We start from the raw sequence: 57,671 nt of genomic DNA, 5'->3' as shown, positions 1-57,671 counted from the left end.
CATCACCGCGCAGATACACATCGTACTCTTCGCCGCGATCCACATAGGTGGTTTCTTTGCGCCCGCCGAGCATGACTTCTAAGGTTTGGGAGACGTCATCGACGCTGATCCCTAGTTCTGCGGCACGCTCTTTATCAACGGTGACAATCAGTTCCGGTGTGGTTTCGGCGTAATCCAGATCGGCGCCTTCCATCATCGGGCTGGCATTGGCTTGCTCTTTTAACACCTGTGCCCATTTAAAGAGTTCGGCATAATCAGAGCCACCCAGTACAAATTGTACTGGCTCACTCGATTGGCCCCTAAAGCCTGGCATCATAGGACGAACCATTACATCGGGAATATCTTTCAATGCCTTGCTAATAATACCTAACGCCTGTTGCGCCGTGACATTGCGATGTTCCCAATCCTCTAGCTGCATAATTACATAGCCGGTTTGATCGCCAGCACGACCACCAAAGGCAGGGGCTTGCACACTGAAAGACCGCAATACACCTTGGCCAAGGAGTGGCATTAATCTGTCTTCGACGATATCCATGTTCGCCGTCATACGGTTATAGCTAGTGCCCTCGGCGCCTTTCACAAAGGCATAGAGTACACCGCGGTCTTCCTGCGGCGCTAATTGCGCGGGGACTTGCTGCATTAACCATACGCTACCGCCAATACAGGCAAGAATAACCAGTGGCGCCAGTAATCTAAAGCGGATCGCATGGGTCACACCGACATGGTAAAGCTTTTCCATTCGAGCAAAACCACGATCGACAAAGCGATTGAAACGGTTTGGTTTAACATTGGCTTTTAGCAGTTTGCTGCTCAGTACAGGTGTTAGTGTGAGGGCAATGAGGGAAGAGAACAGTACCGATACAGCTAGCATCACGGAAAACTCGGTAAAGAGTAAACCGACCATACCCTCCATAAAGGAAATAGGCAGGAACACCATGACTAACACTGCGGTGGTTGCCACGACCGCAAAACCGACTTCCCGTGTGCCTTTGTAAGCCGCAAGCAGCGGCTCTTCACCTTTTTCGATATGGTGGAAAATGTTTTCGACCACCACAATGGCATCATCGACCACTAGACCAATGGCAAGGATTAATGCCATTAAGGTTAATAGGTTAATCGAGTAGCCAAACATATTGGCGGCGATAAAGGCCGAGATCAGAGACACCGGGACTGTCACCGCAGGGATAAGCGTTGCCCTTACTTGACCGATAAAAATATACAGCACTAACACCACGAGCGCGCCAGTGACATAGAGGGTGTTGTAAACCTCATTGATCGAGCGGTCAATAAAGACGGTGGAGTCAAAGTCGACCACAAGGCTGGTGCCTTCGGGTAAAAAGTCTTGAATTTTATCGACTTCTTTATGTACTTCCTGTGCAACGACTAAGGGGTTAGCATCGGATTGAGTGATCACCCCTAGACTTAGGTTAACAATACCATCGCTCTTAAAGGTGGAGTTTTCGTTCTGTGCGCCTACGGCCACATCGGCCACATCTTTCAAATAGATAGGCGTACCGTCGCTGGCAGTACGAACGACTAAATAATCAAAATCCTTTGGGGTGTAATAGAGCCTTTTGGTGCGCACCGACATCACTGTGGTATCGTTACGTACCTGGCCGCCTGGGGTTTCGATATTCTCTTTGCGCAGGGCGCTGGTAATATCGGTGACGGTGACGTTGCGCCCCGCCATTTGCTCGGGCCTGAGTTTGACATACATGACTTTGTATAGACCGCCAGAGATGCTAATCGAGCTCACACCACTGATCAGACTGAATCTATCTTCTAATACCCGCTGGGCATAATCGGTCAGTTGGGTTCTGTCCATCACGCTTGAACTTAGGTTCACATACACTGACGGCTCGCCGGAACCATTGTCCTTGGAGACCACTGGATCGTTAGCGTCTTCAGGTAGGCGGCGCTGGGCACGAGCTACTGCGTCACGCACATCACTCACCCCTTCGGTTAAGTTCCAACCGAGGAGGAATTTGACCGTGATCCGTGAGCTACCATTGCGGGTAGTGGAGGTGATTTCATCGATACCGCTGATCCCCGTAAGTTCATCTTCGAGGGTCTTAGTGATTTGGCTTTCCATAATGGCAGCCGACGCACCGGAATAACTGGTGCTGACAGTCACCACAGGGCTTTCAACATCAGGCATTTCCCGTACTGAAAGTTTAGTGAAGGACACTAAGCCAAAGACGCACAGCAATAAGCTTAAAACGATCGCAACGACGGGGCGTTTAACTGAGACATCGGACAGCCACATTATTTCGTCTCCGCAGTGTTGACGTCTGACTTGGCTGGGCGGTTATTACTATTTTTAGCTTCAAGAGCGACTTCATTTATTTTTAAGCCATCGCGCATATTTACAAGCCCTTGAACCACCACTTTATCGCCAATCTTAAGACCGCTATCGATGAGCACTTGATCGCCCACCCGCGCCCCTAAAATCACTTCTGTGCGATGGGCAATATGATCCTCTCCAACCACATAGACATAGCGTTTAGTGCCTGAATATTCTAAGGCTTGCACTGGCACAATCGGGGCTGAAATTGGCGGGAAGGTGATGGTGGATGACATCATCATACCGGGTTTTAAGCGATTATCGGTGTTTTCAAATTGCACGCGGATCTTCAGGTTTAAGGTTTCTTCATTCACGCGGGGATCGATGGCAACCACTTTGCCGATAAAGGTTTCCCCCGGCCATGCACGGCTGGTGGACGATACGGGCATACCTATGCTGATTTGAGACAGAAAATGCTCTGGCACTTGTAAGTCGAGTCGCATGCTAGACAAGTCATCCAATGTCATCAACTCATTACCCGTGCTGACCATTTTACCTTCGCTGAAGTTGATCAGGCCGGTTTGTCCGGCAAAAGGTGCGATAAGGGAATGGTAATGTAAATCCGCTTGTGCAGAGGCTAGACGAGCCCTAGCAATATCGACACTGGCTTTTTGAGCATCGATTTCCGTCTGAGTAATTGCATTACGGCTGATGAGTTTTTCAAACTCTTTGAGTTTACGGGTTTCATCATTTAAAAAAGCATTGGCTTCGGCAACGGCGGCTTGCGCTTTCATATCATCGAGCTCGATAAGGAGCTGACCTTTTTTCACCGCTTGATTTGACACTACAGCAATTTGCTTAATTTTGCCTGTGACTTGCGGCGCAATGACGACCGCGCGATCGGCGGCCAATTTACCAATCAACGAAACAGATTGTGCCAGTGGGTGCTCAACGACTTCCCCTGTTACCACGGGTACGGTGCGCATAGGTTGGGGAGCGCTTTCAGGTTTGGCCGCTTGCAGTACATCACTAAAGCTCACAGCAGTAGCAACCGTAGCAATTAAGGCAATGGCTATTATGGTTTTTTTCATTGGAATAATTATCTCGCACAAAAACAGTTAAGAGGCGTTCGCACTAATGGCGCTATTCTAGTGAATAACCGTCATCAGTTGGGTAAAAGTTTGTAAAGTTAACCAAACGAAAGTGAAAGAAATTGTGTTTTGCACTCGAGGCACCCATGGCAATTTTTTCTGTTGCTTTTGAATCGGCTAACATAGCCGAGTTAGCGTACTAAGGATGTGCTTGTGTTCGTATTTTTTCTATTGGGTCTGTAGTCGCAGGGATTTGAGCGTATTGGCTTAAAATGTTGGCAAGACGACCATCTTTTCTCATACTTTCTAGCCCTTTATTAAATTCCGCTATTAACGTGGCTTGATCCGTTATCGCCAAAGAGACGCCTAGATGGAATACCTCGGTGGCGATGGGATCACCGACTTGCTCAAAGAGATCGGCATATTCGCTTAAATTTTTCTTGATTAAATACTGAGCAAGATTGTGACCAATCAATACTAAGTCAATGCGTTTTAGAAACAATTTCTTAAGATTGATTTCGTCGGAATTACCTTCCTCAGTGGTGAGCCCGGTGGCGGCAATTTCGGGTGGATTGGCGTAACCGCGCCCGATGCCGATGGTAAAGGGCTTAAGTTCACTTAATTGACTAAAACTTAATGGGTTATCTTTACGTTTGTAGAAGACAATCTGTACGGCTTGTATCGGCGCAGAGTAATGCGCCCATTGCTCCCGTTCTTTGCGATACCAAAGCCCAATAATGCCATCTGCTTGCCCTGTTTTAACCAGTAATGCCGCCCGTGCAAAGGGATAAAAGGTGACACTGGCGTTGTAGCCTTGCAGCTTAAAAGCTTCTTTAACGACTTGGGCGACACCGCCTTGCTCGGGCAACGCATCGGCATAAAATGGAGGGTAATTGGTCGCGACTAAATTCAACTCTCGTCCCGCAAAACTGGGGGAAGATAGTCCTAAGAGTATTAGTGTAAGGCCTATATTTATCAGCGACTTGAAGTCCATATTCGTCCCTTAGCATTCGAGAGTCATTTGCAGAGTATAGGGGCTGTTGAGCGGATGAGTTGAGTTTTTGTATTTGCGGTAAGTTATCAGTTATTCGGTGGGGGAATAGTCTTGTTATCCTTCTGGTGAATAATAAAAAGGGCTTATGGATTAAACTCATAAGCCCTCATATTGATTAGAGTGGCACTTGCTCACCCTTATATAGACCGCGGGTGAGTTTATCGTCGTCTATGAGTAACAATTCTCCAGACTTACCATCCTTAATACTGCTATCTATAGCAATGATTTTATTATGGTAAAGCCCAAGCACTCGATCCTGTGACGTATGGCCGACGATTATGTGATCGACCTTAAAGTAGTTAAGGATCTGGTCAATGTCAGGTTCTGCCAGTGCGTCTTTAAAGTAGCCACGATACCAAGTGGGGCCATTGGTGAAAAAGAGGAAATTCAACAGGTCGTTTTGTTTTAAATCTTCTTTTTTATCGTCTAAATGCTGGCGAAATAATTGATTAGCATCGCTGATATTGAGTTTACGTTCTATCCATTCAGGGCTTATCCCACCATGCATAAACAGTAGGTTGTTTATCTTCACTAAGGTGTTTTTACTGCGCAGCCAACGACCGATCTCGGTATCTTTGTTATAGAGGGCATCGTAGCGACGATTGAGTAGTTCAGCCGAGGTTTTGTAACGCTCATTGATATAACGCAGGTCTCCGCGAAACACCATTTGCTCATGGTTACCCATGAGTAAATGTAAACGGCCGCCGGCGGTCTGGGCTTCTTTATCTAAGGTGTATAAAAACCACAGAACTTCGTTTACTTGATGACCGCGATCGAACATATCACCTGTCATGACCATATGCCCGTCACCAAAGGCCCAGCGATTATTAGCATCGATAATCTTGTGGGCTTTGAGCAGGTTAATCATTACATCGAATTGTCCATGTACATCGCTTAAGGCCACTATTTTACCTGCATGAGTGTAGGTATCTGCTTCTACTTTGGGGGCATCGGTATGGCGTTTGGGCTGCGGTAAGTTGCCGCAATCCGCTGGTCGCGCTAATTGATTAGCAGCAATTTGGGTTTGCTTAAGCTGACTTTGGCAGATCCAATAGGCTGTATTTTCATGCCCTTGGTCGAGGAAAACATAAGGACCATCGGTGACGGATGATGGCGCAGGCTCTGTGCTAAATGCAGCAACGGAAAATAAACTCAGCAAAGAGAAAAGTGCAGCCTGAGTCGTAGCATGTTTTTTGTTCGATGCGAGCGAATACACATCCTGTGGTTGAGGTTTAGTGTGACTGAAACCACGGCGGGAGAGCATGCGCATTCTAAGATCCTTGAGTTGTTATATGTCGCTGACATCGGGTTGGTTAGCATAATGTTAATAATTAGATACAGCAAGGCTCCTACGACAGGATCTTTTCAGTGGGAAAATGGTTCAAACCTCTATTTATAAGTTGTTTTTTGACTAACCCTGGAGGGGATAAATAAAAATGGTGTTTTTTTAGTCACCCACACTTAAAGTAGATAGATTTAAATTTAATAGAATTAAATACGGTTTTTTTAATGGTGTTTAAATTACGTTTTATTACTATCTCGTTTTAATTTAGTAGTGTTGGTTTTAAATTTTAATTAAAAATTTAAATGTTTATTTATTGCCAAATAAGTGTTGTTAATGGTAAAAGTCAACGGCAATCTTCTGGTTTTATAATTTTACTGTTTTTTATTCGGTAATTTTGAATTCTTTAAGTTTATTTACGTTATAAAACAGTTGTTTGCGGGTGCTTTTGTCTTTCCCTTAATAACCGATATGCATACTGTATGATTCAGCTTTTATTTAAATGTCAGCAGAAAACTGTGTTGATATCCGCGTTTGCTTTTGTTTTCTCTAAAATAATACTCAAGATGCAATTATTAAGCGTTTTTCATACGCTAAAGTTGATTGTATCCCTTATTATTTCGTGCTTAGTTGTGGTTGCTGCCGGCTTATTTTCAGCATCAAGCATTGCGGATGATACAGAGCTTTATGTGTTCGAAGCGTCAGCACGAAATGGGTCTCGTCCGCAAGTGCTGATTATTTTTGATAACTCGGGCAGCATGAGTAGTCTTGCCTATGGGGTCGATGCTCCTTACGAGAATAAACGTAATGCTAATTATGCCCAGTCGGGAAAGTTATTTTATAGCCGAGGTTCGGCTGATAATGCGGAGTTACCTAATCCTGCCTCTCAGCGTGAAAAGCGTCAGTTTAATGCCGTGCTCAATGGCTGTGAAAGTTCGTGGGATTACCTCAATCGGTATGGCACCTTTACTGGTTTTTTTCGGGAATATGGTTTTTCGGGGGGAACAGGCTCATGGAAAGAATTTTCTGAGCTAAACGGTAACTCGATAGCCGCTGTCGATTGCTTTGAAGATATCCAAGATGAAAGACTCGGTAATGCGACTGGTGAGGCTAACGGGTTACCCGTGGACAGTTTAGGCTCTGCGGCTAAACCTGTTCGGTACACAGCAGTCAATATTCACTCATCCGAGAGTGCTAAGGCAAGCGCGAAGGCAAAGGCGCAGAAAACAGGTTTTGGCTCTGGCAAAGTGGTCACTGTTTATACCGAAGATTATTTAAACTGGCACCATGGCACTAAAAAGAAGGTCAATAAAACCCGTCTAGAGTTGGCGCAAGATGCGATTGAAAGTGTGATTTTAACCACTCCCGGCGTGGATTTTGGTTTAGCTGTTTTTAATATGAATGGCCCGACTGATTTTGCGCGTGACGGTGGGCGGATTATCTCTGGGATTAAGACCATGTCCGCCCAAGCCAAAATTGATTTATTAAAAAGAGTCAATCTTATTAGTTATGCCCAAAATACGCCGTTATGCGAAACTCTCTATGAAGCCTATCGTTATTTTGGTGGGCAGGAACAGTATTTTGGTGATGACGATAGCGATTACAATTACTACGATCGTTGGGGGTATTATCAGGGCACCTACGAGGCGAGCAAAAACCCTTTTACTGATCCCAAAGCATTAACTCCTGGGACGAATAACTATCAGTCGCCCTTTAAGCCTTGCCAAAATGAAGCGTATATCGTTTATATCACCGACGGTGAGCCGACACTGGATAGTGCGGCCGATGGCATTATTGAGCGTTTAACCAATGGTGTGGGTAAGCATACTTCTAATCCGAAAAGTTATCTCAGTGCGCTTTCTGGCTGGATGCGAACTGAGGACGTGAATCCTAATTTAGCCGGAAAACAAACCGTTAGAACCTTTACCATTGGCTTTAGTGAAGGTGCAGCCAGTGCTGAACACCTATTGAAACAAACCGCTGAAAATGGCGGTGGTAAGTATTTTGATGCGACCGATGCCAGTCAATTGCGTTCTTCACTGCAAACGGCTTTAAATAATATCCTCGAAAAAAATGCCAGCTTTACTTCACCCTCGGTAGCGAGCAATAACTTCAACCGTACGCAAACCTTTGATTCTGCTTATTACTCGATGTTTTTACCTAACAAAGGACCAAGATGGTTAGGGTCTGTTGATCTTTGCTGTACAAATGTTCTTCAGCAATACATCGGCAACCACATTAACATAAACGCCAGTGACACCATACTGGCGTAATTTCTTGCTAGCTTGTCATATCTTGTTGATATTGCTCGATAGTGTTTTATTCTTCCAAAAGCATTCTCCACTAAATGTCGATACCGATATAAGCACCAATCGACTCTTTCTTGAGGTGTATTCTTATAGCGGCGCCTTGGAATAACAGATTTCCCGCCTTTATTGGCGATAAGTTCACGAAAAGCATCGCTGTCATAACCTTTATCTGCAATGACGGTATCAACCTGCTTCAGGTGCTCAATTAAGCTGGGGGCGTGTGTAATATCGTGTTTTTGGCCTTCTGATAATTCGAAATAAATCGGTAATCCTCCGCTGTCGACGGCTAAGTGAATTTTGGTTGAATTACCGCCTCGACTTTTACCAATACTCTCATTACTTAGCGTCGCTGCACCTGCACTGTGCTGGTGAGCTCGCACTATCGAGCCATCAATAAAGACCCATTCTATATCAGCAAGGTTGGCTAAGGCCTTGAATAAATGTGCTAGAACGCCTTTCTTAGACCATAAATGAAACCGTCTAAAGACCGTGCTCCAATGACCGAACTCTTTAGGTAAATCTCGCCAAGGGATACCTGTTCTAAGGCGGTAAAGAATACCTTCGAATGTTTGTCTATGTTCAGGTTTGTCATAAACACGGCCTGTGCTTTTCATTAAATGAAATAGCTTTTCCCAGCGTGCATCGGTTAGCATAAGTCTTGGCATGGCTTGAGGTTATGGTTACTTTTGGCGAAGCAAATTATAACGTCTTGGCATGCTGTCTAAAAATCACTCTCGAAAGATCAACAGACCCTAGGCAATATTAAAAAATTTAAAGTAACTAGCAGCGGTGATGTCGTCGATAGCAAAGGCAAAAACGCGATAGGAGAAGATGGCAATATCAAAGCTGATGCGTGCTCCTATTGGACCTCGGCCGAAGAATGCGGAAGTAGTGGCGATGGTAATGATGTTAAGCGTGGTGGTGTATTAGCCGCGATGCAAGAGGCGAGTAGTCGCACCCTATACAGTAATTTAGGCAGTGGATTGAGCGCTTTTACTCTGTCAAATGCTTCTCGTAAAGCAGGTGGTAATGCGCGTTTAGCGACCTATATGGGCGTTGATGAAACGGAGCTCACTGGGCTGTTTGACTGGGCCAAAGGGATCGACGTTGATAACGATAAGAATCAGGACTTAACTGCCGCTAGTGGCGCAACCCCAAATTGGCGCACCGATATTATGGGAGATGCTTTACATTCCAAGCCCTTAGCACTGAATTTTGGTTCTGAAGCTAAACCCGATATCCGAATTCTTGTCGGGACTAACCATGGTTTCCTGCATATGTTTAAGGATAAAGGCGACAGCGTGTCTGAAGCTTGGGGATTTATGCCCTATGAGCTACTGCCGAATATTCGCGATTTGAAGGCGAATGCACCAACAGGGGTGCACTCCGTTTATGGTATTGATGGCTCGCCCGTTGCTTATACCAAAATGCAGGGAAAACGTATTGAAAAGGCATGGGTATTTGTGGGAATGCGCCGTGGTGGCAATGCGTATTACGCCCTCGATGTGACCAGCCCCGATAACCCCAGTTTTATGTGGAGGATTGATGCAAGCTCACCCGGTATGGGTGAGTTAGGGCAATCCTGGTCGACGCCTGTGGTGACGACAATCCCCAGTGCCACTGGCGATAAGCCAGTATTGATTTTTGGTGGCGGATATTCCCCTTCAACTAAAGATGGCGCTGAGATTGGCACTGATGACAGCCGTGGCCGTGGCGTATTTATTGTCGATGCGCAAACCGGCAGTTTAATCCATCAATTTGGCGGCAGCGGGGCGAACACCCCATTGCCCGGTATTGCTAATAGTATTCCGAGCAGTGTTGCTGTATTGGACGGCAATGGCGATGGCCTTACGGATAGGATTTATGCCACTGATATACAAGGTAATGTGTGGCGGATGGACATGCCTTCTGCGAATACTTCGACTTGGTCAGGATTTAAATTCGCTGCATTAGGGGATAAGAGTTCGGTTGCGGGCGATCGGCGATTTTTTTCTGGGCCAATAGTGGCGCAAACCTTGATTTCCAATACCTTTGAGCTGACTAAAGTCGTTAATGGAAAATCGACCAAAGTGGTCACGTCACAGAATATTCCTTACGACGCAATTGTTATAGGCAGTGGTCATAGGGCCAAACCAAGTGATGTGTCTCGCTCGGATATGTTTTTTACATTGCAAGATAGAAACATTGTGACCCAATCATTCCAAGGTAAGTCGAATCAAAAGCCTGTGCCTAAAACGCTGCAACTAAGTGACTTATATGATGTCACGGCAGCGGCGCCAAGCGATCAAGCCAGCGAGATAGCCTTTGGTCAAAAACGCGGTTGGTACTATAACTTCTCTCGTAAAGGCGAAAAGAGCCTTTCGTCCGCGACCATAGTCGGGGGGGAAGTATATTTCACCAGTTTTGTGCCCGGTAGTGATGGCTCGGTGAATCAATGCTTGAGTTCGGGTAAGGGGTATCTCTATAAAAAGAATTTACACAGGGGCACTCGTGGTTACAAAACGGATTATTTATATGCAGGCGAACTGGTACTGGATACGCCGCAGTTGGTGATCCCGCCCGCCGAGCAGCCTAAGGACCCGAATGCCAAAGTACCAACGCCAGATATGTTTTTGATTGGTATCGGTAATGCGGCGCCAGATGAAGCGACATGTGAAAGTGGTAACCCTAAATGTATAGGTGGCGGGCCAACAACGAACAAAATTTATTATTACATCAGTCAATGATGTAAAGAGTTAACGAGTTGAGATGAGTAATGGCCTTATGATGAAATACGGTACTGTCTGTTTGTTGCTGCTCTGGGTACTCCAATGGTCAGCGATGGCGGCAGAAAATGAGAAGCGACAGGATTACAAATGCTATTTAGAAACTAATCAAGGATTTAAGTTGATGCGTTTCTCGTGGTTTGAATCTAAAGTCAATGAGTATCTGCTTACCTTGCCCGGGACTCAGCTACCGCGTTTACCTCGGGATAAGCCGATTCCACTCTATGCGAAAGCAGTACTTGAGTGTGTAAAAATGAGTGAGTCTTTTACGCTCGAAGAGGCAAAGCAAGCCGAGCTTGCGCCCGAAAATCAAGGTTAACATGGAGAAGTTTTTTCTTTACGGTCTTCAGACGTTCCGATGGGATAAATCATGTATCGACTTATCCCATCGTGTTAAGCGTTAATGCATAAAACTTAAGGGTGCTACGCTCGTTAAAATGTCTGTGTTAAGACACCTGTTCATTCAGATACACAAGCCACTCACTCGGATGACCGTAAAAACGACTGTGATTGAGTAAACGCAGATTTTCTTCACTTGTCGCGAGTGCCACTGAAGGGAAGCCTTGGGCACCCAGCTGATTCATCAGCGCCCGTGATGCCAAAATGTGCTGGTAAAACGCGTCTTCATTTTGGGCAAATTCCTTCGCAAAGGCTGCGCCATCTAATCCCATTTTTTCCGCCAAAACCTGTAGGTTAGGTTCATCACTGGCGCATTTGCCATCGCGATAATGGGCGAGTTGTACTGCATGTAGGTAAGCTAAATCGTTACCCCCTAAGGCATAAACGGCAAGCATAGCTCTAATGGGGGGCGCAGAATCCAGTACAATGCTGGTATCACGTAATAAGCCCTCATAGTAGTTTTCACCAAAGGCTTGCCCTGTTAACGCAGCGATGCGTTGGTCATGGGGCATGACATAATCGCGCCATTGGCTATCAATCTGTTTGCGCCTTGGGCCAGTGAGCATGCCACCGGCGTGGAGTGTTATCTCAAACCCAGCATTAGCTGCGGCGTCCAAGAGTGGCGCGGCCGCATAACACCAACCGCATAATGGGTCGATAATGGCATGTAACACGGCCTTAGCTTTCATGCTGGTATTGATAGTTGGGTTCATTGCAATTATTCCTACAAAAACAGTCTTTTGTTCTGGCTTTTGGCTTAAGGGCTAGCCTAAGCACGAATGTCAGATTGAATGGGACATGGAGATATCCATGTCCCTATTCGCTTACATTGGCCAGCGCATTTCGCCCATGTAAACTTTGGCACTGATCTCAAGCCCTGCATCCGTGGGGATTTGTGGATAAAGTGCGAGCATCTTAGCGATTAAATCTGCAGAATCTTTTGCTGTTTTAGCAGCCTTTTCAAAGGCATTAATATAATCGCGGGTAAAGGCTATCGCACGGCTATCAAATCGAGCTTTGCCGAGGTAATGGCCTGGGATCACCGTTTTGGGGGATAAGGTTTCCATCTTTTCTAAATGGGTTAACCAAGCTTGGCGCGATTCAATACTTTGGGTATCTGCCATCCACACATGGGTGTTATCAAACACTTCAACGCCACCGGTAATGGTTTTAGCCGACGGTATCCACAGGAAGGTATGCTTAGGGTGAGCATCGTTTAGCCCTTCAATCAGCACTTGTTCGCCATCGATACTGAAACTATTGGTGGTCACTACCTTTGGCAGTACTAATTTGCTCGGGGCATTGTCTTTTAGTATCGGTCCCCAATAGGCCAGTTTGCCTGCCATTGAGGCTTTAATGTCATCCACTGTGGTCTGAGTCGCGACCACCTCGACCTCGGGGAAGTTCTGTTTAATCACATCCAGTCCAAAGTAAAAATCCGGATCGCTATGGCTGATATAGACCAAGGTAAGCTTTTTACCGCTGGCTTTAATGGTGTCGACTAAGGTTTGAGCATCATTTTTTTGAAACTGTGCATCGACCAGCATCATTTCATGCTCGCCGCTGATAAAGCTTGAAGACACGGCAAAAATGCTGTTTTCACTCGGATTAAAATGGCTTACTTGCAAAGGTGCAGCCTCTGCTGCGCCAATTCCCGCAACTAACATGACGGCAGCTAATTGGGGTTTAAAAGCAATCTTGCTTTGGCGATTCAGTAATTTCATTTTGTACTCACTTATTTTTCAAATTGGGATTTGTTGATTTGCACTACTGCAAAAGTGAGCTTAGTTTAGGTTGCAAAAAACGTTAGATAAACACGGAAACTTGCACTTGTTTGTTGCATAATTCGGGTTAATTGGCATTTCAACGGGTGTAAAAGCCCAATACTCAGTGCTTGGCGCTGAATGCAATAGGTGGAAACCATGGATAGACTCGAGGCGGCAAAGGTGTTTGTAACTATTGTGGAACGTGGCAGCATGATTGGTGCCGCTGAGGTTTTAGATATGTCTCGCTCTATGGTGACCCGATATTTAAGCGAGATGGAGGAATGGTCAGGCGCACGTTTACTGCACCGCTCCACAAGACGTTTGAGTCTAACCAGTGCGGGCGAACAAGTGCTCGATTATTGCCAGCGTTTACTTGAATTAGCACAGGAAGTCCCCGCCGTTAGTCATGCCCAAAGTGCCCAACCTCGAGGGTTACTGCGGATCAGCTGCTCGCAATTTATGGCGCATCTCATTCTTCCCACGGTTGTGCGCCCCTATTTAGCCCAATACCCGCAGGCGAGTGTGAACTTTCATGTTAGTAGCCAAACCGTTGATCTAGTGGCCGAGCGTATCGATATGGCGATTAGGATCACCAATGAGCTCGATCCGAGTTTAATCGCTAGGCGCTTAGGGGAATGTGAATCCGTGGTCTGCGCTGCGCCTCGATACCTTGCAAGTCATTCACCCATCATTCAGCCCGAGGATTTAACTCGGCATAACTGTTTAACCTATTCTTATTTTGGCGATGTGATGTGGCGTTTTACCCAAATAAATCATTTAGTCACTCATCCTGACGGCAAATCAGCGGGGCAGCAATTTAATATCCCCGTAAAAGGTAACTTAAGTGCCAATGATTCTATGGTGGTACTAAACGCCACCTTGGCGGGCGAGGGGATTGCGATGCAGCCCGTGTGGGCGGTGAAGTCTTACTTAAACTCTGGTGAGTTGGTGCCTTTACTTCGCGATTTTAAGCCCCAGTCGTTAGGTGTGTATGGCGTTTATCAATCCCGTAAACATATGCAGCCTACATTAAGGGTTATGATGGATATGCTGGTGGCCTACTTTGCCAGCAGTAGATAGTGCCAGCATGAAAATAGTGTCAGCCTGAAATAGTAGAAAATCCACGCCCTAAATTCAATGCAATAAAAAGGAGGTTAACCCTTTCGAGTTAACCTCCTTAGATACACGCTTGCCTAGATTCTAGATCTATTTCGTCATGCGTTTGTATTTTAGGCGGTGCGGCTCAACCACATCGGCGCCATAGGTGTTCTTCAACCACGCCGAGTACTCGGTGTAGTTACCTTCGTAGAAGTTCACTTGACCTTCGTCGCGATAGTCTAGAATGTGGGTCGCGATACGGTCTAGGAACCAACGGTCGTGCGAGATCACCATAGCGCAGCCAGGGAATTCGAGAATCGCTTCCTCCAGTGCGCGCAGGGTTTCAACGTCTAAGTCGTTAGTTGGTTCGTCGAGGAGCAGTACGTTACCGCCAGCCTGCAACAGTTTTGCTAAGTGAACACGGTTACGCTCACCGCCTGATAATGTGCCGATAATCTTTTGCTGATCACCACCACGGAAGTTAAAGCGGCCGACATAGGCGCGGCTTGGGATTTCCATGTTGTTGATGCGCATGATGTCTTGACCACCGGAGATTTCTTGCCAAATGGTGTTTTTGTCATTCATCGAATCACGGAACTGTTCAACCGACGCCAATTGCACGGTTTCACCTAGTTCAATGCTGCCGCTATCGGGTTGTTCGCTGCCTGAAAGCATGCGGAATAGGGTTGATTTACCCGCGCCGTTGGCACCGATAATACCGACGATAGCGCCTTTAGGTACAGAGAAGGACAGGTTATCGATCAATACGCGATCACCATAGGACTTAGTTAAGTTGTTAACTTCAATGACCTTGTCACCTAAACGCGGTCCTGGTGGAATAAACAGCTCGTTAGTTTCGTTACGTTTTTGGTAATCGTTAGTGTTCAGTTCTTCAAAGCGCGCCATACGGGCCTTGCCTTTAGACTGACGGCCTTTCGCACCTTGGCGAACCCATTCTAATTCTTTCGCAATGGTCTTTTGACGGGCGCTTTCTGCGGCTGATTCCTGCTTTAAGCGGGCATCTTTTTGCTCAAGCCATGAAGAGTAGTTGCCTTCCCATGGGATACCCTCACCACGGTCAAGTTCTAAAATCCAGCCTGCAGCATTGTCGAGGAAGTAACGGTCGTGGGTAATTGCCACCACTGTGCCGGCATATTCCTGCAGGAAGTGCTCGAGCCACGCCACCGATTCGGCATCCAAGTGGTTGGTGGGTTCATCGAGCAGCAGCATCTCTGGTTTTTCCAGCAGCAGACGACAAATTGCTACACGGCGGCGCTCACCACCTGATAGCACTTCGATTTTTTCATCCCAATCAGGCAGACGCAGTGCGTTAGCTGCACGCTCAAGGATATTATCCAGATTGTGCGCGTCCTGTGCCTGAATAATTGCTTCAAGTTCGCCTTGCTCTTTGGCAAGTGCGTCGAAGTCTGCATCGGGCTCTGCATAGGCGGCATAGACTTCGTCTAAGCGTTTGAGGGCATTTTTGGCTTCAGAAACTGCTTCTTCAATCGCTTCACGCACGGTTTGATTCGGATCGAGCTTAGGTTCCTGTGGCAGGTAACCAATCTTCAACCCTGGCATAGGGCGCGCTTCACCCTCAATCTCAGTATCAATACCGGCCATAATGCGCAGTAGGGTTGATTTACCTGAACCGTTAAGACCTAACACACCGATCTTAGCGCCGGGGAAAAAGCTTAAGGAAATGTCTTTAAGGATCTGCTTCTTAGGCGGAACAACCTTGCCCACCCGCAACATGCTGTAAACAAACTGAGCCATTTTTCTGCATCTATAAGTGACTAATGATGCGGCTAATTCTACTCGATTGCGCGCCGAACTCAACTCGGCATTGAGGTGCATTCAAGTTAAAACTGTAGGATTTTCATGTTTCAGAGACTGGGATTGTCAACTCGTTACGAGTAGAATACCGCGCAACCCTACCTATAAGAATTAGCCGCTGGAGTAAGCAATGCTGAAAAAAGATATGAATATCGCAGATTATGATCCGGAACTGTTCAACGCAATTCAGAACGAAACTCTGCGTCAAGAAGAGCATATTGAGCTGATTGCTTCTGAAAACTACACCAGTCCACGCGTGATGCAAGCACAAGGTTCACAATTAACCAACAAGTACGCCGAAGGTTATCCTGGCAAGCGTTACTACGGTGGTTGTGAGTATGTGGACGTAGTTGAAACCTTAGCGATTGAGCGTGCAAAACAACTGTTTGGTGCGACTTACGCAAACGTACAACCTCACTCAGGTTCTCAAGCAAACAGCGCCGTTTATATGGCATTGTTAAAACCAGGCGATACCGTTTTAGGGATGAATTTAGCCCACGGTGGTCACTTGACCCACGGTTCACCTGTAAACTTCTCAGGTAGACTGTACAACATCATTCCTTACGGTATCGATGAATCAGGCAAAATCGACTATGACGAAATGGAACGTCTGGCCGTAGAACACAAACCTAAGATGATGATCGGTGGTTTCTCTGCTTACTCAGGTATTGTTGACTGGGCAAGAATGCGCGAAATTGCAGACAAAATCGGTGCTTATCTGTTCGTTGATATGGCGCACGTAGCGGGTCTTATTGCTGCTGGCGTGTATCCAAACCCTGTGCCACACGCTCACGTTGTGACTTCAACGACCCACAAGACCTTAGCGGGTCCTCGTGGTGGTATCATCCTGTCTGCTGCCGATGATGAAGAGCTATACAAGAAGCTAAACTCTGCGGTATTCCCTGGCGGTCAAGGTGGTCCTTTGATGCACGTTATCGCGGGTAAAGCGGTTGCCTTCAAAGAAGCTCTAGAGCCAGAATTCAAAACCTACCAACAGCAAGTGGTTAATAATGCTAAAGCTATGGTTGAAGTGTTCCTTGAGCGCGGTTACAAAATCGTCTCTGGCGGAACCAGCAACCACTTAATGCTAGTTGACCTGATTGGTCGTGACTTGACCGGTAAAGAAGCCGATGCCGCCTTAGGCAGCGCTAACATTACCGTGAATAAAAACTCAGTGCCGAATGACCCTCGTTCACCATTCGTGACTTCTGGTGTACGTATCGGTACCCCTGCGATTACGCGCCGTGGCTTTAAAGAAGCCGAAGCGAAACAATTAACTGGTTGGATCTGTGACATCCTCGACGATGCCCATAATCCTGCGGTCATCGAGCGCGTAAAAGGCCAAGTATTGGCACTGTGCGCTCGTTTCCCTGTTTACGGTTAACCTGTTAATTTTATGGGACTGAGTCTAACAACCATCAGGTAGTTAACCTCAGCCCATAAATAGGATAAAATCCCATGGCCGCTTTAAGCGGCCATTTTTATTGCTAAAATCGTAGACTTAAACCAAACGAGTTAATCTTAGATAGCATCGTAAAGCCAAAGGTTATACCCCATTCACGGCAGGAGGCTCAATGCATTGTCCATTTTGCAGCGCGACAGATACCAAAGTGATCGATTCCCGATTAGTGGCGGAAGGCCATCAAGTGCGTCGCCGTCGAGAATGCACCGAATGCCACGAACGATTCACCACCTTCGAAGGTGCCGAATTAGTGATGCCACGGGTGATTAAACGTGATGGCACGCGCCAACCCTTCGATGAAGAAAAATTGCAAGCGGGCATGTTGCGTGCGGTCGAAAAGCGCCCCGTCTCCATGGATGAAATCGAGCAGGCCTTAAGTAAAATTAAATCGACACTACGGGCTACTGGCGAGCGTGAAGTGCCTTCAGAGATGATAGGTAACTTGATGATGGAGCAGTTAATGAGCCTAGATAAAGTCGCCTACATTCGTTTCGCATCGGTTTATCGCGCCTTTGAGGATGTCTCCGAATTCGGTGAGGCGATTGCTAAGCTGCAAAAATAGTTTTTGATAGCATCTGGTTAAAGTGTGTAGCAATGCGCTAAAAGCGGATGACTCAAAATATCATAGGGTTTATATGAATTGGTCAGTACTCGATAACCAAATGATGAGCCGAGCTATTCAATTGGCTCGCAAAGGATTTTATACCACTCGCCCCAATCCCAGTGTGGGCTGCGTTATCGTTAACGATAACCAGATTGTCGGTGAAGGTTATCATCAAAAAGCCGGAGAGCCCCACGCTGAAGTGCATGCGCTGCGCATGGCTGGCGAGCTTGCCCGTGGCGCGACTGCTTATGTCACCTTAGAACCCTGCAGCCATTATGGTCGTACGCCGCCCTGCGCCTTGGCGCTGATCAATATTGGTGTAAAGCGGGTGGTGGTGGCGGTTGAAGATCCTAATCCGCAGGTCGGCGGGCGCGGTATTCAAATGCTGCGCGATGCGGGTATTCAAGTGGATGTGGGCTTGCATCGTGATGAGGCCTATGCCTTAAATCTTGGTTTTATGAAGCGCATGGAGTCGGGTCTACCTTGGGTGACGGTAAAGCTTGCCGCGAGTCTTGATGGTAAAACTGCGTTATCAAACGGGGTGTCTAAATGGATCACTGGCCCTGAAGCTCGCCGCGATGTGCAGCGCTTAAGATTACGATCCTGCGCGCTGATCACGGGGATTGAAACGGTACTGGCCGATGATCCATCGCTCAATGTGCGCTACTCAGAGCTTGGCAGTTTAAGAGCGCAATTGAGTGAGTCGCAGGTTTTACAGCCGCTGCGAGTGGTTTTGGACAGTCGCGCCCGCATGCCTATCACGGCAGCATTGTTTGCGATTGAATCACCCATTTTATTAGTCTCGACAGTGAGCTATTCGTCAGACTTTATGGTGCAATTACCCGCCCATGTGACTTGCCTCCAATTACCAGCCATTGAGGGTCGAATCTCCTTGTCTGCACTATTAAGCTATTTAGGCAAAAGCTGTAATCAGGTGCTTATCGAAGCGGGCGCGACTTTAGCTGGCGCCTTTATCGGCTCAGGATTAGCCGATGAATTAGTGCTTTATCAAGCGATGAAAATCCTTGGCGGCCAAGGACGTAATCTACTTGAATTACCCGATTATCAAATGATGGCCGATATTCCGACCCTCAAATTGGTCGACGAGCGTAAAGTGGGCGCGGATACGCGCTTCACCTTGAGGCTCGAGTCCAATCCATCTTTAGCGAATAAGTGAGTTAACCATGTTTACTGGGATTATTGAGGCCGTTGGTACACTGCGAAAGCTTGAGCGTAAAGGCGATGATATTCGCTTAACGGTCGCCAGTGGCAAACTGGATTTAACCGATGTGCGTTTAGGCGACAGTATCGCCACCAACGGTGTATGTTTGACCGTGGTTCAACAGTTAGCCGATGGCTATGTGGCTGATGTGTCAGCTGAAACCGTCAGCCTTACAGGTTTTGCAAACTATAAAGTGGGTACTAAGGTCAATCTTGAAAAGGCCGTCACCCCAACTACTCGTTTAGGCGGCCATATGGTGAGTGGTCATGTGGATGGGATTGCTACTGTTGAGCAGCGTCTTGCTCGTGGTCAAGCAATCGAATTTTGGTTAGCGGCTCCCACGGAGCTTGCTCGCTATATTGCCCATAAAGGTTCTATCACGATTGATGGCGTGAGCCTGACAGTAAACGAAGTCGATGGACACCGTTTTCGATTAACGATTGTGCCCCATACTGCAGGTGAAACCACGTTGGTGGATTTAAAAGCAGGCGATAAGGTCAATATTGAAGTGGACTTAATTGCCCGTTATTTAGAGCGTTTAATGCGTTTTGACAGCAAAGAAACCCAAGGCGGAGGGGTGACCATGGAAATGTTAGCCCGTGCTGGCTTTGTGCGTTAGTACACTGGCACTCAGTTCACTTAGGTATAGAATTCATAACAACAGTCACATTATAAAGGTCCTACAATGGCGCTGCACAGTATAGAAGAGATCATCGAGGATATTCGTCAAGGCAAAATGGTTATTTTGATGGATGACGAGGACAGAGAAAACGAAGGCGATCTGATTTTGGCGGCCGAAATGGTGACGCCAGAAGCGATTAACTTTATGGCGAAATACGGCCGCGGGTTAATCTGCCAAACGATGACCAAGGCCCGTTGCCAGCAGTTAAATCTGCCCTTGATGGTAACCAATAACAATGCGCAGTTCTCGACCAACTTTACGGTATCGATTGAAGCTGCCGAAGGCGTAACCACAGGGATTTCGGCCCACGATCGCGCTGTAACCGTTAAAGCGGCCGTAGCAAAAGATGCTAAAGCGTCGGACTTAGTTCAGCCTGGGCATATCTTCCCGTTAATGGCGCAGGATGGTGGCGTATTAACCCGCGCAGGTCACACTGAAGCGGGCTGTGATTTAGCCCGTTTAGCAGGGCTTGAACCATCGGGGGTGATTGTTGAAATTTTGAACGAAGACGGCACTATGGCCCGTCGCCCAGATTTAGAGATTTTCTCTGAAAAACATGGCATTAAAATCGGCACTATTGCGGCCCTGATTGAATACCGTAATACCAAAGAAACGACCGTTGTGCGTGAAGCCAAATGCAAACTGCCAACCCGTTTCGGTGAGTTCGATATGGTGACCTTTAGGGATACTATCGACAATCAATTGCACTTTGCCTTAGTGAAAGGCGAGGTGAAGCCTGACTGTTTAGTACGGGTACATTTACAGAATACCTTTAACGATCTACTTCACTCTGAGCGTGATCAGCAACGTAGCTGGCCGCTCGAAAAAGCGATGGCGCGGATTTCTGCCGAAGGTGGTGTATTAGTACTGCTTGGCAATCAGGAACATTCCAGTGAAATCCTCGCCAAAGTCAAAGCCTTTGAAGCGGAAGATCAAGGTCAGACCCCAGTATCGGCTAAATGGCAAGGCACCTCACGCCGTGTAGGTGTGGGTTCGCAAATCCTCGCCAGTTTAGGCGTGACAAAAATGCGACTCTTAAGCTCGCCCAAACGTTATCACTCACTTTCAGGCTTTGGCCTTGAAGTGACCGAATGCGTAGCTGAGTAACAGGTTAAGCTTGTAATAGGTTGCACTAAGGTAAAATTAACCATTTCTATCATTTGCATAAGGCCGCGGGCAATTGACTGTGGTATCATGTCGCCACTTTTCGCCCAGAGCTGGGTGCTTTAGCTAAATTAGGTAAGAAAATGAACGTAGTTCAAGGTAATATCGAAGCGAAGAATGCCAAAGTTGCGATTGTAATTTCGCGTTTTAACAGCTTTTTAGTCGAAAGCCTGCTTGAAGGTGCACTTGACACGCTGAAACGTTTTGGCCAAGTCAGTGATGAAAACATCACTGTTGTCCGTGTACCTGGTGCGGTTGAGTTACCGCTGGCTGCACGTCGTGTTGCCGCAAGTGGTAAGTTTGACGGTATTATTGCACTTGGTGCGGTAATCCGTGGTGGTACCCCTCACTTTGATTTTGTTGCAGGCGAATGTAACAAAGGTCTGGCTCAAATTGCATTAGAGTTCGATCTGCCCGTTGCTTTCGGTGTATTGACTACAGATACCATTGAACAAGCTATTGAGCGTTCAGGTACTAAAGCGGGTAACAAAGGCGGCGAAGCTGCTCTAAGCTTGCTTGAAATGGTCAACGTTCTGCAACAGCTTGAACAACAGTTGTAATAGTAGGAAAAATAATGAAGCCTTCTGAGCGCCGCAAGGCCCGCCGTTTAGCCGTTCAAGCCATCTATTCATGGCAACTAAGCGGGAATAATATTGCCGATGTCGAGCATGAGTTTTTAACTGAACAGAGTCTCGATGGTGTAGACGTAGCTTATTTTCGTGAGCTATTTGCAGGCGTTGCAACTAAGAAAACCCAACTGGATGAGTTGATCATTCCACACTTAGATCGCCCCATTGATGAGGTGTCTCCAGTGGAGAAAGCCATAGTACGCTTAGCGGCCTATGAGCTGACTTTCCGTAAAGATGTGCCATTTAAAGTTGCCATTAACGAGGCGATTGAATTGGCTAAAGCTTTCGGTGCGGATGAAAGCCATAAGTTTGTTAATGGATTACTCGACAAACTGGTTGCACGTAAGTAATAAGGACAAACGGTATCTTAGGATACCGTTTTTCATTGCTAACAAAGGTGGCCGATGTGAGTCGCGCCAAACTGTACAGTGAAAGAATTCCAACTTATTGAATGTTATTTCAATCACCGCGGCCCGACGCGCCGTGATGTCAAATTAAGTATTGGTGACGATTGCGCCCTTGTGCAGCCCGCCGAAAACAAGTCGATCGCCATTTCCTGCGATACCTTAGTCGAAAATGTTCACTTCTTCCCTGATATTCCACCTCAAGCCTTAGGTTACAAAGCCCTAGCGGTAAATCTTTCTGATTTAGCGGCAATGGGGGCTGAGCCTGCATGGATGACGCTTGCACTCACTTTGCCTGAGGTTAACGAGACATGGCTAAGTGGTTTTAGTGAAGGCCTCTTTGAAGCGGCAGATTATTACGGTATTGCCTTAATTGGTGGTGACACGACTCGCGGGCCCAGAGCGATTAATATCACAGTGCATGGGCAAGTGCCGCAAGGTAAAGCATTGACTCGTCATGGTGCTAAAGCTGGCGACTGGATCTATGTGACGGGGACGCTTGGTGATTCAGCCTTAGGGCTGGACTTGATCCGCTGTGTGCAACATGCACGAGCGGAGCACAAAGAGTTCTTAATTAATCGCCATTATCGTCCGACACCGAGAGTATTAGCGGGGCAGTCATTACGCTCTTTGGCATCCAGTGCCATCGATCTATCCGACGGTTTTATCTCGGATATTGGGCATATCCTCAAGGCGTCAAAGGTTGGTGCGGTCGTTGATGTTGGCGCTATTCCTTTATCTCGTGCGATGCAAGACACCGTGAGTGAAGAGCATGCTTTAGGTTATGCACTCACGGGTGGCGAAGATTATGAGCTGTTATTTACTGTGCCAGAGGCGCAAAAAGGTGCGTTAGAAACCGCCCTCAGCCATGCAGGTACTAAGTTTGTCCGTGTTGGGCAAATCTGTGCGGGCAGTAAGCTTAAGTTGCAACTTAATGGTGAGCTATTTACGCCACCGTACCATGGTTTTGAGCATTTTTAATGAAGTTGTTATCCCAAGATCAGGCGCTATCGCGCCTGTCCCTTAAAAATCCCATTCATTTTTTAGCCCTCGGTTTTGGCAGTGGCTTAGCGGCTAAAGCTCCCGGTACTTTTGGCACTTTGGCGGCGATTCCTGTCTATTTACTGTTGGCGCAGTTACCTTTGGCGTGGTATTTAGCCGCAACTTTAGTGTGCGTGATTGCTGGGATTTATATCTGTGATAAGGCCGCTAATGACATGGGGGTACACGACCATGGCGCGATTGTATGGGATGAAGTTGCAGGTTTATTGATCACTATGATTGCCGCCCCCGCCGGTATTCTGTGGCTCGCAGTCGGTTTTGCGCTGTTTCGGCTATTTGACATCCTAAAACCATGGCCGATTCGATGGCTTGATGCCAAAGTGGAAGGTGGTTTTGGCATTATGATAGATGATGTCTTAGCAGGTGTTTTTGCACTTATTTGTCTGCAAGTGATTGTCGTTATTAGCCAATAATATCTTTAGGTTATTTATCTTAGTTAACCCGAGTTGAAGTTAGTTACCCTATAAATGCCAATGCCTTATCTGTTGTAGATAAGGTATTGGCTATCACGCGTTATTCTCTTTGCTGTGACTTACTGTAATAGTGCTCTTACTGTAATAGTTCTCGTGCATTGGCGAGAGTGTTAGAGGTAATCGTGTCGCCACCGAGAAGTCTGGCTAATTCTTGGATACGTTGCTCCTTATCCAAAGGCGTCATTGTGGTTTCTGTACTTCCCGCCTTGTTGAATTTATTCACAAACATATGTTGATGACCATTACCTGCAACTTGAGGTAAATGGGTTACACAAAGTACTTGAGTCGATTCCCCTAAGCTACGCAGCATTCTGCCAACCACAGCAGCGGTCGGGCCTGAAATTCCGACATCCACTTCATCAAAAATAAGGGTAGGAGTGGCTACTTTCTTGGCGGTTATCACTTGGATCCCTAAACCGATACGAGACAATTCACCGCCAGAGGCAACCCGTGAAATCGGTTGTAAAGGCTGTCCTGGGTTGGTTGTGACCATAAACTCTATGTTATCGCTACCATTTACCGACATAATCTCGGGATTAAAATTAACTTCAATAGTGAACTTACCCTTGGGCATATTCAGCTCGTGGATGGATTGAGTCACCAGTTTATCCAGCTCTTTTGCATAGCGCGCGCGGCTCTGACTCAGTTTTTGTGCGTTTGCTAAGTAAGCTGATTTACTCGCTTCAACTTGGAGTTGGATTTCCTCTAACTTAGTTTCATCGTCATCGAGGGTTGTGAGTTCCGCTTTGAGTGCCAAATGATGCTCGGCTAATTTGTCAGGGCTGACATGGTGCTTACGTGCCAGTTGCATGGCCTTTGAGAGTCTTTCCTCTAGATAGGCAAAATACGCTGGATCGAGTTCGAGTTTACTCAGGTAATGCTGTAATTCTCCTGCACTCTCTTGTACTTGAATGAGGGCTTCATTCAACATAGTGCTGACATTGGTCAATGCAGGATCGTAGCTTTGCAGGTTTTCGGCAAGGCTTACTACCTTGTTAAGCAGTGACTCAATATTGCTCTCTTCGCCGTCAGTGAGTAAATATAGGCTGGCTTGGCAGCTATCCACCAGTTCAGTGCCATTGGCGAGGCGTTTATGCTCTTGCTCAATTTCTTCAAATTCACCGACCTTGAGGTCGAATTCATCTAGCTCTTCAACTTGATATTGCACCAGCTGTTTACGGGCAATACGTTCATGCTGCGAGGCTTCTAATTGCTTGAGTTCAGCTTCGATTTGTTTGCAGCGTTGATAACTGGCCGTGACGGTATCAATCAGCAGTCTATGGTTAGCATAGCTGTCGAGCAAGGTTAGTTGATGTTCACTCTTTAGCATGGCGTGGTGGGCGTGCTGACCATGGATCCCCACAAGCAATTGCCCGAGTAATTTGAGTTGAGTTAAAGGTACGGGATTGCCATTAATATAGGCGCGTGAGCGGCCATCGCTACCAATGGTGCGCCGTAGAATACATTCGTCATCAAGTTCGAGATCGTTATCCTCGAGCCAACGTTTAGCAAGGGGAACATCGTGTAGCGAAAATCGGGCACTGACTTCGGTTTTACTCGCGCCAGGACGGACACTGCTGGCATCGGCGCGATTGCCTAGGCACAGGCCTAAGGCGTCGATGGCGATGGATTTACCGGCACCAGTTTCGCCGGTAATGCTGGTCATACCGGGGCTAAAATCCAGTTCGAGAAAACGGACGATAGCGAAATTATTGATGCTGAGTTGGCAAAGCATAGTGAGTTCCTGTCGAAAAACTTACCAAATCACTGTATTGATAAACAGTATATACTGATTTTATATACAGTAAAGTAACTTTGGGTGAATAATCGACATATTGCGACAAGCTAAAGTCTAATAGCTTGTTTATGAATAGGTTTTAACAAGTTGTTCTAAAATGGGCAAGCTGAAAAAAGTCACAATAGTGCCAAATAATATCCCCTGCGCACAGGTTGAGGCTTGGGTGTTATAGCGCTGAGCAAGTAAATAGACACTGGCCGCCGTAGGTAAGGCACTGAGGATAACGCCCATTACTAAGTAATCTCCTGTAACGCCAATGCTTTTAAGCATGAAGAAAACCAATGCGGGTTGTAGGATTAATTTAAAGAGGTTGATAAGGCACAGTTCGACAAAATTTGTCAGGCTGAATAACTTACTATCTTTTTGGTAACGCATGGCTTTAGCTAATACCATGCCGACGGCAAATAGGGCGCAGGGGCTTGAGGTATTACCTATTTGTTGGATCATTAATGCCACGCCAGACGGCAGTGTGATCCCAAGCGCCGAGATACTAATGCCGATAAAGCAGCCGATAACGATGGGGTTTTTAGTGATGGCCAAACACATAATTACCACAGCGTGGTGTTGTCTGTGTTTATTTGTCGTAAGCTCCAGCGAGACCAAGGCCACAGCAAACATAAGCACGGACAATAAACTGGCTATGGCGGCGACCAGGGCGCTTTGTTGTTCAGGAAATATAATCACCAGCAGCGGAATACCAATAAATGCGGTATTGCCAAAGGTGGCGTTGAGGGCGCGCACGGCGGCGATAGCATGCTGTTTTGGGTTAACGAGTAATGATATACCAATACACATTAGGTAAATCACCAGCATGGCGGCACTGTAGCCTGCGATAAACCGCCATTGCAGAATTTCCTCAATCGGTTGCTGCGCCAGTGCAATCAAGAGTACAGCAGGAAACGCAATATAGTAGACATATTGATTGAGCACTTGGTCGGTTTCAACTGGGAGAAAACGCAGTTTTTGCACAAGTGTGCCCAGTAGCATGATCCCGAAGACGGCAAACAGAGGGGTTAAAATGGTCATATCCCTCACTCATCCTTTTGTGTTTCTTATCCTGTAATACAAGCTTACTGACGCTTAATCTGATTCATGCCGAGCAAGAGCGTCCCAGCGACTATCTCAGCGAATTGACAATAATCGGCGCTAGTGCAGTAAATTTATGGGCAAAATAGCATAGGATTAGCCTTCGAGGCTATTGCGCTATGGTCGTAGAAATGAATAATTCTACGTTTAAAACACAATGAGTTAGTGCCTTATACCGATAAGTAGCACTCACGCTAAACGATTGGGATTGAAGATGGCGGATGATGTTGGCGGCGAGCTACAGTTAATTTACCTGTTTGTGCATTTAGTCAATGCGGGGAGTTTTTCCCAAGCTGCTAAAGATCTCGATATGCCTATCGCTACAGTGAGTCGTAAGCTGGCAAAACTTGAAGAAAAACTCGATAAGCAATTGTTTATGCGAAGTACCCGCAAGTTGAGGTTAACCGAGGAAGGTCTAGCGTTATTTCAGCGTTATCAAAGCGTGATTGCGCAGTTCGATGAACTCAGTGGCATAGGCAGCGATAAACCCGAAGGCACATTGCGGATTGCGGCGCCGATTTCGATTATTTCAATTATTTTTATTCACGCTTTAAATGAGTTTGGCCGTTTATATCCCGATATCCGCTTACACATTTCCCAAAGCAATGAGTTAGTGGATTTAATTGATAAAGGCATTGATGTAGCGATTGTGGGCGGTGCCCAACCTGACTCCTCGTGGGTGTCGAGCACTTTAGGTGAGCTTGATTATCGACTCTTTGCGACGCCGGAATATTTAGCCCATGCCCCTGAATTAACCCATCCCGATGATCTTGAAAATCATCAGCTGATCAAAGTTTGGCCGCTGTTTAATTGGCATTTAAAGCACCCTAATGGCGAGTCTTTCTATTTTAATGGCCCAACAAAACTCACGCTCACGGATCTCCATGGTGCGATTCAGGCGACTTTAGATCATGGCGGCATTCTCTATGGGCCAGAATTATTTGTAAAACAACAGATTAAAGAGGGGCGTTTAAAAGTGCTCTTACCGGAATGGATTGGCGAACAACGTAGGATTTCGATTCTTTATCACCAGCGTAGTCAGCAACCGCTGAAGGTGAGGGTGTTTATCGAGTTTATGCAGTCTAAGGCGCCCGAACTTTTTTCAATGGCTTAAGATTCGCGTTTACGGGGTTTAAGGGTATTTTTGCTCATGGAGTTTTGCGTTTGCTTTGCATCTTGCAGGCTAGTACGTGTGGCGGGCACAATGCCGAGTTCAAGGTAATAATTGACTAAACGGCGCAGCTCAAACAAAGAACCAATACGATTTTGCTCGCTTATGGTGAGTTTCCAAGTATCGGTACGGCCTTCGCTGTTTGTTAAGATAAATCCTTGATAAACGAGTTTTTTCATATTGAATGGGGTGTTAATTTACCCCAATCCTCCCGTGATTTAAATCTGCCGTATCATGTTACCTAAACCGTAAATGACTTTAGGTAACATGGGCGAGATACTCAAGGCAACTGAAGAGATGAATCCTAGATCTTCAGCTAGTTTGGGTTTGATATTTACGCGACGCTGATACCGATATTCGATACACCCGCTTCGATAATATCTTTACGCAAACCTTTAACGAATTCGGCGGTAATTTTGGGATTTTCTTCGATGATTTCGAGCAGCGTATTTTGCAGTGCTCTTTCTTCTTCCATCACTTCATGGGCGAAGACATAGTCATCTAAGGCGTCATCGGTTAAATCCACATCGCTAATGGTTTCAATGTAGTTTGCCACAGTGCTTGAGGATAACTTGCTGATATTGGTGATATCTTCCTCAAGATTGGTTTGAATCGCCCCAAGTAAAGTGGAGAGCGCAACCACGGCATCCATCGCAGGATAAACACCGTAGGTGTCAAAATCGGCGGGTTCTGGGGTGTTGTCTTCTAAGCGCTGTAAATGCACATCAATATTGAACTTCAGCTTGTTGTCGTACTGGGATTGCCAAAGAAGCTCGAGCACTGTGCTTAGTACCGCAGGATCTCCAAACTCGCAAACCTCTGAAAACAATTGATAGTTGGGTAACATTCGTTGGCAAAGGGCAATGGCAAAGAGTTTTTTCTGTGGTAGTTCTAGCGCTTTTAAACGCTTAAAGAAGCCCGTTTTTTTGGTCATCTGTTATTTCCGCTGATAGCTGTGATAGCACTTGTTTTGCTGCCGATTCTACCTTAGTTAGCTCATCAAGTAACTCTAGTATTTCCGGTTCGAGATCTTCAACACGGGCCTCACGTTTTAACGCAGATTCAATCTCTTGGCATAAACGCTGGGTAGTAGGTACCCCGCAATAGCAACTTGCGCCATGGAGTTTGTGGATGGTGCTGAGCATCGTTACTTGATCGTTCTGGCTCAATGCCGCTTCTATGGCTGATACAGTTTGAGGCAGAGAATCGAGCAGCATACGTAGCATATCTAACGCTAAGCCCGACTTATGGTTAGCTTGGGTCAGGCATAGATCCCAGTTGAGGGTATGTAAATCAAAGTGAGTGAATTTAGGCCGCGTGATCCAGCGGTTAATCTCCGCTTTAAGTGCGGCTTCATCTATGGGTTTGGGCAAATAACCATCCATGCCGCTACCTAAAATCAGCTCGCGCTCCTCGGCAATCGCATGGGCGGTCACGGCAATAATCGGCGTATTGCGGTTCATCGAACCTTGGCGAATTTGTTTGGTGGCACTGATGCCATCGGTGCCCGGCATTTGAATATCCATAAAGATAAGATCAAAAGTGCGAGTCTTCGCCTGTTTTACCGCTTCCTCACCGCTATTGACGGCGATAACGGTAGTGACTAACTCATTGAGTAAGGTATCTATAAGCTTTAAATTGGCGAAGTTATCATCCACCGCTAATACGGTAAGCGATTGGCGGGCTGCAGGTACAGCAATGCTTACGGGCGGTAATAGGTCATATTCCATCGGTGGGTAGAGCATATTACGCGCCAGTTGGTGTTCGCTTACGGGCAGTGATAACACCACGTCAGCATTGGGGCGAATAAATTGGCTTAACATGTCTTGTTCTTGGCAGTCGAACAGCACAATCAAACAATCCGTTTTAGCTTTGGCTTGAATTAAGGTGCTGACCAAATGGTTTGGATTGTTAAACCCATGGCAACTTAACAACACATAATCAAATTGATGCTCAGTCGTTGATAGGGTTGTCTGTAAACTAGGAATATGCTGATGGTGAGTGACCTTAGTATCCCATTGTTTTAACTGACGACTAATCACTGAATGGGTGAGCACTCTTGGCTCATAAAAGAGCACGGTTTTATTTTGTAGTTTTTCAAGAGGCAACGAATCGCCAATTTGGAACTGACCAAGGCCTAACGGCAGAGTAAACCAGAAGTTAGAGCCCTTATCCACCGACGAGGTAAAGCCTATTTGTCCGCCCATTTGATTGACGAGCCGCTTAGTGATCACCAGCCCAAGCCCTGTTCCGCCAAAACGGCGAGATATCGATGAGTCGGCTTGACCAAAGGCTTGGAAGAGGAAGTCCTGCTGGCTTTCATCGATCCCAATCCCGGTATCGATAACATCACAGCGCAGCACAACCTGCTCATCGGTTTGGGCTTGTAATTCTAATTTAACCAGTACGCTGCCTGAGTCGGTAAACTTGATAGCGTTGCCAACTAAGTTATTGATAATTTGACAAACACGCATCGAATCGCCATTGACATTGTCGGGGACATTCGGCGCGATATCGACAACTAACTCAAGCCCCTTGGCCTGTGCGCTACCGGAGATTAAGGTGATGGTTTCACCCAGGGTTTCCCTTAAACCAAATGGCATGCTTTCTAGCACCATTTTACCGGCTTCGAGTTTAGAGAAGTCGAGAATATCGTTGATAATGGCCAGCAGATTAGTGGCACTACGTTCGATGGTATTAATGTAATCCACTTGGCTAGAGTGCAATGGGGTTTTTACTAACTGGCGCGCAAAACCAATCACACCATTAAGCGGTGTGCGCAGCTCGTGGGACATATTAGCCAAAAACTCAGACTTAATCCGGCTGGCCTCTAACGCGCGTTTTTTGGCTAAATCGAGCTCAACGTTTTGGATTTCGATTTGCTCTAAGGTTTCCCGCAAATCAGAGGTCGCCTGATCGATATTTTGCTGCATTTCATCGTGATATTCCGATAACGAGCCTGCCATGGCGTTAATACCGCGTTTAAGCAGATCCAGCTCACCAATCAGATTTCCTTGAAGCCGAGCATCCAGTTTACCCTCACGAATTTTAGCGACGACTCGCACCATTTCGGTAATGGGTTGGGTGACGTTTTTGACTAATCGAAAGGTAAACAGCAGGTTTAATTGCACCCCAATCAACACGATAATAAAGGCGGCCACGGCGGCTCTGTGTTGTTCGAGCAAGGCGCGTTCTTTATTGATAATTACCGAGATATAGCCGAGTAACTCGCCATTATCGGTTTGGATATCAACATTCGCAGGCTCACTCCCCGTGGGCGTTGCAGTCGCAAAGATGGGCGTGCGTAGAATAAGACTGTCGCCCACATGTTCTATTTCGGTTTTTTGCAGATTGGTTAGCGCTTCTTTGTAGCGCATGATCTCGAAATCTTTGTGGTAATGCGATGTGACAAAGAGTTGATTATGAATGTCAAAAATGGCAATGGATTTTACGAGCGTGGATTTATTGAGTTGGGCGGCGGCAAGGAGTCTCTTAGTCGCTTCCCTATCATTGCCAACCAGTCCCACTTCGCTGGCAATTGCCAAGGGCTCGATAATATTACTGCCCTGTTCAATCAGCGTATCTTCGAGTTCATAGAAGCGATTTATGGTAAAGTAGCTGCCCAGCAGAATACCGACTAAGATCGTCGGCGCAAGCGCTAGCACCAGAACCCAAGAACGTAAGCTGTATTTGGTCATGTTGTTGACAGGGTTCATAGCCGCAGCGCTGTTTCCTAAGTTCTAGGGACGATGAGAATGTTATAAGACTGCCAGAAAAAGGGCGGTCTTTACCAGTTTTTTATTGATTTAGAGGCCGAAATGGCACAATTTTTTAAAGCAAAACCAAATAGTTCCAAACAGTTGTCCGCTAAGCAATCCTTCAGCGTGCAGCAGCTCGATCATCTCGGAGCAGGTATAGCACAACATCAGGGAAAAGTCGTATTTATCCCCGGCGCCTTACCCAATGAAACCGTGCAGGCGCAGTTGACCGAACAAAAGAAAAACTATGCCCGAGCCAAGTTAATTAAGGTCGAGACGCCAAGCACTGAGCGGGTTTCGCCCTTATGTCCCCATTACCACACTTGCGGTGGCTGTGATTTACAGCATATGTCATTAACGGCGCAACGTGAGCATAAGTCGGCGGCTCTGGTGGATATTATGGCAAAATTTGCTGGCGCCGAAGGTTCTTTAGCCCCTGCATTAAGCGGCGAAGGTTGGCATTACCGTCGTCGTGCCCGTCTTGCGACTTTATTTGATAAAAATACCAAGCAGTTAAGCTTAGGTTTTCGTGCATCGAGCAGTAGCCATGTGGTGTCGATTACTGAGTGTTTAGTCTTGGCTAAGCCTTTGTCTGATTTAATCGCCCCATTTGCTAAGTTGCTGAATCAACTCGCGGCGAAATCAAGTCTAGGTCACTTAGAGTTGATTGCAGCCGACAATGGCCATTTTGCGGTGATTCGGATCACTAAAAGCTTAAATGATAAGGATATGGCAAAGCTTGCGCAGTTTGCCGAGCAGCACCAAATCCATATTTGTTTGCAAGATAATGAAGGCGAGTTCCATGGTGTGAATGGCACGCTGTTATTGCCTGTTTACCAATTGCTCGATGATAAAACTGATGTACAGCCGGTGAGCTTAACTTTTACTCCGGGTAACTTTGTGCAAGTCAACGCACAAATTAACAAGGCGATGGTAGCACAGGCGTTAGACTGGTTAGCGCCGCAGCCGGGAGAGCGCATTCTTGACCTCTTCTGTGGTATGGGTAACTTCAGTTTGCCCTTAGCCAGAATGGGCGCCGATGTGATTGGGGTTGAAGGGGTGCCTGAAATGGTCAGCCAAGCCCGTGAAAACGCGGTGGCAAATGGCTTAAGCAATTTAACCTTTTACCATGGTGACTTAAGTGCTGATTTATCCTCTGAGCCTTGGATGGGCAAGATTGATAAGTTGCTACTCGATCCCGCGCGCGCAGGCGCGTATGAGAGTTTGCAGTGGCTTAAGAAGATGAAACCACGCCAAGTGGTGTATGTGTCCTGTAATCCGGCGAGTTTAGCCCGTGACAGTGCGGTATTACTCGAGCGAGGTTACAAGCTACAAAAATTAGGCTTAATCGATATGTTCCCACAGACACACCATATCGAAGCGATGGCATTGTTTGAGCTGGCAAAATAAGTCTTATATGCAGGGCAAGGTTTCCTCACTTGCCCGCTTTATTCGAGTGTAAAGTAAGCAAAGCGTTTGAATAACGTAAAAAATGTGAATATTCGTCTCGTTAGGTTTGACAAGTCCGTGCCAATGCTGAAGATAGGAGTGCCGAGGTGGTGCCTCTTTTCTCTGAGCACGAATAAGGAAATAAATTAAGATGGTCTCTGTTCGCGAAGCGCACTTTAATGATCCCGATTTTCATCTTGAAGAGTGGGTGGCTCGCTATGTCAGTCATGTCGATGAAGCGCAAACCTTACTCGCCCTGATTGCGCAGGTGGACGCCTTACCCGCTAAGAGTCCTGCCGCGAAAAGAGAACTGCTTGAACATGCCCGCGAGATGATTGAAATTCTCGCGCCACTGAATATGGACATAGAAACACTGCAAGCGGCCATTCTGTTTGTGGTGTTTGATGCTGGCTTATTAAACGAAGAAGCGATCAAAGAAAAATTTGGTGAGCCACTCGCGCGTTTAGTCGCGAGTGTGGTGACCATGAATGCCATTGGTGCGTTAAAAATCAATCCCAATAGTCGCTCAACCGAGCCGCAAATCGACAATATCCGCCGCATGTTGCTGGCCATGGTCGAAGATGTGCGCGCGGTGGTGATTAAACTGGCCGAGCGTGTCTGTTTGCTGCGCGCCGTGAAAAATGCCGATGAAGAAACCCGCGTTTTGCTAGCACGCGAAATTGCCGACATCTATGCGCCGCTTGCTAACCGTTTGGGGATTGGTCAGTTAAAGTGGGAATTAGAAGATATTTCCTTCCGTTATCTGCACCCTGATACTTACAAAGAGATTGCAAAACAGCTAGACGGAAAACGTTTGGATCGCGAAGTCTTTATCGAAAATTTTGTCGAGCAATTGCAGCAGCGCCTCGATGAGGACCATATCCGCGCTAAGGTGTATGGTCGTCCAAAACATATCTACAGCATCTGGCGCAAGATGAAGGGCAAACACCTCAAGTTTGATGAGTTGTTTGACGTGCGCGCCGTGCGAATTGTCACCGAGCGTTTGCAGGACTGTTACGGCGCCTTAGGGGTGGTGCACACGCTATGGCACCATATTCCGCGCGAGTTCGACGACTATGTGGCCAACCCTAAACCTAATGGTTATCAATCGATCCATACCGTTGTTGTGGGGCCTGAGGGTAAAACCGTTGAAATTCAAATTCGTACCCAAGATATGCATGAAGATGCAGAGCTGGGGGTTGCCGCGCACTGGAAGTACAAAGAGGGCAATCACTCCGGCAAACAAAGCGGCTACGAAGAAAAAATCAATTGGCTGCGTAAAATCCTGCAATGGCAGGAAGACGTGGTTGAAAGCGGCAATTTGGTCGAAGAAGTCCGCAGCCAAGTGTTTGAAGACCGAGTCTATGTCTTTACCCCAAGCGGTGAAGTGGTCGACTTACCGCTCGGCTCAACCGTGCTCGACTTTGCCTACTATATTCACTCGCAGGTCGGTCATAAGTGTATTGGCGCTAAGGTTGATGGCCGCATTGTGCCGTTTACCTATCAAGTCGAAACTGGCGAGCGTATCGAGATCATCACCTCGAAACACCCTAATCCTAAGCGCGATTGGCTCAATCCAAACTTAGGTTATATCCGCACATCGCGGGCGCGCTCGAAAATTCAGCATTGGTTTAAGCAGCAAGACCGCGATAAAAATATTATCGCCGGTAAAGAGATGCTCGAAGCCGAGTTGGCGAGAGTCAGCCTGAGAATTAAAGATGCCACCATTGCCGTTGAGCGCTTTAATATGGCGAGTATGGACGATTTACTCGCCGCTATCGGCGGCGGTGATGTGCGTTTGCATCAAGTCGTTAACCATATTCAAAGTAAGTTGCGCCTCGATGAAGCCAGTGAAGAAGATGCGGTAGAAGAATTAGTTAAAAAGAGCCAATCTAAATCTGGCACCAACAGCCGTGGGCAGGTTGAGGTGAATGGTGTGGGTAACTTACTCAGCCATATCGCCCGTTGCTGCCAGCCCGTGCCCGGGGATGAGATTTTAGGCTTTATCACCAAAGGGCGCGGTATTTCGGTGCATCGCTCCGACTGTGAGCAGGTGAAAGAGTTAATGCGCGTTCACCCTGAGCGTGGCGTCGATGTGGTTTGGGGCGAAAATTACTCCGGCGGTTATCGCATGCGCCTGCGCGTCTTAGCCCATGATCGCAGCGGATTATTGCGGGATCTCACCTCGGTACTTGCCGCCGAAAAGTCCAATGTGCTCGCCATGAGCTCGTCATCGGATATTAAGAATCAGACGGCAGCCATTGAGCTGGAATTAGAGCTATACAACCTCGATGGCTTATCGCGGGTGTTATCTAAGCTCTCCCAAGTCGATAGCGTGATTGAAGCACGCAGATTGTAATTCTCGATTCTGAGTTGTAAAAAAGCGGTAGGGCATAAAGCGCTACCGCTTTTTTGTATTTGGGAGTTTGTAGGGTAAAAAACGTTAAAATAGGAGTGCTAACACGGCTAAATCACTTGTTTAGTCACTTAAAGGCTGAAGCCGATTGATGGATGAGCCATGGCATTTGCTCGCCGACGCGGTGAATCGAACTTAGGGTTTCTGAGCTTATGAACGAGAGCCATGGATGGCGAACTGGCCGTTAAACACGGATGTTGTTCAAGTCCTTCTGAGGATGCCGGCCCTCCCTGATGCTGGCGAACATTTCTTCGAGTTGGTCGAGGGTGATCATAAAACTTCAAATGGAAAGTAGTAGATTCGTACAAATGCAATCAAATCTTTCTTACATAAACTCCATAGATAACATGGCTTGAGCCAAAAATCCTTCTATGTACCTTGTCTCTTCACCATCATCGTCCACCGAGATAAGACGTTTATTAGCCTCGATACGCAAAACAGTACCTCTGGGGAATTTGCGCCACATATCTGTCAACACCACTAGCTGAAATGTATCGGAGGCAAAACGGTCTTCGATCCAGAAACCGACTCCATCATGCGACAACGCAGCAAGTTGAATATCACAATACCCATCACCGGGTAGATAGCCTTCATCGGGTTCATACTTAACGCTAAAGTAGCCATCCTCAAGCTGGGAGATTAAAAAGTTCAATATGTCTTCCTCTAGCATGGCACTTTTCGTACATCCGCGAGCTAATGCTAAATGTGTTAAATCAGCCTGCTCCACAGGACCATCCTGAAGGATGCATTGGTCCTTGGCATAGGGTTCAACGGTGATGACGCCAGTATTATCGGCCCAACCCCATAATCCAGCTTTTTTGACGAGCAGTTGCTCGTTATTAAACTGTTGTAAGTAATAATCAAATCGGTCTATCTGATTGCCTTCTAGATCAAAAACATCCGTTCCATGCTGCCCATTTTTGCTTTCAAGGGGAGCAAAAACCCTCTGATTAACAACGAAAAAAGAGGAGTACTGACACGGCTGCACTTGTATCAAAGAATCAAGCGAAAAGAACCCTACGCGCCATTCAAGTTTCCATGCATCAGGCATCGGATCCAATGAGCTATAAATTGCCAATAGGCTTGGACTAACAAGCTCTGGGCACATATTCCAATTACCCGGTAGCTTGCACGGTAACACCCACTCTAACTGTTCATTGACCAAACCATACCCGCCTTGCCAACCTGCAACGCCGATTTGGCTGAATGTTTTACTGTGTTGCAACGCAAAAAGTCTTGCGTCTTCTAAACGCGCTATATGTTGAAAGATCGCCCCTGTAGAAGTGCCTTCGGGCCAGCGGAAAAGACCAACGAGTTCCTCTCCACCAGCAGTCGCTCTTGCGCTGAGCTGAAACAGAATTGCACCGTCGGCGAGGCCATCCACAAACCGTATCCCGCCTTCGTAACCAAGATCTAACCATGGGGTTATTTGCTCATCTGTGCTTTCGCGCCAAATCGACCATAGATTTTCATTGCCGTCTTTGTAGTAACAGTAAAAATCATGCTCCAAGTTAATGTCATTCCAATATTCGCGCATCTTTACCTCACAATACTTACACAAAAATCAGTGTGTTTTTTATCCCGCCCACGCACTGTTCTGGTCTAATACCATCGGACACTTAATCTTGAGACAGTATGGTCAATAAATTAAGAGGTCAATATGAGTCTGAAAAAATCACATAAGAGTTATCCGCAGGCATTTAAAGATGAAGCCGTCTTGATGGTGCTGGAGCAAGGTTATAGCGTTGCCGATGCGGCAAAGTCTCTTGGGAGTTAGCACGAGCCTGCTTTACAACTGGAAGGAAAAACACGAAGCCTTGCAGCAAGGCATCACCTTAGAAGAATCTGAGCGTGATGAGTTGAAGAGATTGCGTAGAGAAAACAAAGAATTACGCATTGAGAAAGAAATACTAAAAATACCCATGGGGCACGCCGAGGCCAGCGCCTTCTTTGCGAGACAAATGAAGTAAAATTTTGTTTCATCAAACGGCAATCCAACCTATTTCCCGTAACACAGTTATGCAGAGTAATGAGTGTCAGTAGGTCAGGCTATTACGATTGGCATAAGCGCCCTGCAAACGTGATAAGCCTTGAAACACTGAAGCTTTATCGCCTTGTTCGACAGCTATTTAAGCAAAGTCGAGGCAGCTTAGGGAATCGTGAAATGGTGAAGAAATTGCGCAAGGAAGGCTACCTAATTGGTCGCTATCTCGTTCGTAAATTATGTGCCGACTTCGACTCAAAGCAAGCCAGCGACGTGCTTACAAGGTGACGACACAGCGAAAACACTCAGATGCTGTGGCTGATAACCTGCTAAACATGAACTTTAACCCAGTATCGGCTAATGGGGTTTGGGCGGGTGACGTGACCTATTTAAAGACAGGTGAAGGTTGGATGTATTTGGCTGTGGTGATGGATTTATATTCACGCCGGATTGTTGGGTGGCATATAGACAAACGCATGACTACAGATTTGATATCCAAGGCATTAATAAAAGCCTACAACCTGCGACAACCAGCGCGAGGGCTGGTATTCCACAGTGACCGAGGGTAGTGTTCATAATTCTGTGTCATTTCAGTAAAATATTCAAAAACAGGAATGACACATGACCCAACCTTTTAACTTCGAACAAGCCCTTAAAGATCTGCAATCAGGTAAAAGCCTCACAGGTAAAGACAGCATTCTTGGCCCACTGATCAAGCAACTCACTGAAGCGGCTCTCCAGGCTGAGCTTGAGCAGCATTTAGCGCATGATCCTCAGCCTAATCGTAAAAATGGCAAAACCCCTAAGACCATTAAGCATCCGTCCGGTAACTTTGAGTTAGACGCGCCTAGAGACCGCAATGGCACCTTTGAGCCTCAGTTGATTAAGAAAAATCAAACTACGCTAACCGATGAAATCGAACGTAAAGTGTTATCGATGTTCAGTATAGGTATGAGCTATCGCGATATTAATCAACATGTTGAAGATATGTATGGACTCAATGTGTCTAACGCAACAGTCAGTGCTATCACTGACAAACTCATCCCCGAACTTAAAGCGTGGCAACAGCGCCCATTAGATAGCCATTATCCTATCGTGTGGCTTGATGCGATACATTATAAAGTCAAAGAGGATGGGCGTTACGTCAGTAAAGCCGTTTACACATTGTTAGCGCTTAATATGAAAGGAAAAAAGGAAATTTTAGGGCTTCACTTATCCGAAAATGAAGGCGCTAATTACTGGCTATCCGTACTGACCGATCTTAATAATCGTGGTGTAAAAGATATTCTTATCGCCTGTGTTGACGGCTTGACCGGTTTCCCTGAGGCCATAGCCAGTATCTTCCCTCATACGGAAACACAGCTATGCGTTATCCACCAGATCCGCAACTCAATGAAGTATGTCGCCTCAAAAAATCAGAAAGCGTTTATGGCTGATTTAAAGCCTGTGTATCGAGCCGTGAGTAAAGAAGCCGCAGAGATGGCATTGGACGAACTGGAGGCCAAATGGGGTGATGCTTATCCGCTGGTAATCAACTCTTGGCGTCGCAAATGGCATAATTTGTCCCATTATTTTAAGTACCCAGAACATATCAGGAAAGTGATTTACACGACCAATGCAGTTGAGGCTGTGCATCGCCAATTTAGAAAGCTCACCAAAACCAAAGGTGCATTTCCTAATGAAAATAGCTTGTTGAAGCTACTTTACGCAGGCATATTAAACGCCTCAGATAAATGGACCATGCCAATCCACAATTGGAGCCTTTGTTTATCACAGTTAGCGATTTATTTTGAAGGGCGTTTAGATAGCGTGCTAGAAATTTAAAAATTAGCCTGACACAGAATTTTGAACGCCCTCTGACCGAGGCTCGCAATATACCAGTAAGCAATTCGGTAGGCTGCTATCGAACTATGGTGTCCGCGCCAGCATGGGTGATGTGGGTGCGTGTTGGGATAATGCCGTTGTTGAGCATTTCTTTGATAGCTTGAAACACGATTGGATTTTTAAAGTTAATCAACCAACAAGGGAGTTTATGAAGCAAGATGTGACGGCTTACATGAGATATTACAACTTGGAGCGGCTTCATTCTGCTAATGACAATCTGTCACCTGTAGAGTTTGATAATTCTCAAGTAAAAGTGCCCAGTTTGGGTTGACCAGTACAGTTTTTTATTCATTCGGATTGCACACAACTATATCAGGCCACTCTTCTTTCCAAGCATCACTTTCGTCTTGCATGTGTAAATGCCCGTAGTTCTCTCCCTTTCGGTCCATTTCATCAGCAGCTGCCATGAGGAATATTGCAACAGCACGAACCGTCTTGGAGTCTGCGGAGAGCGAAATCTCATTTAGCTCAAGCAATCCGTATTCGTTGAGCGGTTCACCAGTTGGGTATGCGTATGCCTTCATAAAAAAAACTAACGTCTTAGTATTTATGCGCAGCGCTGTTGCAGAACATAAATCGCTTGTTGGAATTGGCGGCTGCCACATCCGTGTCAATGGGTATAAATGATGCTATAGGAATTTGCTTTTTTACGGTAGCACTTTATTTCCTATTTTAGGCTGGGAAACAAAGCCCTGAGTACCCTTCTCGGGGCGGAATAGGCATGAGAGACTTGTGTCGCAAACCTACATAAAAAGTCAGCTTAAACTTGCCAAAAAATATTCGCAAAGATTAAAGATAATGTGTATAGATAGCGGTGCATCCCTAATCTATCGTTTCTACAGGATATTACACTCCGCACCCTTGGTTGAATAGGGTTCGGACAATTACCAAATAATTAACACTAAATAATACACATGGATAATACACATGGATATTTTACAAACCCGTTATTTTGAGCTGTCCAATCCTACTACGGGCGAGCATAAATTCTACGAGCTGACATTGCATGAAGACGGCACTCTAATCAGCCGCTATGGGCGCATCGGTGCCAATGGCCAAAACAAAACTCAGCAATTTAACAGTGTTGAAGCCATGCTCAAGGCTGCGGATAAAACCACTGCAGAGAAGCTCAACAAGGGCTACCAAGTGGCCAATGCAGGTGAAACCGCAGCTCAGGAAACCAGGCATCAACGCATTTTACGCAACGTGCGCGAGTTTTATGAGCTAATTAGCAATGGCGACAGCAAACTTGCCCAGCGCTGTAGCGTAGAATTTAAAGCTTTCATCGAAGACGAAGACAATAAAGAAGAGTATGAAGATCAGGATAACGAACTGATTAATAATGGCATTAGAGAAGCTGCCGATTGGGAATTGGTGTTTTTCGTTGATTGGAAAGACACAGAATCCATGCTCGACGTGCTCGATACTCTGTGCAGTAATCTCAACATCGACATTGTTTTTGACTGGGGCTGCGACGTTCCTGAAGATGAGCTGAAGGTTGGTCAGATTATGCTCTTGGCCCACGAGCAACTGCAACAGCAAGGTTTTGCACTCTGGCACTGGGATACTGGCCATGACGCGTATTTGGGCTGGATTGCCCGCATGGCTTATCAAACACAAATTGCCAGCTGTGTGCAGGCCTTAGATCTGGATGCCGCTTATCCCAACCCAGAAAAACTCACTTAGCGCGCAGACTTGTGCGCCAAATCAAACTGATGTTCGGACGTTTTCGTAATCCTGAGGTGGAGTTACATCGCCTTTCCATTGGTGATATTACACTGGATGAAGGAAAGACCAGCAGGCATAACTTCTAGATTGAAAGTTGTCCACCACATTAGCTTTTCTATCGCCAAAGCTTTATTTGCCCTACTTGCATTTTTAACTTTGAAACAAGCCTTAGGGCAAAAATGAGCTAGGTACTTTGTTTATGAAATAAAAAAATGGCCATCCATTTTAGATCAACAACATAATGCACTTTCCGTTTACCTACAACTTGTAAAAGTTAACATTGTTTAAAAAAGAACCATCAAAAGTCGCAGGGACAGCATCTGAGGCAATAAATTACGCTAATTCCTTAAAAAATGGAGCATTTCAGACGAGGTAAGTCATCCCATAGTGCTTGGGAGGTGCTCGGCAAGGATTGCTTTCGAAGTGATATAAGTCGCTGTCAGTTACTGTTAAAGTGCTGGCAGCTTGACGCAAAGTGCCGTCGTCGCTTTTCAAGATGTTCGCAGTAATCGCTCAGTTCTTGTAATGTGCCTACTGGACCGTGAAATAGTTTGCCAAACTCGGTGGTTAGCTTGAGCCAATTGTCATGGGGGATATTTAATCTTGTCAGTATCTTGGCGCTATTTTCACTGATGTATCCACGTTTATCGTTGCGAATAATTCGGCCAGTATCATCTACCAATTGAAGGTAATCCGTTAAGGAAAACCCAATGCCATTGGGTTGGTTGTCGCACTCGTTCCCAATAAAAGGCAGTAGATTGCTCGGCTGCTCACCTTTTAATGCGGCCCGAATACGCAGTTGAATACTGGTATGGTCGGATTGTTCTGGTGTATCAGCCAGTTGCGCTCTAATGGGATTCAAATCGACGTAAGTCATACAAGCTAATACAGCGGCGTCATCGAGTAGGGCTTGTGACTTAAAGCGACCTTCCCAAAAACGCCCAGTGCAGTTATCCTCTTGATTTGCTTGTCTTGCGATAGGTTCATTGAGGCAACGCATAAACCATGAAATATCACACAAACGACTGCGATAAAGGGCAATTGAATGCTTTAATCTGTTGACCTCATGGGCTTCAACTAACTCACCTCTTACGAATTTTTGCGTTAATTCATCGCCCTTAAACAACTTATGCCACTGCTCAAGGACTTCGCGGTCAGTCCAACAATTGACAGTCTCGATATCCACCCGCAACACCACATGCAGATGATTCGACATCACCGCAAATGCTGCGATATCGATGGCAAAAACTGCTTCAAGTTCAAACAATAATGACTCCACCCAAGCGCGGCGATGGTCATAGTTTTTACCCGAGTAACTATCATCGCCACATAAAAAAGCCCGCCGAACCACGCGGCTACAGCAATGGTAAAAGGGAGTGTCTTCAAGACTTATCTGGGTTCTGCGAGGGCGCGGCATACAAACCTCCTTGTTCAATGCTTAACCTAAGCATAGTAGGAGGCTAACGGCAGCGCCATTAAGGCTGGGTGTCCAATTTTCGCGCAGGCTAACTCGGCGGCTTCATCCAGCAAGGCCTGGGATTTAAACCGTCCTTCCCAGAAGCGACCTGTACAGTTATCTTCTTGATTTGCTTGCCTTGCGATAGGTTCATTTAAGCAGCGCATAAACCATGAAATATCACACAAACGACTGCGATAAATGGCAATTGAATGCTTTAATCTGCTGACCTCATAGGCTTCAACTAACTCACCTTTGGCGAATTTTTGCGTTAATTCATCGCCTTTAAACAACTTATGCCATTGCTCAAGTACTTCGCGGTCAGTCCAACGATTGGCACTGTCTATATCGACCCTAAGCACCAGATGCAGATGATTCGACATAACCGCAAACGCTGCCACATCAATAGCAAAAATGGCTTCAAGTTCAAATAATAATGACTCAACCCAAGTGCGGCGATGGTCATAGTTTTTACCCGAATAGGTATCATCGCCACATAAAAATGCACGCCGCACCACGCGACTATAGCAATGGTAATAAGGCGTGTCTTCAAGACTTATTTGAGTTCGGCGAGGACGGGGCATAAAAACCTCCATGTTTAATGCTTAACCAAAGCATAGTTGGAGGTTAACTACCGCGCCATTAAGGATGGGTGTCCATGTTTTACGAGCTAGCATGGGTGATGTGGGTGCGTGTTGGGATAATGCCGTTGTTGAGCGTTTCTTTGGTAGCTTGAAACACAATTGGATTTTTAAAGTTGCTCAACCAACAAGGGAGTTTATGAAGCAAGATGTGACGGCTTACATGAAATATTACAACTTGGAGCGGCTTCATTCTGCTAATGACGATCTGTCACCTGTAGAGTTTGAGAATTCTCAAGTAAAAGTGTCCAGTTTGGGTTGACCAGTACACCTTCTAGGGGTTCACTCTAATCGGTCGGTTCTTGCTGGGGCTCACGTGGCCATTAAATGTCGATAACGTGTGCTTTTTACACAACACTTTCTCGTTCTTTGCTGGTCACTAGACTGCCTAACTTGCTGATGAGTTGAGTGCGAATTTTATCCGATGAGGTTTGTTTTGCGACTTGTAATTCAGCAGGCGTGATGCCGACCACTTGCAATAAATCGACGCGGCCCGATTTGAGGCTAAAACAGTGCGGAAATGAAACTGGCTGGGTAAACATCATAGTGCGAATGGCGTCAGACAAGGCGAGCGGTACTCGATCGCCATCACCCAGCAAGGGGAAATCTCCCATCTGTCCTGCTGCGAGTAATAAGTTATAGGCCATGAGCATTTGTAGAACTTCAACTGCCCACGTTTCCTCTTTCTCTGTTTCTATAATGAATTCGACACCAAGACCAGAGTGCTCCTCGGGTTCGTTGGTTTCCCAAGGATTAGACATCCCCGAGGTGATATATGCCCATGTACTTCTGTTGCCATTGGGGGGAGATTTAAAAACACCATGGGTTAGCCAGCGAGGATTGATACCGCTTGCACTCATGCGCTTAAATAGCTCATGGGATAGCGGAAAAATCCCCAGCCCAGTGTCACCCAATATTGCTTTATATGCTGTGACTTCTCTTTCTTCCCAAGACGCTTCAAGAAAGTTCATGTTTATTCCTTTAAACTGCACTGTATCATCCGAACCCGTTCCCATAACGTAGGTACGGGGTAGGTTCAATGCAGTCGATTAATCATTAAAATAACTAAGTAAACTACCATTTTTACTTAATGAGATTCAAAGCTTTTGTATTAAAAACGAGATTTTACCGATAAAGACTGATATCTGGGTTGAGGGAGATAATAAAAAGTACATATCGTGGGCGAGCTGAGGTAGTGTTCATAATTCTGTGTCATTTCAGTAAAATATTCAAAAACAGGAATGACATATGACCCAACCTTTTAACTTCGAACAAGCCCTTAAAGATCTGCAATCAGGTAAAAGCCTCACAGGTAAAGACAGCATTCTTGGCCCACTGATCAAGCAACTCACTGAAGCGGCTCTCCAAGCTGAGCTTGAGCAGCATTTAGCGCATGATCCTCAGCCTAATCGTAAAAATGGCAAAACCCCTAAGACCATTAAGCATCCGTCCGGTAACTTTGAGTTAGACGCGCCTAGAGACCGCAATGGCACCTTTGAGCCTCAGTTGATTAAGAAAAATCAAACTACRCTAACCGATGAAATCGAACGTAAAGTGTTATCGATGTTCAGTATAGGTATGAGCTATCGCGATATTAATCAACATGTTGAAGATATGTATGGRCTCAATGTGTCTAACGCAACAGTCAGTGCTATCACTGACAAACTCATCCCCGAACTTAAAGCGTGGCAACAGCGCCCATTAGATAGCCATTATCCTATCGTTTGGCTTGATGCGATACATTATAAAGTCAAAGAGGATGGGCGTTACGTCAGTAAAGCCGTTTACACATTGTTAGCGCTTAATATGAAAGGAAAAAAGGAAATTTTRGGGCTTCACTTRTCCGAAAATGAAGGCGCTAATTACTGGCTATCCGTACTGACCGATCTTAATAATCGTGGTGTAAAAGATATTCTTATCGCCTGTGTTGACGGCTTGACCGGTTTCCCTGAGGCCATAGCCAGTATCTTCCCTCATACGGAAACACAGCTATGCGTTATCCACCAGATCCGCAACTCAATGAAGTATGTCGCCTCAAAAAATCAGAAAGCGTTTATGGCTGATTTAAAGCCTGTGTATCGAGCCGTGAGTAAAGAAGCCGCAGAGATGGCATTGGACGAACTGGAGGCCAAATGGGGTGATGCTTATCCGTTGGTAATCAACTCTTGGCGTCGCAAATGGCATAATTTGTCCCATTATTTTAAGTACCCAGAACATATCAGGAAAGTGATTTACACGACCAATGCGGTTGAGGCTGTACATCGCCAATTTAGAAAGCTCACCAAAACCAAAGGTGCATTTCCTAATGAAAATAGCTTGTTGAAGCTACTTTACGCAGGCATATTAAACGCCTCAGATAAATGGACCATGCCAATCCACAATTGGAGCCTTTGTTTATCTCAGTTAGCGATTTATTTTGAAGGACGTTTAGATAGCGTGCTAGAAATTTAAAAATTAGCCTGACACAGAATTTTGAACGCCCTCCGAGCTGATTCAGTTACGTCCATCTCAACCCTAAATAGCACTTTGGGCTTACCTACTTTATGATTGGGGCTTTATCGGCTGTAGTTACGACGCGACTCTGCGTGAGTGTATTCCTGTGTACTCATCCTGCGCATTGACCTGTGTCGACTCTCTTGAAAGGATATCTGCATGACTTCCCATACCACGCCTTCTACTACTGAGCTTTCAGCAACAGAGCTATCCACAAAAGAACTCTCTTCAAAAGTGCCATCACCAAACAAGCTTCCCGCAACCGCAGTTTCAGCAACCGATGTTGCGCCGCTACTGAAGATTATGGAGAAGCTGCGCGATCCGCAAACGGGTTGCCCTTGGGATAAGGCGCAGACTTTTCAAACCATAGTGCCTTTTACCCTCGAAGAGGCTTATGAGGTGGCCGACACAATTGAACGTTTAGCCCTAGACGAGCTGCCCGATGAGCTGGGGGATTTATTATTCCAAGTGGTGTTTTATTGTCAGCTTGGCAAAGAGCAGGGCAGGTTCGATTTCAGCACTGTTGTGAATAAAATCATCGACAAACTGACCCGCCGTCATCCCCATGTATTTGGTGAAGCCGCGTTTGAGGCCGATGCCAGCAGTCAGCAAATGAAGGCCAATTGGGAAGCGATAAAAGCCAGTGAGCGTGAACAAAAGGCATTGGTAGCTGGGGGGAATTCACCAAGCGAGGTTTCTGTGCTGGATGATATTCCGCGCGCGCAGCCTGCGTTATCGCGTTCAATCAAAATTCAGCAGCGGGTCGCGCGCGTTGGATTCGATTGGCCTGAGCTTGAGCCAGTGGTGGCGAAAATCCATGAAGAAATTGATGAAGTGCTGTTTGAGGTAAATCAGCCAATGCTCGACCAAGCCAAAGTGCAGGCAGAAATGGGCGACTTATTATTTGCTGTAGTCAATTTAGCCCGCCATTTAACGGTCGACCCCGAGCAAGCTTTGCGCCAAGCAAATATTAAATTTGAACGCCGTTTTAAAGGCGTAGAGGCATGTGCAAGGCAAAATAATAAAGCATTAGAAGAACATAGCTTGGAAGAGTTAGATGCGTACTGGGATAAGGTTAAACAGGGCGAGCCAAGATAAAGGGCAAATTATCCGGATTGGTGTTTGTCGAATGGCAACACCTTTGGTATACTACTGCCCCGTCCTAGTGCTTTCTTACAAGCACGTATTTTCAAACTCATTTTCTCAGGTTCAGCATGACTACAAGGTATATCTTCGTTACTGGTGGTGTGGTTTCATCACTAGGTAAAGGCATTGCAGCCGCTTCATTAGCCGCAATTTTAGAGGCCCGTGGTCTCAATGTAACCATCATGAAACTGGACCCATACATTAACGTCGATCCAGGGACCATGAGCCCAACGCAACATGGTGAAGTGTTTGTGACTGAGGACGGCGCAGAAACAGACCTCGACCTAGGTCACTATGAGCGTTTCATCCGCACTAAGATGAACCGTCGCAATAACTTCACCACAGGCCGTATTTACGAAGAAGTATTACGCAAAGAACGTCGTGGTGACTATTTAGGTGCGACAATTCAGGTGATCCCGCACATCACTAACGCGATCAAAGAAAAAGTATTAGCAGGTGGCGAAGGTCACGATGTGGCTATCGTTGAAATCGGCGGTACTGTGGGTGATATCGAATCACTACCATTCCTTGAATCAATCCGCCAATTAGGCGTTGAACTGGGCCGCGATCGCACCCTGTTTATGCATTTAACCTTAGTGCCATTCTTAGGCGCTGCGGGCGAAGTGAAAACTAAGCCAACTCAACACTCAGTAAAAGAATTGCGTTCTATCGGTATTGCACCTGATGTGTTGATCTGCCGTGGCGATCGCGCAATTCCTGCAAACGAGCGCGCTAAGATTTCGCTATTCTGTAACGTTGAAGAACGTGCAGTGATTTCATTAAAAGACGTCGACAGCATCTACAAGATCCCGGCATTGCTGCGCTCACAAGGTTTAGATGAATTAGTGGTTAAGCGTTTTAGCTTAACTTGCCGCGAAGCCGACTTGTCCGAGTGGGAAAATGTGATTTACCAAGAAGCCAATCCAAACGGCGAAGTCGTGATTGGTATGGTGGGTAAATACATCGAACTGCCTGATGCCTATAAGTCAGTCAACGAAGCGTTAAAACACGCAGGCCTTAAAAACCGCGTATCAGTGACCATCAAGTACATTGACTCACAAACTGTAGAAGCCAAAGGCGATGAAGTCTTACAAGGTTTAGACGGTATCTTAGTCCCAGGTGGCTTCGGTGAGCGTGGTGTTGAAGGTAAGATTTTGGCGGCTAAATTTGCCCGTGAAAACAATCTGCCATACTTTGGTATTTGCTTAGGCATGCAAGTTGCCTTGATTGAATTTGCCCGTAACGTTGCCGGCATGGCAGATGCACATTCAACCGAATTCAACAAAGCAACGCCATTCCCAGTGGTTGGTTTAATCACTGAATGGGTAGATGAAGAAGGCAATGTTGAGCAGCGCCACGAAGCGTCTGACTTAGGTGGCACTATGCGTTTAGGTGCGCAGTTATGTCACCTGCTTGAAGGTTCAAAAGCCGCTCAAGCTTATAAAGGTAACAGCTGTGTTGAACGTCATCGTCATCGTTATGAAGTCAACAACAAGTACAAAGAGCGTTTAGAGCAAGCGGGTCTAGTATTTAGTGGTTTATCTTCTGACCGTAAACTGGTTGAGATGATTGAACTTAAAGATCATCCTTGGTTTGTGGCGGGTCAATTCCACCCAGAATTCACTTCGACCCCACGCGATGGTCATCCATTGTTCGAAGGTTTTGTTGCTGCCGCGAGTGCACATCAAAAACGTGATCTGAAGAAATAAATTTTAAGGCCGGACCCGCGACAGTGGGCCCGGCCTTTTGTTAAACTCAGGCCGCGTAAACATGAGTCAAAACTCATACCCATGTGTATAAACGACATGCGTAAAGACGGAAATGGTAAACGGAATTTAAAGGTTTTGGTCGTACTCTACATCTGTTAATTCCCATTGGTATTGGTTTTTTCTTTTCTCTTTTAAACTTAAATCGAGGGTAATATGGCTAAGATTATTAACGTGATTGGTCGCGAGATTATGGATTCTCGTGGTAACCCAACAGTTGAAGCCGAAGTGCATTTAGAAGGTGGTTTTATCGGTATGGCGGCTGCGCCTTCTGGTGCGTCTACCGGTAGCCGTGAAGCGCTAGAACTGCGTGATGGCGATAAAAGCCGTTACTTAGGCAAAGGTGTATTAACTGCTGTGGCTAACGTAAACGGTCCAATCCGTACTGCGTTAATCGGTAAAGATGCGACTGCACAAGCCGAACTTGATCAAATCATGATCGACTTAGACGGCACTGAAAACAAAGACAAGTTAGGAGCTAACGCGATTTTAGCTGTGTCTTTAGCGGCGGCTAAAGCGGCTGCAGCATTCAAAGGCATGCCTTTATACGCTCACATTGCGGAATTAAACGGCACACCTGGCCAATACGCTATGCCAGTACCGATGATGAACATCCTCAACGGTGGTGAGCACGCAGATAACAACGTTGATATCCAAGAATTCATGGTTCAACCTGTTGGCGCGAAAAATTTCCGCGAAGCTTTACGTATGGGCGCTGAGATTTTCCACACCCTGAAAAAAGTTCTGCACGGTAAAGGTTTAAGCACTTCTGTAGGTGACGAAGGTGGTTTTGCACCTAACCTGTCTTCAAACGCTGATGCATTAGCGGTAATCAAAGAAGCGGTTGAATTAGCGGGTTACAAGCTGGGTACTGACGTGACTCTGGCACTAGACTGCGCCGCTTCCGAGTTCTACAAAGACGGTAAATATGACTTGGCTGGCGAAGGCAAAGTATTCGATTCAAACGGTTTCTCTGACTTCCTGAAGTCACTGACTGAGCAATACCCTATCGTATCTATCGAAGACGGTCTGGACGAGTCAGATTGGGATGGCTGGGCATATCAAACTCAGATTATGGGCGACAAGATCCAATTAGTGGGCGACGATTTATTCGTCACTAACACTAAGATCTTAACCCGTGGTATTGAGAACGGCATCGCTAACTCAATCCTGATCAAGTTTAACCAAATCGGTTCATTAACTGAAACCTTAGCGGCTATCCGTATGGCAAAAGCGGCGGGTTACACTGCGGTTATTTCACACCGTAGTGGTGAAACTGAAGACGCCACTATCGCTGATTTAGCGGTAGGTACTGCGGCTGGCCAAATCAAGACCGGTTCACTGTGCCGTTCTGATCGTGTTGCTAAATACAACCAATTGCTGCGTATCGAAGAGCAATTAGGTGAAAAAGCACCTTACCGCGGTTTGAAGGAAATCAAAGGTCAGGCGTAATTTAGCCGTCCGATGTAAAAAGGCCACCACTTGGTGGCCTTTTTTGTTGTACTATCTGCAGTATATTTTTTTAATCCAAGATACTGACGCTAATTCCTCCATGAAATTCTTTGTCATTACACTCATAGTGCTACTCGGTTTGCTGCAATATCGGCTGTGGTCCGGTGATAACAGTCTGCCCGAATACTTTGTCCTGCAAAAACAGATCGCGGCTCAGCAAGATGGTAATGCAAAACTAAATGAGCGTAATCAAGTGCTTAAAGAAGAAATTATCGATCTTAAAAGTGGCACCGAAGCGATTGAAGAGCGGGCACGTAACGAGCTCGGCATGGTGAAAGAGGGTGAGACCTTCTATCGTGTGGTGGGTGGTGATCGTGCAGTATCGAGTCCTTCGCAATAACGGATCGCCTATGGATATCGTCTTAGAAGCCACGTCGCAAACCGAAACACAAGTTGCTGTTCAACTTGAACCTTTATCGTCCAATGTGGTGGCTATTGTTCCCGCCGCAGGGATTGGTAGTCGCATGGGGGCTGGTAAACCCAAGCAATATTTACCTTTATTGGGCCAAAGCATTTTGGCGCATACGTTAGACAAATTATTGTCCCATCCGCTAATTAGCCAAGTGATTGTTGCGCTGCATCCAGAGGATGCTGACTTTTATGCATTACCTCAGGCCAAGCATCCTAAACTCAAAACTGTGATTGGCGGTTCTGAGCGCGCCAACTCAGTACTCGCGGCCCTTGATAAGGCGCCTGACAATAGCTGGGCTTTAGTTCACGATGCGGCAAGACCCTGCTTGATGGCGAGTGATATTGATAAATTGCTGACATCGAGGGTGCAATTTCCCCAAGGGGCGATTTTGGCCATGCCAGTGCGAGATACTATGAAGCGCGCCAATAGCTTAGGTGAAATCAACTCGACCGTGTGCCGCGATAATCTCTGGCATGCATTGACGCCGCAATTGTTTCCAACGTCACTATTGCGATTACATCTACAGGGCGCACTAAACGCCGGCGCTGTGGTAACCGATGAAGCCTCGGCAATGGAATGGGCTGGCATTTCTCCCGGATTGGTTGCTGGACGGGCGGATAATATCAAAGTCACTCATCCCGATGATTTAGAATTGGCAGAGCTTTTTTTAATGCGCGCTAAGGCTTGAAAGCCTGCGTTTGACTATTGCGCAATCTATTAAATACGTTAGGAAATATGTAATGAAAATCCGAATAGGCCATGGTTTTGATGTCCATAAATTTGGTGAACCACGCCCGTTAATTTTATGTGGCGTCGAAGTACCCTACGAAACTGGCTTGGTGGCCCACTCCGATGGTGACGTGGTGTTACATGCCATATCCGACGCCATTTTAGGCGCGATGGCGCTGGGTGACATTGGCAAACATTTCCCCGATACCGATGCAGCCTATAAGGGCGCAGATAGTCGAGTCTTGCTTCGCCACTGCTATGCGTTAGCAAAGGCGAAGGGATTTGAGCTGGGCAATCTGGATGTCACTATCATTGCGCAGGCGCCTAAAATGGCGCCGCATATCGAGGATATGCGCCAAGTGCTAGCAGCCGATCTCAATGCTGATGTTGCTGACATTAATGTGAAGGCCACTACCACTGAGAAACTCGGGTTTACGGGCCGAAAAGAAGGCATTGCAGTCGAAGCTGTCGTATTACTCAGCCGCCAATAGCGTGTAACTTAAAGAGATAACAACATCCATGAGCGAACTACATTATCTGTACGGCAAACCGACTGGCACCGCAGATTTAAGAACCGTTAACAGCGACTTCATCGTAAAAGAGATCTTACCTTTTAGCCCATCAGGCGAGGGTGAACATCACTTAGTCCATATTCGTAAAGATGGGCTAAATACGGTGCAAGTAGCTGAAATGCTAGCAAAGTTTGCTAAGGTTCATCCCAAAGAAGTGACCTATGCTGGCCAAAAAGATAAAAATGCCATCACAGAGCAATGGTTTGGCATTCGCATCCCTGGCAAAGAAACTCCCGCGTGGATCGAGCTCAATAGCGATCGTTTAACGGTGTTATCCAGTAGTCGCCACAGCAAAAAGTTACGGATTGGCGCGCTCTTGGGCAACCGCTTTATTCTGACACTGCGTAATGTCACCAATGTGGAAGACATTATCAGCCGCATTGAAAAAGTCAGCCAAATCGGTGTACCGAATTATTTTGGTGAGCAACGCTTTGGTCACGATGGCAAAAACTTGGTGCTTGGTCGGCAAATGCTCGCAGGCAAAAAGGTTAAAGATCGCAATAAACGCAGCATGTATCTTTCTGCGGTGCGCTCTCATCTGTTCAATACCGTTGTGTCCTATCGTCTTACCCATTATGGCACTCGACCCTTAGCGGGGGATTGTGTGATGCTGGCGGGCAGTAAGAGCTTTTTCGTGACGCCAGAATGGGATTTAGTGGTATTAAAGCGTTTGATTGAAAAGGACATTCAACTTTCAGCGCCGCTGTGGGGCCGTGGCAAAATGCTACCGCAAGGCGAAGCCGCCGAGGTTGAAACCCAAGCGATGGCAGATCTCACCGAAGATTGCTACGGTCTTGAGCACGCAGGGCTTGAACAGGAACGCCGCCCATTATTGCTTGAGCCACAAGGCCTTAAGCACGAGCAAACCTCGGATGGATTGGTACTGGAGTTTATTTTACCTGCGGGCTGCTTTGCGACATCGCTGTTAAGAGAGCTGGTTGATTATCAAGATGTGAAAGAGTTGCAATGGCAAACAACACTCACGGCTGAGACAAATGTTGTAACAGAGAGCAATACTGCAGCAGCGAATGTATCTGACAATGGTGAGTCAGCTTCATGATGCGCATCCTTGTCAGCAATGATGATGGGGTGAATGCGCCGGGGATTAAAGCCTTAACCGAGGCGCTCGCTGAAATAGCAACTGTGATGACTGTCGCACCCGACCGTAATTGTTCGGGCGCAAGTAACTCTTTAACCTTGACTAACCCATTAAGAATTAATAGGTTAGACAATGGCTATATTTCGGTTCACGGTACCCCAACAGATTGTGTTCACTTAGCCATACGAGAGCTCTGTGATGGTGAGCCGGATATGGTGGTATCGGGCATCAATGCTGGTGCGAATATGGGGGATGATACCTTGTATTCGGGCACCGTCGCGGCGGCCATGGAAGGGCGTTTTTTAGGTTTCCCCGCGGTGGCGATTTCCCTTAATGGCAAAGCCTTTAAGCATTATCACACCGCGGCAGTGTATGCGCGGCGAATTGTGCAGGGGTTGTTAGCGCATCCTATTGCGAGCGATCAGATCCTCAATATCAATGTGCCGGATTTACCGCTGGATGAGATTAAAGGCATAAGTGTCACTCGTCTCGGAGCGCGTCACAAGGCTGAAGGCATTGTGCGAACGCAGGATCCCGCTGGGCGAGAAATTTTTTGGCTCGGTCCACCGGGTCTTGAACAAGATGCGAGTGAAGGAACGGATTTCCATGCAATTGCCCATGGTTATGTGTCCATCACACCGTTAACCGTGGATTTGACCGCGTATAGACAATTATCGATATTGCAAAATTGGGTAGATAAAATATGACTCGAGTTGCCTTAACATCGGCGGTGAATTTAGCGAAAAAGCTTCAGGATGCGGGGATCCGCAATCCAGCCGTGCTTAAGGCAATATCCCAAACGCCTCGCGAGCTATTTCTTGATAATGCGTTAGCTCATAAAGCTTATGAAAATACGGCGTTACCCATAGGGCAAGGGCAAACGATATCTCAACCTTATATTGTTGCACGTATGACCGAGTTACTGCTGCAGCATCAACCACAGAAGGTGCTTGAGGTGGGGACAGGCTCTGGCTATCAAGCGGCGATTCTTGCCCAATTAGTGCCCGAACTTTGCACTGTAGAACGGATAAAGGCGTTACAGATCCAAGCAAGACAAAGATTAAAACGACTCGATCTGCACAATGTTTCTTTTAAGTATGGTGATGGTTGGCAGGGCTGGCTGAATCGCAGTCCTTATAATGGCATTATGGTCACGGCTGCGGCGGCGAAGATTCCTGAAGCGTTATTATCACAGTTAGCCGAAGGAGGGGTTTTGATCATCCCTGTGGGGGAAGAAACCCAGCAATTGATGCGGATTACGCGTCATTCTGACCGTTTTAGCTCGGAAGTGATAGAGACTGTCAAATTTGTTCCCTTAGTCAATGGCGAGCTTGCATAGCGTTCATCCGTTTAGAACTTATTAAAACAGTAAGATAGCCCCAAAGAGGAGTTTTTATTGTTGAATGTGGGTTTACTTTTAAACCTCAGTTTATTGTTGTTGCTTGCAGGCTGTAGCTTTCAGGCGAGTCGCCCCGCACCTGTCGAAAGCCTCTCTAAGCATCATTCAAAACAGAATAAAGGTCATATTAAAGGCGAGTCTTATAAAGTTAAAAAAGGTGACACCCTTTACTCAATTTCTTGGGCTGTCGGCAAAGATTACGCAGAAATTGCCAAAATTAATCAATTAGATAAATCGTTTACTATCTATCCTGGACAGGTTTTGTATTTAACATATGACCACAGTCAAAATAGCAAAGCATCTACGATTTTAGGTGGAATTAATTCGGCAAACAAAGGCCTTTATCAGTTAAATTCATCTAAAAAACAATATGTTAGTGATGATTCTGCAGTTGAGGGGCTATCTAGTGAACCGCAGAAAAAAACACTTGATCAGAAAGCAAAGCCTGCGTATTCTGCAACAAGCTCTCAACAAAGATTTAACTCTTCAATCGTTGCCCCGACTTCAACACTGCCCGACAGTGTAAGCCAGTGGCAATGGCCTGTAAGAGGTAAACTGATTGGGACATACTCTGCCAATGAGCAGGGAAATAAAGGTATTAAGATCGCGGGAAAACGTGGAGATATCATCAAAGCCGCTGCAGATGGGCGGGTGGTATATGCAGGTAGTGCGCTTAGGGGGTATGGTAATTTAGTGATTATTAAACATAGTGACGATTACCTTAGTGCCTATGCTCATGCAGATCAGATCTTAGTCGATGAAAAGCAACATGTCCTCGCTGGACAGACGATTGCTAAAATGGGCAGTACAGGTACTAATCAGGTCATGCTACGTTTTGAAATTCGTTACCATGGTCAGTCTGTTAACCCACTCAACTACTTACCTAAGCAATGATTGTTTAGGGCCTTGTTTTGGCATGGAGGAAAATAAATTGCAGTAATACAAGCAGTTAAATTAGGTTTGGGAGATTCGATCATGAGCCGCATAAATAGCACTGCCGCAGAAGAACTAGTAGATTTTTCCGTTGATACCGCTGAGTTTGATCTCGATAAAGAGGATATCGCCGCTGATTTAGTTCAAGAATTAGGACTCGAACAACAGGTTCAAGATGACCTGCAAAAAAATCTTGATGCCACACAACTCTATTTAGGTGAAATAGGGTTTTCCCCACTGCTTAGCGCAGAAGAAGAAGTGTATTTTTCCCGTAAGGCCTTAAAAGGCTGCGAAAAATCCCGTAATCGGATGATCGAAAGTAACCTGCGACTCGTGGTTAAAATTGCCCGCCGTTACAATAATCGTGGTCTTGCGCTGCTGGATTTAATCGAAGAGGGTAATCTTGGTTTGATCCGTGCGGTAGAAAAATTTGACCCAGAAAGAGGTTTCCGTTTCTCAACCTATGCGACTTGGTGGATCAGACAAACCATTGAACGCGCAATCATGAATCAAACCCGTACGATTCGCTTGCCTATCCATGTGGTGAAAGAGCTTAACGTGTACTTACGTACGGCCCGTGAATTAGCGCAAAAACTTGACCACGAGCCAACGGCAGAAGAAATTGCCGAGAAACTACAAGTCTCTAGTGTGGATGTTAGCCGCATGCTGAAGCTCAACGAGAAGATCACTTCTGTTGATGTCCCTCTCGGCGGTGATAATGATAAAGCCTTACTCGATGTGCTGGCTGATGATGATAACGTAGGCCCAGATTACAAGGTGCAAGACGAAGATATTTCTAACTCAGTGGTTAAGTGGCTCAATGAACTCAATACCAAGCAAAGAGAAGTGTTAGCGCGCCGCTTTGGGTTATTGGGTTATGAGCCATCGACTCTTGAAGATGTGGGCGCTGAAATTGGCCTTACTCGCGAGCGAGTTCGTCAAATCCAAGTGGAAGCCTTAAAACGCCTGCGTGATCTGCTTGGCGCACAAGGGCTATCTGTAGAGGCTCTATTTAGAAATTAATGCTTAAGATTGTTTAATCACCCCATAAAAAACGCCCAATTGTTTGGGCGTTTTTATTGTTAAGTCATCATGATAAATGCACCTAGCTCAAGCGTTTTAGCTCATAGAGCAAATCCAGCGCCTGTTTAGGGGTCAGATTATCAGGATTAATTGCCTTTAGTTTACTTACCGCAGGATTTTCCACTGGTTCAGGCAGGGCTAATAAGGTTTGAATCGGCGTTTTAGTACCTTCTACTTGATGATCGCGACTTTCAAGCTGATGTAACTTATGTTTTGCCGCCTTAATCACTCGTGCAGGGACGCCGGCAAGCGCCGCAACTTGTAAACCGTAACTCTTACTGGCCGCGCCTTCCTGCACTGCATGCATAAAGGCAATCGTATCTTCATGTTCAATTGCGTCTAGATGTACGTTATAGACGCCGGACATCAGTTCTGGCAGTTGTGTTAGCTCAAAATAATGGGTGGCGAAGAGCGTCATTGCACCCACTTGCTGCGCTAAATATTCCGCCGCTGACCAAGCTAACGACAGGCCATCATAGGTTGATGTACCACGGCCAATTTCGTCCATCAGTACTAAACTTTGCGCAGTGGCATTATGAAGAATATTGGCAGTTTCGGTCATTTCCACCATAAAGGTTGAACGGCCAGAGGCGAGATCATCTGAGGCGCCAATACGGGTAAAAATTCGATCGATGGGACCAATCGTTGCACGTTCCGCTGGCACAAAACAGCCAATATGGGCCATGAGGGTAATAAGCGCCACTTGACGCATATAGGTTGATTTACCGCCCATGTTAGGGCCGGTAACTATCAACATTCGCCGCTGATTATGCAGTGTTACTGGGTTGGCGATAAACGGGGTTTGACTGACTCGCTCAACTACAGGGTGGCGACCTGCCTCGATTTTAACACCTATTTCGCTGCTCAGTTCTGGGCTGGTATAACCGAGGGTTTCGGCACGTTCAGCAAAATTGCTGAGAACATCAAGCTCGGCAGCGGCTCTGGCGAAGTCTTGTAATTCATGCAACTTGGGTAGGATCAAATCGAACAATTCGTCCCAGAGTTGTTTTTCAAGGGCGAGGGCTTTGCCTTGGCTAGAAAGTACCTTTTCTTCATATTCCTTAAGTTCTGGCGTGATGTACCGCTCCATATTTTTAAGGGTTTGACGGCGTTGATAATTTAATGGCACTTGGTTGGATTGTAGTCGGCTGACTTCAATGTAATAGCCATGGACTCGGTTGTATCCGACCTTCAGTGTCGCAATGCCTGTGCGTTCCTTTTCCCGCGCTTCGAGTTGTACTAGATAATCACTGGCACCTTCGCTTAAGCCACGCCACTCATCTAATTCTGCATTGTAGCCTTCACGGATCACGCCGCCATCACGGATAAGCATAGGGGGATTATCGACAATGGCGTGCTCAAGTAGTTGTTGTTCTTGTGGAAATTCGCCCAAGAGTTGGCCAAGTTTGACTGTATGGGGAGCGCTTAATTGGCTTAAAGACAGTTGCAATTGCGGTAACAGGCTTAAGGCTTGTCGCAGACGGGCAAAATCTCTCGGGCGTGCTGTACGCAGTGCCAGTCTAGCCATGATCCGCTCAATATCGCCGAGTGCTTTAAGTTGTTCATGCAA

The 57,671-nt window shown here is 46.3% G+C and carries 48 protein-coding genes and 4 pseudogenes (2 of these 52 running past the window's edge); 33 read left to right on the top strand and 19 right to left on the bottom strand.

Features of this window, described 5'->3' with window-relative positions:
• The 4 genes from SO_RS16290 to SO_RS16275 all read right to left on the bottom strand — a co-directional run.
• Positions 1 to 2,266: the 5' portion of a multidrug efflux RND transporter permease subunit gene (locus tag SO_RS16290; RefSeq protein ID WP_011073327.1), read on the bottom strand. The gene continues 875 nt to the left of window position 1, outside the view; only the first 2,266 of its 3,141 coding nucleotides appear in the window; its start codon is at positions 2,264 to 2,266; its stop codon lies off the left edge, out of view.
• Positions 2,266 to 3,375, bottom strand: coding sequence for an efflux RND transporter periplasmic adaptor subunit (locus SO_RS16285; protein ID WP_011073326.1), 1,110 nt, complete (start codon positions 3,373 to 3,375; stop codon positions 2,266 to 2,268). Before SO_RS16285 ends, SO_RS16290 begins: the two co-directional genes overlap by 1 nt.
• Before the next feature lie 199 nt (positions 3,376 to 3,574).
• Complete coding sequence (locus tag SO_RS16280) at positions 3,575 to 4,369, bottom strand: substrate-binding periplasmic protein (RefSeq protein ID WP_011073325.1); 795 nt, start codon at positions 4,367 to 4,369, stop codon at positions 3,575 to 3,577.
• A 175-nt stretch (positions 4,370 to 4,544) separates the two neighbouring features.
• The gene (locus SO_RS16275) at positions 4,545 to 5,699 is read right to left on the bottom strand and encodes a metallophosphoesterase (RefSeq protein WP_011073324.1); all 1,155 of its coding nucleotides are present in this window, start codon (positions 5,697 to 5,699) and stop codon (positions 4,545 to 4,547) included.
• Positions 5,700 to 6,277: 578 nt separating this feature from the next.
• Between SO_RS16275 and SO_RS16270 the strand changes: the two genes are divergently transcribed.
• Positions 6,278 to 7,984, top strand: coding sequence for a pilus assembly protein (locus tag SO_RS16270; RefSeq protein ID WP_238560493.1), 1,707 nt, complete (start codon positions 6,278 to 6,280; stop codon positions 7,982 to 7,984).
• Here the strand turns inward: SO_RS16270 and SO_RS16265 are convergent.
• The gene (locus SO_RS16265) at positions 7,927 to 8,685 is read right to left on the bottom strand and encodes an IS5-like element ISSod6 family transposase (RefSeq protein ID WP_011071076.1); all 759 of its coding nucleotides are present in this window, start codon (positions 8,683 to 8,685) and stop codon (positions 7,927 to 7,929) included. The two genes, SO_RS16270 and SO_RS16265, sit on opposite strands and share 58 nt — an antisense overlap.
• Before the next feature lie 318 nt (positions 8,686 to 9,003).
• Here SO_RS16265 and SO_RS16260 point away from each other — a divergent pair, with 318 nt between their 5' ends.
• Together SO_RS16260 and SO_RS16255 are read left to right on the top strand one after the other, a co-directional pair.
• Positions 9,004 to 10,746 carry a pilus assembly protein gene (locus tag SO_RS16260; protein WP_238560492.1) on the top strand — a complete coding sequence of 581 codons (1,743 nt, stop codon included), beginning with the start codon at positions 9,004 to 9,006 and terminating at the stop codon, positions 10,744 to 10,746.
• A 22-nt stretch (positions 10,747 to 10,768) separates the two neighbouring features.
• The gene (locus SO_RS16255; protein ID WP_011073323.1) at positions 10,769 to 11,104 is read left to right on the top strand and encodes a TapY2 family type IVa secretion system protein; all 336 of its coding nucleotides are present in this window, start codon (positions 10,769 to 10,771) and stop codon (positions 11,102 to 11,104) included.
• 127 nt (positions 11,105 to 11,231) lie between these two features.
• On the opposite strand, the gene SO_RS16250 is transcribed toward SO_RS16255, so the two are convergent.
• Both SO_RS16250 and SO_RS16245 read right to left on the bottom strand, forming a co-directional pair.
• Positions 11,232 to 11,897, bottom strand: coding sequence for a DsbA family protein (locus SO_RS16250; RefSeq protein ID WP_011073322.1), 666 nt, complete (start codon positions 11,895 to 11,897; stop codon positions 11,232 to 11,234).
• Positions 11,898 to 12,008: 111 nt separating this feature from the next.
• Complete coding sequence (locus SO_RS16245; protein WP_011073321.1) at positions 12,009 to 12,908, bottom strand: MBL fold metallo-hydrolase; 900 nt, start codon at positions 12,906 to 12,908, stop codon at positions 12,009 to 12,011.
• A 198-nt stretch (positions 12,909 to 13,106) separates the two neighbouring features.
• Between SO_RS16245 and SO_RS16240 the strand changes: the two genes are divergently transcribed.
• A complete protein-coding gene (locus SO_RS16240) occupies positions 13,107 to 14,030 on the top strand; it encodes a LysR family transcriptional regulator (protein WP_011073320.1) in 924 nt (307 codons plus the stop codon).
• A gap of 126 nt (positions 14,031 to 14,156) precedes the next feature.
• On the opposite strand, the gene ettA is transcribed toward SO_RS16240, so the two are convergent.
• Positions 14,157 to 15,824: an energy-dependent translational throttle protein EttA gene (ettA, locus tag SO_RS16235; RefSeq protein ID WP_011073319.1), complete on the bottom strand. Its 1,668-nt coding sequence runs from the start codon at positions 15,822 to 15,824 to the stop codon at positions 14,157 to 14,159.
• Positions 15,825 to 16,014: 190 nt separating this feature from the next.
• On the opposite strand from ettA, the gene glyA reads away from it, so the two are divergent.
• The 9 genes from glyA (at position 16,015) to SO_RS16190 (ending at position 23,526) form a co-directional block, all read left to right on the top strand.
• Entirely contained in the window at positions 16,015 to 17,268 is a 1,254-nt protein-coding gene (gene glyA, locus SO_RS16230) for a serine hydroxymethyltransferase (RefSeq protein ID WP_011073318.1), read from the top strand.
• Positions 17,269 to 17,458: 190 nt separating this feature from the next.
• The gene (gene nrdR / locus SO_RS16225; RefSeq protein WP_011073317.1) at positions 17,459 to 17,908 is read left to right on the top strand and encodes a transcriptional regulator NrdR; all 450 of its coding nucleotides are present in this window, start codon (positions 17,459 to 17,461) and stop codon (positions 17,906 to 17,908) included.
• A 73-nt stretch (positions 17,909 to 17,981) separates the two neighbouring features.
• Complete coding sequence (ribD, locus tag SO_RS16220; RefSeq protein WP_011073316.1) at positions 17,982 to 19,127, top strand: bifunctional diaminohydroxyphosphoribosylaminopyrimidine deaminase/5-amino-6-(5-phosphoribosylamino)uracil reductase RibD; 1,146 nt, start codon at positions 17,982 to 17,984, stop codon at positions 19,125 to 19,127.
• A 7-nt stretch (positions 19,128 to 19,134) separates the two neighbouring features.
• Positions 19,135 to 19,791, top strand: a complete 657-nt coding sequence (locus SO_RS16215; protein ID WP_011073315.1) for a riboflavin synthase — start codon at positions 19,135 to 19,137, stop codon at positions 19,789 to 19,791.
• Between the two features lie 66 nt (positions 19,792 to 19,857).
• Positions 19,858 to 20,961: a bifunctional 3,4-dihydroxy-2-butanone-4-phosphate synthase/GTP cyclohydrolase II gene (gene ribBA / locus SO_RS16210; protein WP_011073314.1), complete on the top strand. Its 1,104-nt coding sequence runs from the start codon at positions 19,858 to 19,860 to the stop codon at positions 20,959 to 20,961.
• Positions 20,962 to 21,101: 140 nt separating this feature from the next.
• Positions 21,102 to 21,578, top strand: a complete 477-nt coding sequence (gene ribH / locus SO_RS16205) for a 6,7-dimethyl-8-ribityllumazine synthase (RefSeq protein WP_011073313.1) — start codon at positions 21,102 to 21,104, stop codon at positions 21,576 to 21,578.
• Positions 21,579 to 21,592: 14 nt separating this feature from the next.
• On the top strand, positions 21,593 to 21,997 hold the full coding sequence (gene nusB, locus SO_RS16200; protein WP_011073312.1) for a transcription antitermination factor NusB: 405 nt from the start codon (positions 21,593 to 21,595) through the stop codon (positions 21,995 to 21,997).
• 78 nt (positions 21,998 to 22,075) lie between these two features.
• The gene (gene thiL / locus SO_RS16195; protein ID WP_011073311.1) at positions 22,076 to 23,032 is read left to right on the top strand and encodes a thiamine-phosphate kinase; all 957 of its coding nucleotides are present in this window, start codon (positions 22,076 to 22,078) and stop codon (positions 23,030 to 23,032) included.
• Positions 23,032 to 23,526 carry a phosphatidylglycerophosphatase A family protein gene (locus SO_RS16190; protein ID WP_011073310.1) on the top strand — a complete coding sequence of 165 codons (495 nt, stop codon included), beginning with the start codon at positions 23,032 to 23,034 and terminating at the stop codon, positions 23,524 to 23,526. Before thiL ends, SO_RS16190 begins: the two co-directional genes overlap by 1 nt.
• A 136-nt stretch (positions 23,527 to 23,662) precedes the next feature.
• Here the strand turns inward: SO_RS16190 and recN are convergent, their stop codons facing one another.
• On the bottom strand, positions 23,663 to 25,321 hold the full coding sequence (recN, locus tag SO_RS16185) for a DNA repair protein RecN (protein ID WP_011073309.1): 1,659 nt from the start codon (positions 25,319 to 25,321) through the stop codon (positions 23,663 to 23,665).
• 129 nt (positions 25,322 to 25,450) lie between these two features.
• Entirely contained in the window at positions 25,451 to 26,410 is a 960-nt protein-coding gene (locus tag SO_RS16180) for an AEC family transporter (RefSeq protein WP_011073308.1), read from the bottom strand.
• A gap of 274 nt (positions 26,411 to 26,684) precedes the next feature.
• Here SO_RS16180 and lldR point away from each other — a divergent pair, with 274 nt between their 5' ends.
• On the top strand, positions 26,685 to 27,584 hold the full coding sequence (gene lldR / locus SO_RS16175) for a LysR family transcriptional regulator LldR (RefSeq protein ID WP_011073307.1): 900 nt from the start codon (positions 26,685 to 26,687) through the stop codon (positions 27,582 to 27,584).
• Here the strand turns inward: lldR and SO_RS16170 are convergent.
• The 3 genes from SO_RS16170 to barA all read right to left on the bottom strand — a co-directional run bounded on the left by SO_RS16170 (position 27,581) and on the right by barA (position 31,357).
• Complete coding sequence (locus tag SO_RS16170; protein WP_011073306.1) at positions 27,581 to 27,820, bottom strand: DUF3319 domain-containing protein; 240 nt, start codon at positions 27,818 to 27,820, stop codon at positions 27,581 to 27,583. The two genes, lldR and SO_RS16170, sit on opposite strands and share 4 nt — an antisense overlap.
• A 155-nt stretch (positions 27,821 to 27,975) precedes the next feature.
• Positions 27,976 to 28,575, bottom strand: a complete 600-nt coding sequence (locus tag SO_RS16165; protein WP_011073305.1) for a YjaG family protein — start codon at positions 28,573 to 28,575, stop codon at positions 27,976 to 27,978.
• Positions 28,550 to 31,357 carry a two-component sensor histidine kinase BarA gene (gene barA / locus SO_RS16160; RefSeq protein WP_011073304.1) on the bottom strand — a complete coding sequence of 936 codons (2,808 nt, stop codon included), beginning with the start codon at positions 31,355 to 31,357 and terminating at the stop codon, positions 28,550 to 28,552. The genes SO_RS16165 and barA overlap by 26 nt, the downstream gene beginning before the upstream one ends.
• A gap of 102 nt (positions 31,358 to 31,459) precedes the next feature.
• Between barA and rlmD the strand changes: the two genes are divergently transcribed.
• Both rlmD and relA read left to right on the top strand, forming a co-directional pair.
• Positions 31,460 to 32,809 carry a 23S rRNA (uracil(1939)-C(5))-methyltransferase RlmD gene (gene rlmD / locus SO_RS16155; protein WP_011073303.1) on the top strand — a complete coding sequence of 450 codons (1,350 nt, stop codon included), beginning with the start codon at positions 31,460 to 31,462 and terminating at the stop codon, positions 32,807 to 32,809.
• A 190-nt stretch (positions 32,810 to 32,999) separates the two neighbouring features.
• Complete coding sequence (gene relA / locus SO_RS16150; RefSeq protein WP_011073302.1) at positions 33,000 to 35,207, top strand: GTP diphosphokinase; 2,208 nt, start codon at positions 33,000 to 33,002, stop codon at positions 35,205 to 35,207.
• A gap of 382 nt (positions 35,208 to 35,589) precedes the next feature.
• Here the strand turns inward: relA and SO_RS16145 are convergent, their stop codons facing one another.
• Positions 35,590 to 36,801, bottom strand: coding sequence for a hypothetical protein (locus tag SO_RS16145; RefSeq protein ID WP_011073301.1), 1,212 nt, complete (start codon positions 36,799 to 36,801; stop codon positions 35,590 to 35,592).
• A 123-nt stretch (positions 36,802 to 36,924) separates the two neighbouring features.
• On the opposite strand from SO_RS16145, the pseudogene SO_RS16140 reads away from it, so the two are divergent.
• From SO_RS16140 to SO_RS16130, 3 genes and pseudogenes are all read left to right on the top strand, one after another.
• Positions 36,925 to 37,814: pseudogene (locus SO_RS16140) on the top strand (IS3 family transposase); the annotation flags it as partial.
• A gap of 55 nt (positions 37,815 to 37,869) precedes the next feature.
• On the top strand, positions 37,870 to 39,072 hold the full coding sequence (locus SO_RS16135; RefSeq protein ID WP_005054087.1) for an IS256-like element ISSod4 family transposase: 1,203 nt from the start codon (positions 37,870 to 37,872) through the stop codon (positions 39,070 to 39,072).
• Between the two features lie 31 nt (positions 39,073 to 39,103).
• Positions 39,104 to 39,403: pseudogene (locus SO_RS16130) on the top strand (integrase core domain-containing protein); the annotation flags it as partial.
• A gap of 13 nt (positions 39,404 to 39,416) precedes the next feature.
• On the opposite strand, the gene SO_RS16125 reads toward SO_RS16130, so the two are convergent.
• Positions 39,417 to 39,737 carry a hypothetical protein gene (locus SO_RS16125; RefSeq protein WP_164925750.1) on the bottom strand — a complete coding sequence of 107 codons (321 nt, stop codon included), beginning with the start codon at positions 39,735 to 39,737 and terminating at the stop codon, positions 39,417 to 39,419.
• Positions 39,738 to 40,059: 322 nt separating this feature from the next.
• Between SO_RS16125 and SO_RS16120 the strand changes: the two genes are divergently transcribed.
• Entirely contained in the window at positions 40,060 to 40,818 is a 759-nt protein-coding gene (locus SO_RS16120; RefSeq protein WP_011073299.1) for a DUF6630 family protein, read from the top strand.
• Between the two features lie 481 nt (positions 40,819 to 41,299).
• Here the strand turns inward: SO_RS16120 and SO_RS16115 are convergent, their stop codons facing one another.
• On the bottom strand, positions 41,300 to 42,277 hold the full coding sequence (locus tag SO_RS16115; protein WP_011072943.1) for a transposase: 978 nt from the start codon (positions 42,275 to 42,277) through the stop codon (positions 41,300 to 41,302).
• A gap of 83 nt (positions 42,278 to 42,360) precedes the next feature.
• Positions 42,361 to 42,900, bottom strand: a pseudogene (locus SO_RS16110) (transposase); the annotation flags it as partial.
• A gap of 79 nt (positions 42,901 to 42,979) precedes the next feature.
• On the opposite strand from SO_RS16110, the pseudogene SO_RS16105 reads away from it, so the two are divergent.
• Positions 42,980 to 43,219: pseudogene (locus SO_RS16105) on the top strand (integrase core domain-containing protein); the annotation flags it as partial.
• A gap of 85 nt (positions 43,220 to 43,304) precedes the next feature.
• Here SO_RS16105 and SO_RS16100 read toward each other — a convergent pair.
• Entirely contained in the window at positions 43,305 to 43,928 is a 624-nt protein-coding gene (locus SO_RS16100; protein WP_011072944.1) for a suppressor of fused domain protein, read from the bottom strand.
• Positions 43,929 to 44,205: 277 nt separating this feature from the next.
• On the opposite strand from SO_RS16100, the gene SO_RS16095 reads away from it, so the two are divergent.
• The 12 genes from SO_RS16095 (at position 44,206) to rpoS (ending at position 56,041) form a co-directional block, all read left to right on the top strand.
• Positions 44,206 to 45,408 (top strand): IS256-like element ISSod4 family transposase, encoded by a 1,203-nt coding sequence (locus SO_RS16095; protein ID WP_005054087.1) that lies wholly within the window; start codon positions 44,206 to 44,208, stop codon positions 45,406 to 45,408.
• Positions 45,409 to 45,609: 201 nt separating this feature from the next.
• On the top strand, positions 45,610 to 46,548 hold the full coding sequence (gene mazG / locus SO_RS16090) for a nucleoside triphosphate pyrophosphohydrolase (RefSeq protein ID WP_011073298.1): 939 nt from the start codon (positions 45,610 to 45,612) through the stop codon (positions 46,546 to 46,548).
• A gap of 116 nt (positions 46,549 to 46,664) precedes the next feature.
• Complete coding sequence (locus SO_RS16085; protein ID WP_011073297.1) at positions 46,665 to 48,305, top strand: CTP synthase; 1,641 nt, start codon at positions 46,665 to 46,667, stop codon at positions 48,303 to 48,305.
• A gap of 213 nt (positions 48,306 to 48,518) precedes the next feature.
• Positions 48,519 to 49,814 carry a phosphopyruvate hydratase gene (gene eno / locus SO_RS16080; RefSeq protein WP_011073296.1) on the top strand — a complete coding sequence of 432 codons (1,296 nt, stop codon included), beginning with the start codon at positions 48,519 to 48,521 and terminating at the stop codon, positions 49,812 to 49,814.
• Positions 49,815 to 49,914: 100 nt separating this feature from the next.
• Positions 49,915 to 50,214 carry a cell division protein FtsB gene (ftsB, locus tag SO_RS16075; protein ID WP_011073295.1) on the top strand — a complete coding sequence of 100 codons (300 nt, stop codon included), beginning with the start codon at positions 49,915 to 49,917 and terminating at the stop codon, positions 50,212 to 50,214.
• A 10-nt stretch (positions 50,215 to 50,224) separates the two neighbouring features.
• Positions 50,225 to 50,974, top strand: coding sequence for a 2-C-methyl-D-erythritol 4-phosphate cytidylyltransferase (gene ispD / locus SO_RS16070; protein WP_011073294.1), 750 nt, complete (start codon positions 50,225 to 50,227; stop codon positions 50,972 to 50,974).
• Between the two features lie 52 nt (positions 50,975 to 51,026).
• Positions 51,027 to 51,506 carry a 2-C-methyl-D-erythritol 2,4-cyclodiphosphate synthase gene (ispF, locus tag SO_RS16065; protein ID WP_011073293.1) on the top strand — a complete coding sequence of 160 codons (480 nt, stop codon included), beginning with the start codon at positions 51,027 to 51,029 and terminating at the stop codon, positions 51,504 to 51,506.
• Positions 51,507 to 51,534: 28 nt separating this feature from the next.
• The gene (gene truD, locus SO_RS16060) at positions 51,535 to 52,647 is read left to right on the top strand and encodes a tRNA pseudouridine(13) synthase TruD (RefSeq protein WP_011073292.1); all 1,113 of its coding nucleotides are present in this window, start codon (positions 51,535 to 51,537) and stop codon (positions 52,645 to 52,647) included.
• A complete protein-coding gene (gene surE, locus SO_RS16055) occupies positions 52,644 to 53,393 on the top strand; it encodes a 5'/3'-nucleotidase SurE (RefSeq protein ID WP_011073291.1) in 750 nt (249 codons plus the stop codon). The genes truD and surE overlap by 4 nt, the downstream gene beginning before the upstream one ends.
• Entirely contained in the window at positions 53,390 to 54,025 is a 636-nt protein-coding gene (locus SO_RS16050; protein WP_011073290.1) for a protein-L-isoaspartate(D-aspartate) O-methyltransferase, read from the top strand. The genes surE and SO_RS16050 overlap by 4 nt, the downstream gene beginning before the upstream one ends.
• Positions 54,026 to 54,082: 57 nt before the next feature.
• On the top strand, positions 54,083 to 54,979 hold the full coding sequence (locus SO_RS16045; protein WP_011073289.1) for a peptidoglycan DD-metalloendopeptidase family protein: 897 nt from the start codon (positions 54,083 to 54,085) through the stop codon (positions 54,977 to 54,979).
• A gap of 81 nt (positions 54,980 to 55,060) precedes the next feature.
• Positions 55,061 to 56,041: an RNA polymerase sigma factor RpoS gene (gene rpoS, locus SO_RS16040; RefSeq protein WP_011073288.1), complete on the top strand. Its 981-nt coding sequence runs from the start codon at positions 55,061 to 55,063 to the stop codon at positions 56,039 to 56,041.
• Positions 56,042 to 56,123: 82 nt separating this feature from the next.
• Here the strand turns inward: rpoS and mutS are convergent, their stop codons facing one another.
• A protein-coding gene (gene mutS / locus SO_RS16035) for a DNA mismatch repair protein MutS (protein ID WP_011073287.1) crosses the window boundary here: on the bottom strand, positions 56,124 to 57,671 show its 3' portion. The gene runs 1,023 nt beyond the window's last position; only the last 1,548 of its 2,571 coding nucleotides appear in the window; the start codon falls outside the window, past its right edge; it ends in the stop codon at positions 56,124 to 56,126.

Source organism: Shewanella oneidensis MR-1 (assembly GCF_000146165.2).
Lineage (GTDB): Bacteria > Pseudomonadota > Gammaproteobacteria > Enterobacterales > Shewanellaceae > Shewanella > Shewanella oneidensis.
Note: the sequence above shows the minus strand (reverse complement) of the source record. Positions and strands in the feature narration are given on the sequence as shown.

Excerpts from the sequence above, each read along its gene's own strand:
- SO_RS16285 (WP_011073326.1), bottom strand. The coding sequence starts at position 3,375 with ATGAAAAAAACCATAATAGCCATTGCCTTAATTGCTACGGTTGCTACT.
- SO_RS16280 (WP_011073325.1), bottom strand. The coding sequence starts at position 4,369 with ATGGACTTCAAGTCGCTGATAAATATAGGCCTTACACTAATACTCTTA.
- SO_RS16275 (WP_011073324.1), bottom strand. The coding sequence starts at position 5,699 with ATGCGCATGCTCTCCCGCCGTGGTTTCAGTCACACTAAACCTCAACCA.
- SO_RS16270 (WP_238560493.1), top strand. The coding sequence starts at position 6,278 with ATGCAATTATTAAGCGTTTTTCATACGCTAAAGTTGATTGTATCCCTT.
- SO_RS16265 (WP_011071076.1), bottom strand. The coding sequence starts at position 8,685 with ATGCCAAGACTTATGCTAACCGATGCACGCTGGGAAAAGCTATTTCAT.
- SO_RS16255 (WP_011073323.1), top strand. The coding sequence starts at position 10,769 with ATGAGTAATGGCCTTATGATGAAATACGGTACTGTCTGTTTGTTGCTG.
- SO_RS16250 (WP_011073322.1), bottom strand. The coding sequence starts at position 11,897 with ATGAACCCAACTATCAATACCAGCATGAAAGCTAAGGCCGTGTTACAT.
- SO_RS16245 (WP_011073321.1), bottom strand. The coding sequence starts at position 12,908 with ATGAAATTACTGAATCGCCAAAGCAAGATTGCTTTTAAACCCCAATTA.
- SO_RS16240 (WP_011073320.1), top strand. The coding sequence starts at position 13,107 with ATGGATAGACTCGAGGCGGCAAAGGTGTTTGTAACTATTGTGGAACGT.
- ettA (WP_011073319.1), bottom strand. The coding sequence starts at position 15,824 with ATGGCTCAGTTTGTTTACAGCATGTTGCGGGTGGGCAAGGTTGTTCCG.
- glyA (WP_011073318.1), top strand. The coding sequence starts at position 16,015 with ATGCTGAAAAAAGATATGAATATCGCAGATTATGATCCGGAACTGTTC.
- nrdR (WP_011073317.1), top strand. The coding sequence starts at position 17,459 with ATGCATTGTCCATTTTGCAGCGCGACAGATACCAAAGTGATCGATTCC.
- ribD (WP_011073316.1), top strand. The coding sequence starts at position 17,982 with ATGAATTGGTCAGTACTCGATAACCAAATGATGAGCCGAGCTATTCAA.
- SO_RS16215 (WP_011073315.1), top strand. The coding sequence starts at position 19,135 with ATGTTTACTGGGATTATTGAGGCCGTTGGTACACTGCGAAAGCTTGAG.
- ribBA (WP_011073314.1), top strand. The coding sequence starts at position 19,858 with ATGGCGCTGCACAGTATAGAAGAGATCATCGAGGATATTCGTCAAGGC.
- ribH (WP_011073313.1), top strand. The coding sequence starts at position 21,102 with ATGAACGTAGTTCAAGGTAATATCGAAGCGAAGAATGCCAAAGTTGCG.
- nusB (WP_011073312.1), top strand. The coding sequence starts at position 21,593 with ATGAAGCCTTCTGAGCGCCGCAAGGCCCGCCGTTTAGCCGTTCAAGCC.
- SO_RS16190 (WP_011073310.1), top strand. The coding sequence starts at position 23,032 with ATGAAGTTGTTATCCCAAGATCAGGCGCTATCGCGCCTGTCCCTTAAA.
- recN (WP_011073309.1), bottom strand. The coding sequence starts at position 25,321 with ATGCTTTGCCAACTCAGCATCAATAATTTCGCTATCGTCCGTTTTCTC.
- SO_RS16180 (WP_011073308.1), bottom strand. The coding sequence starts at position 26,410 with ATGACCATTTTAACCCCTCTGTTTGCCGTCTTCGGGATCATGCTACTG.
- lldR (WP_011073307.1), top strand. The coding sequence starts at position 26,685 with ATGGCGGATGATGTTGGCGGCGAGCTACAGTTAATTTACCTGTTTGTG.
- SO_RS16170 (WP_011073306.1), bottom strand. The coding sequence starts at position 27,820 with ATGAAAAAACTCGTTTATCAAGGATTTATCTTAACAAACAGCGAAGGC.
- SO_RS16165 (WP_011073305.1), bottom strand. The coding sequence starts at position 28,575 with ATGACCAAAAAAACGGGCTTCTTTAAGCGTTTAAAAGCGCTAGAACTA.
- barA (WP_011073304.1), bottom strand. The coding sequence starts at position 31,357 with ATGAACCCTGTCAACAACATGACCAAATACAGCTTACGTTCTTGGGTT.
- rlmD (WP_011073303.1), top strand. The coding sequence starts at position 31,460 with ATGGCACAATTTTTTAAAGCAAAACCAAATAGTTCCAAACAGTTGTCC.
- relA (WP_011073302.1), top strand. The coding sequence starts at position 33,000 with ATGGTCTCTGTTCGCGAAGCGCACTTTAATGATCCCGATTTTCATCTT.
- SO_RS16145 (WP_011073301.1), bottom strand. The coding sequence starts at position 36,801 with ATGCGCGAATATTGGAATGACATTAACTTGGAGCATGATTTTTACTGT.
- SO_RS16135 (WP_005054087.1), top strand. The coding sequence starts at position 37,870 with ATGACCCAACCTTTTAACTTCGAACAAGCCCTTAAAGATCTGCAATCA.
- SO_RS16125 (WP_164925750.1), bottom strand. The coding sequence starts at position 39,737 with ATGTGGCAGCCGCCAATTCCAACAAGCGATTTATGTTCTGCAACAGCG.
- SO_RS16120 (WP_011073299.1), top strand. The coding sequence starts at position 40,060 with ATGGATATTTTACAAACCCGTTATTTTGAGCTGTCCAATCCTACTACG.
- SO_RS16115 (WP_011072943.1), bottom strand. The coding sequence starts at position 42,277 with ATGCCGCGCCCTCGCAGAACCCAGATAAGTCTTGAAGACACTCCCTTT.
- SO_RS16100 (WP_011072944.1), bottom strand. The coding sequence starts at position 43,928 with ATGAACTTTCTTGAAGCGTCTTGGGAAGAAAGAGAAGTCACAGCATAT.
- mazG (WP_011073298.1), top strand. The coding sequence starts at position 45,610 with ATGACTTCCCATACCACGCCTTCTACTACTGAGCTTTCAGCAACAGAG.
- SO_RS16085 (WP_011073297.1), top strand. The coding sequence starts at position 46,665 with ATGACTACAAGGTATATCTTCGTTACTGGTGGTGTGGTTTCATCACTA.
- eno (WP_011073296.1), top strand. The coding sequence starts at position 48,519 with ATGGCTAAGATTATTAACGTGATTGGTCGCGAGATTATGGATTCTCGT.
- ftsB (WP_011073295.1), top strand. The coding sequence starts at position 49,915 with ATGAAATTCTTTGTCATTACACTCATAGTGCTACTCGGTTTGCTGCAA.
- ispD (WP_011073294.1), top strand. The coding sequence starts at position 50,225 with ATGGATATCGTCTTAGAAGCCACGTCGCAAACCGAAACACAAGTTGCT.
- ispF (WP_011073293.1), top strand. The coding sequence starts at position 51,027 with ATGAAAATCCGAATAGGCCATGGTTTTGATGTCCATAAATTTGGTGAA.
- truD (WP_011073292.1), top strand. The coding sequence starts at position 51,535 with ATGAGCGAACTACATTATCTGTACGGCAAACCGACTGGCACCGCAGAT.
- surE (WP_011073291.1), top strand. The coding sequence starts at position 52,644 with ATGATGCGCATCCTTGTCAGCAATGATGATGGGGTGAATGCGCCGGGG.
- SO_RS16050 (WP_011073290.1), top strand. The coding sequence starts at position 53,390 with ATGACTCGAGTTGCCTTAACATCGGCGGTGAATTTAGCGAAAAAGCTT.
- rpoS (WP_011073288.1), top strand. The coding sequence starts at position 55,061 with ATGAGCCGCATAAATAGCACTGCCGCAGAAGAACTAGTAGATTTTTCC.